At 61.9% G+C, this 56950-nt stretch carries 49 protein-coding genes, 1 tRNA gene and 1 pseudogene (1 of these 51 cut by a window edge); 19 read left to right on the top strand and 32 right to left on the bottom strand.

Translation table 11 applies throughout. From position 1 onward, the window contains the following. On the top strand, nt 1-240 hold the final stretch of the coding sequence (locus PVZ78_RS14300; protein WP_009050811.1) for a MarR family winged helix-turn-helix transcriptional regulator. It extends 321 nt beyond the left edge of the window; 240 of the gene's 561 nt are visible here — the last part of the coding sequence; its start codon lies beyond the left edge, outside the window; it ends in the stop codon at nt 238-240. A 4-nt stretch (nt 241-244) separates the two neighbouring features. Next, nucleotides 245-961, top strand: a complete 717-nt coding sequence (locus tag PVZ78_RS14295) for an MOSC domain-containing protein (RefSeq protein WP_273828864.1) — start codon at nt 245-247, stop codon at nt 959-961. Nucleotides 962-974: 13 nt separating this feature from the next. On the opposite strand, the gene gspM is transcribed toward PVZ78_RS14295, so the two are convergent. The 15 genes from gspM to PVZ78_RS14220 form a co-directional block, all read right to left on the bottom strand. Next, nucleotides 975-1445, bottom strand: coding sequence for a type II secretion system protein GspM (gene gspM, locus PVZ78_RS14290; RefSeq protein WP_041984181.1), 471 nt, complete (start codon nt 1443-1445; stop codon nt 975-977). A 3-nt stretch (nt 1446-1448) separates the two neighbouring features. Continuing rightward, nucleotides 1449-2531, bottom strand: a complete 1083-nt coding sequence (gene gspL / locus PVZ78_RS14285) for a type II secretion system protein GspL (RefSeq protein WP_273828863.1) — start codon at nt 2529-2531, stop codon at nt 1449-1451. Between the two features lie 5 nt (nt 2532-2536). Then, entirely contained in the window at nt 2537-3409 is an 873-nt protein-coding gene (locus PVZ78_RS14280) for a type II secretion system protein GspK (RefSeq protein WP_273828862.1), read from the bottom strand. Continuing rightward, the gene (gspJ, locus tag PVZ78_RS14275; protein WP_273828861.1) at nt 3402-4004 is read right to left on the bottom strand and encodes a type II secretion system minor pseudopilin GspJ; all 603 of its coding nucleotides are present in this window, start codon (nt 4002-4004) and stop codon (nt 3402-3404) included. Before gspJ ends, PVZ78_RS14280 begins: the two co-directional genes overlap by 8 nt. Further along, nucleotides 4001-4375, bottom strand: a complete 375-nt coding sequence (gene gspI / locus PVZ78_RS14270) for a type II secretion system minor pseudopilin GspI (RefSeq protein ID WP_273828860.1) — start codon at nt 4373-4375, stop codon at nt 4001-4003. Before gspI ends, gspJ begins: the two co-directional genes overlap by 4 nt. After that, on the bottom strand, nt 4359-4823 hold the full coding sequence (gene gspH, locus PVZ78_RS14265; RefSeq protein ID WP_273828859.1) for a type II secretion system minor pseudopilin GspH: 465 nt from the start codon (nt 4821-4823) through the stop codon (nt 4359-4361). Before gspH ends, gspI begins: the two co-directional genes overlap by 17 nt. A 1-nt stretch (nt 4824) precedes the next feature. After that, nucleotides 4825-5259: a type II secretion system major pseudopilin GspG gene (gene gspG / locus PVZ78_RS14260; protein ID WP_009050803.1), complete on the bottom strand. Its 435-nt coding sequence runs from the start codon at nt 5257-5259 to the stop codon at nt 4825-4827. 12 nt (nt 5260-5271) lie between these two features. After that, a complete protein-coding gene (gene gspF / locus PVZ78_RS14255) occupies nt 5272-6486 on the bottom strand; it encodes a type II secretion system inner membrane protein GspF (protein ID WP_273828858.1) in 1215 nt (404 codons plus the stop codon). 2 nt (nt 6487-6488) lie between these two features. Next, complete coding sequence (gene gspE, locus PVZ78_RS14250; RefSeq protein WP_273828857.1) at nt 6489-7973, bottom strand: type II secretion system ATPase GspE; 1485 nt, start codon at nt 7971-7973, stop codon at nt 6489-6491. Next, nucleotides 7970-9871, bottom strand: a complete 1902-nt coding sequence (gspD, locus tag PVZ78_RS14245) for a type II secretion system secretin GspD (RefSeq protein WP_273828856.1) — start codon at nt 9869-9871, stop codon at nt 7970-7972. The genes gspE and gspD overlap by 4 nt, the downstream gene beginning before the upstream one ends. Next, the gene (locus PVZ78_RS14240; RefSeq protein ID WP_273828855.1) at nt 9868-10419 is read right to left on the bottom strand and encodes a type II secretion system protein N; all 552 of its coding nucleotides are present in this window, start codon (nt 10417-10419) and stop codon (nt 9868-9870) included. Before PVZ78_RS14240 ends, gspD begins: the two co-directional genes overlap by 4 nt. Further along, on the bottom strand, nt 10416-10937 hold the full coding sequence (locus PVZ78_RS14235; RefSeq protein ID WP_273828854.1) for a cytochrome b: 522 nt from the start codon (nt 10935-10937) through the stop codon (nt 10416-10418). The genes PVZ78_RS14240 and PVZ78_RS14235 overlap by 4 nt, the downstream gene beginning before the upstream one ends. A gap of 63 nt (nt 10938-11000) precedes the next feature. Further along, complete coding sequence (gene gbpA, locus PVZ78_RS14230) at nt 11001-12494, bottom strand: N-acetylglucosamine-binding protein GbpA (RefSeq protein WP_273828853.1); 1494 nt, start codon at nt 12492-12494, stop codon at nt 11001-11003. Nucleotides 12495-12748: 254 nt separating this feature from the next. After that, nucleotides 12749-16342 (bottom strand): ATP-binding protein, encoded by a 3594-nt coding sequence (locus PVZ78_RS14225; RefSeq protein ID WP_273828852.1) that lies wholly within the window; start codon nt 16340-16342, stop codon nt 12749-12751. A gap of 4 nt (nt 16343-16346) precedes the next feature. Beyond that, nucleotides 16347-16973: a response regulator gene (locus PVZ78_RS14220; RefSeq protein ID WP_273828851.1), complete on the bottom strand. Its 627-nt coding sequence runs from the start codon at nt 16971-16973 to the stop codon at nt 16347-16349. A gap of 395 nt (nt 16974-17368) precedes the next feature. Between PVZ78_RS14220 and PVZ78_RS14215 the strand changes: the two genes are divergently transcribed. The 3 genes and pseudogenes from PVZ78_RS14215 (at nt 17369) to PVZ78_RS14205 (ending at nt 22047) form a co-directional block, all read left to right on the top strand. Then, a complete protein-coding gene (locus PVZ78_RS14215) occupies nt 17369-18493 on the top strand; it encodes a fimbrial protein (RefSeq protein ID WP_273828850.1) in 1125 nt (374 codons plus the stop codon). A 506-nt stretch (nt 18494-18999) separates the two neighbouring features. Continuing rightward, complete coding sequence (locus PVZ78_RS14210; protein WP_273828849.1) at nt 19000-20091, top strand: STY4528 family pathogenicity island replication protein; 1092 nt, start codon at nt 19000-19002, stop codon at nt 20089-20091. Nucleotides 20092-21182: 1091 nt separating this feature from the next. Beyond that, nucleotides 21183-22047 (top strand): annotated as a pseudogene (locus tag PVZ78_RS14205) (phage integrase N-terminal domain-containing protein). A 49-nt stretch (nt 22048-22096) separates the two neighbouring features. On the opposite strand, the gene PVZ78_RS14200 reads toward PVZ78_RS14205, so the two are convergent. The 3 genes from PVZ78_RS14200 to PVZ78_RS14190 form a co-directional block, all read right to left on the bottom strand. Continuing rightward, complete coding sequence (locus tag PVZ78_RS14200) at nt 22097-23401, bottom strand: OprD family outer membrane porin (protein ID WP_273828848.1); 1305 nt, start codon at nt 23399-23401, stop codon at nt 22097-22099. A gap of 53 nt (nt 23402-23454) precedes the next feature. Beyond that, a complete protein-coding gene (locus tag PVZ78_RS14195; RefSeq protein ID WP_273828847.1) occupies nt 23455-24765 on the bottom strand; it encodes a citrate-proton symporter in 1311 nt (436 codons plus the stop codon). 614 nt (nt 24766-25379) lie between these two features. Further along, nucleotides 25380-25631 (bottom strand): hypothetical protein, encoded by a 252-nt coding sequence (locus PVZ78_RS14190; protein ID WP_273828846.1) that lies wholly within the window; start codon nt 25629-25631, stop codon nt 25380-25382. Nucleotides 25632-26231: 600 nt separating this feature from the next. Here PVZ78_RS14190 and PVZ78_RS14185 point away from each other — a divergent pair. The 6 genes from PVZ78_RS14185 to PVZ78_RS14160 all read left to right on the top strand — a co-directional run bounded on the left by PVZ78_RS14185 (nt 26232) and on the right by PVZ78_RS14160 (nt 34564). Beyond that, nucleotides 26232-28973, top strand: coding sequence for a type VI secretion system Vgr family protein (locus PVZ78_RS14185; RefSeq protein ID WP_273828845.1), 2742 nt, complete (start codon nt 26232-26234; stop codon nt 28971-28973). Continuing rightward, nucleotides 28966-29580 carry a hypothetical protein gene (locus PVZ78_RS14180; RefSeq protein WP_273828844.1) on the top strand — a complete coding sequence of 205 codons (615 nt, stop codon included), beginning with the start codon at nt 28966-28968 and terminating at the stop codon, nt 29578-29580. The genes PVZ78_RS14185 and PVZ78_RS14180 overlap by 8 nt, the downstream gene beginning before the upstream one ends. Next, nucleotides 29577-30314 (top strand): hypothetical protein, encoded by a 738-nt coding sequence (locus tag PVZ78_RS14175; RefSeq protein ID WP_273828843.1) that lies wholly within the window; start codon nt 29577-29579, stop codon nt 30312-30314. Before PVZ78_RS14180 ends, PVZ78_RS14175 begins: the two co-directional genes overlap by 4 nt. A gap of 99 nt (nt 30315-30413) precedes the next feature. After that, entirely contained in the window at nt 30414-32561 is a 2148-nt protein-coding gene (locus PVZ78_RS14170; protein WP_273828842.1) for a T6SS effector phospholipase Tle3 domain-containing protein, read from the top strand. Further along, nucleotides 32561-34165 (top strand): type VI lipase adapter Tla3 domain-containing protein, encoded by a 1605-nt coding sequence (locus tag PVZ78_RS14165; protein WP_337960404.1) that lies wholly within the window; start codon nt 32561-32563, stop codon nt 34163-34165. The genes PVZ78_RS14170 and PVZ78_RS14165 overlap by 1 nt, the downstream gene beginning before the upstream one ends. Before the next feature lie 138 nt (nt 34166-34303). Then, on the top strand, nt 34304-34564 hold the full coding sequence (locus tag PVZ78_RS14160) for a PAAR domain-containing protein (RefSeq protein WP_273828841.1): 261 nt from the start codon (nt 34304-34306) through the stop codon (nt 34562-34564). Nucleotides 34565-35847: 1283 nt separating this feature from the next. Here the strand turns inward: PVZ78_RS14160 and PVZ78_RS14155 are convergent. From PVZ78_RS14155 to PVZ78_RS14115, 9 genes are all read right to left on the bottom strand, one after another. After that, nucleotides 35848-37059 carry a tyrosine-type recombinase/integrase gene (locus PVZ78_RS14155; RefSeq protein WP_273828840.1) on the bottom strand — a complete coding sequence of 404 codons (1212 nt, stop codon included), beginning with the start codon at nt 37057-37059 and terminating at the stop codon, nt 35848-35850. Between the two features lie 201 nt (nt 37060-37260). After that, a complete protein-coding gene (gene ychF / locus PVZ78_RS14150; protein WP_009050794.1) occupies nt 37261-38361 on the bottom strand; it encodes a redox-regulated ATPase YchF in 1101 nt (366 codons plus the stop codon). Nucleotides 38362-38383: 22 nt separating this feature from the next. Then, nucleotides 38384-38968: an aminoacyl-tRNA hydrolase gene (gene pth / locus PVZ78_RS14145; protein WP_273828839.1), complete on the bottom strand. Its 585-nt coding sequence runs from the start codon at nt 38966-38968 to the stop codon at nt 38384-38386. Between the two features lie 168 nt (nt 38969-39136). After that, on the bottom strand, nt 39137-39736 hold the full coding sequence (locus tag PVZ78_RS14140) for a 50S ribosomal protein L25/general stress protein Ctc (protein ID WP_009050792.1): 600 nt from the start codon (nt 39734-39736) through the stop codon (nt 39137-39139). Nucleotides 39737-39876: 140 nt separating this feature from the next. Continuing rightward, the gene (locus PVZ78_RS14135; RefSeq protein WP_003171603.1) at nt 39877-40818 is read right to left on the bottom strand and encodes a ribose-phosphate pyrophosphokinase; all 942 of its coding nucleotides are present in this window, start codon (nt 40816-40818) and stop codon (nt 39877-39879) included. A gap of 48 nt (nt 40819-40866) precedes the next feature. After that, nucleotides 40867-40941: transfer RNA gene (locus tag PVZ78_RS14130), tRNA-Gln, on the bottom strand. Between the two features lie 37 nt (nt 40942-40978). After that, nucleotides 40979-41830 (bottom strand): 4-(cytidine 5'-diphospho)-2-C-methyl-D-erythritol kinase, encoded by an 852-nt coding sequence (ispE, locus tag PVZ78_RS14125; protein ID WP_009050791.1) that lies wholly within the window; start codon nt 41828-41830, stop codon nt 40979-40981. Between the two features lie 2 nt (nt 41831-41832). Then, nucleotides 41833-42450, bottom strand: coding sequence for a lipoprotein insertase outer membrane protein LolB (lolB, locus tag PVZ78_RS14120; RefSeq protein ID WP_009050790.1), 618 nt, complete (start codon nt 42448-42450; stop codon nt 41833-41835). Between the two features lie 4 nt (nt 42451-42454). Beyond that, entirely contained in the window at nt 42455-44179 is a 1725-nt protein-coding gene (locus PVZ78_RS14115) for a tetratricopeptide repeat protein (RefSeq protein ID WP_028683383.1), read from the bottom strand. 181 nt (nt 44180-44360) lie between these two features. Here PVZ78_RS14115 and hemA point away from each other — a divergent pair, with 181 nt between their 5' ends. From hemA to PVZ78_RS14085, 6 genes are all read left to right on the top strand, one after another. Continuing rightward, nucleotides 44361-45647, top strand: a complete 1287-nt coding sequence (hemA, locus tag PVZ78_RS14110) for a glutamyl-tRNA reductase (protein WP_009050788.1) — start codon at nt 44361-44363, stop codon at nt 45645-45647. Next, entirely contained in the window at nt 45644-46726 is a 1083-nt protein-coding gene (gene prfA, locus PVZ78_RS14105) for a peptide chain release factor 1 (protein ID WP_007928353.1), read from the top strand. The genes hemA and prfA overlap by 4 nt, the downstream gene beginning before the upstream one ends. Nucleotides 46727-46732: 6 nt before the next feature. Continuing rightward, complete coding sequence (prmC, locus tag PVZ78_RS14100; protein ID WP_028683382.1) at nt 46733-47563, top strand: peptide chain release factor N(5)-glutamine methyltransferase; 831 nt, start codon at nt 46733-46735, stop codon at nt 47561-47563. Further along, nucleotides 47557-48312 (top strand): molybdopterin-synthase adenylyltransferase MoeB, encoded by a 756-nt coding sequence (locus PVZ78_RS14095; RefSeq protein ID WP_009050786.1) that lies wholly within the window; start codon nt 47557-47559, stop codon nt 48310-48312. Before prmC ends, PVZ78_RS14095 begins: the two co-directional genes overlap by 7 nt. Then, the gene (gene murI, locus PVZ78_RS14090; RefSeq protein WP_009050785.1) at nt 48305-49096 is read left to right on the top strand and encodes a glutamate racemase; all 792 of its coding nucleotides are present in this window, start codon (nt 48305-48307) and stop codon (nt 49094-49096) included. The genes PVZ78_RS14095 and murI overlap by 8 nt, the downstream gene beginning before the upstream one ends. Nucleotides 49097-49212: 116 nt before the next feature. Beyond that, nucleotides 49213-49731, top strand: a complete 519-nt coding sequence (locus tag PVZ78_RS14085; RefSeq protein WP_009050784.1) for an acyloxyacyl hydrolase — start codon at nt 49213-49215, stop codon at nt 49729-49731. A gap of 8 nt (nt 49732-49739) precedes the next feature. On the opposite strand, the gene PVZ78_RS14080 is transcribed toward PVZ78_RS14085, so the two are convergent. The 5 genes from PVZ78_RS14080 to PVZ78_RS14060 form a co-directional block, all read right to left on the bottom strand. Further along, entirely contained in the window at nt 49740-50045 is a 306-nt protein-coding gene (locus PVZ78_RS14080) for a YkgJ family cysteine cluster protein (RefSeq protein ID WP_009050783.1), read from the bottom strand. 65 nt (nt 50046-50110) lie between these two features. Further along, nucleotides 50111-51556, bottom strand: coding sequence for a deoxyribodipyrimidine photo-lyase (gene phrB, locus PVZ78_RS14075; RefSeq protein ID WP_273828838.1), 1446 nt, complete (start codon nt 51554-51556; stop codon nt 50111-50113). Between the two features lie 15 nt (nt 51557-51571). Then, the gene (locus PVZ78_RS14070) at nt 51572-52510 is read right to left on the bottom strand and encodes a MerR family transcriptional regulator (RefSeq protein WP_273828837.1); all 939 of its coding nucleotides are present in this window, start codon (nt 52508-52510) and stop codon (nt 51572-51574) included. 3 nt (nt 52511-52513) lie between these two features. Beyond that, nucleotides 52514-53482, bottom strand: a complete 969-nt coding sequence (locus tag PVZ78_RS14065; RefSeq protein WP_273828836.1) for a YbgA family protein — start codon at nt 53480-53482, stop codon at nt 52514-52516. A gap of 312 nt (nt 53483-53794) precedes the next feature. After that, nucleotides 53795-54778: an NAD(P)/FAD-dependent oxidoreductase gene (locus PVZ78_RS14060; protein WP_009050779.1), complete on the bottom strand. Its 984-nt coding sequence runs from the start codon at nt 54776-54778 to the stop codon at nt 53795-53797. A 193-nt stretch (nt 54779-54971) separates the two neighbouring features. Between PVZ78_RS14060 and PVZ78_RS14055 the strand changes: the two genes are divergently transcribed. Together PVZ78_RS14055 and hemH are read left to right on the top strand one after the other, a co-directional pair. After that, nucleotides 54972-55874 carry a TIGR01777 family oxidoreductase gene (locus PVZ78_RS14055; protein WP_028683377.1) on the top strand — a complete coding sequence of 301 codons (903 nt, stop codon included), beginning with the start codon at nt 54972-54974 and terminating at the stop codon, nt 55872-55874. Between the two features lie 13 nt (nt 55875-55887). Next, nucleotides 55888-56904 (top strand): ferrochelatase, encoded by a 1017-nt coding sequence (hemH, locus tag PVZ78_RS14050; protein WP_273828835.1) that lies wholly within the window; start codon nt 55888-55890, stop codon nt 56902-56904. The last annotated feature ends 46 nt before the right edge of the window (nt 56905-56950 follow it).

Raw genomic sequence — 56950 nt, 5'->3', positions numbered from 1 at the left:
GAGACCGCCGCGCAACGCATGGGCGGGCAGGCCAGGGAGCTGGAGCACTTGCTCGGCGAGCTGCTGCGCAACGTGCAGCGCACCCAGGACGTGCCGAGCTTCGGCCTGTGCAAGACCTGCCGCTTTCACCAACAGGTCGCGGGCGGGCCTTTCTGCGGCCTGACCGAAGAGCCGCTGGCGCCTGCCGACATTGAGTTGATCTGCCGGGAACATCAGTTCGCCGATGAAACCATGGAGTAAGGTAATGACCCCTGAGCGTATAACCCTCGATGCGCTGTTGGCCGGCCGCGCCGTGGCCTACAGCCGCCCGGGATCGATGAGCGCGATCGCCAAGACCGCGCGCACCGGCAGTCTGCAGGTCGGTCCGCTGGGCCTGCTGGACGACGAGCAGGGCGACCTGCGGGTGCATGGCGGCACGGAAAAAGCCATTCATCACTACCCCCGCGAGCATTACGCCGCCTGGGCCGCTGAGTTGGGGCCGCACGCGTTGCTGGAGCAGCCGGGCGCCTTTGGCGAGAACTTCAGCAGCCACGGCTGGACCGAGCAGAACGTCTGCCTGGGCGACCGTGTCCGGGTGGGCAGCGTGTTGCTGGAGGTGTCCCAGGGACGCATGCCGTGCTGGAAACTCAATGACCGCTTTGCCGTGAAAGACATGTCGCTGCGGGTCCAGCAGAGCGGGCGCACCGGCTGGTATTACCGGGTGCTGGAAGCGGGCAGCGTAAGCGCCGGGGACGTGTTGCAGCAGGTCGAGCGCCCCTTCGAGCAGTGGCCGCTGTCGCGCTTGAGCGCGGTGCTGTTTTCCCGCGAGGTGGCAGTGGAGGAGATTCGTCTGTGCCTGGAGCTGCCGCTGGTGCCTTCCTGGCGCCGCACCCTGGAGCGCCGGGTCGAGCAGGCGGCGGTCGAGGATTGGGGCCCGCGCTTGCTGGGCACTGAGCGGGTCGATGAGGAGCCCGTCCGCTGAGCGGCGGGCGCGATCAGTTCGCCTGCAGGGTCAGGCGCGCCTGGACCAGGGCCTGAGGGTCGACCTCCAATTGCAGCGACACCAGGTTGACGCCCTGGTTTTCCACCTCGTCCAGCCAGGTCAGCAGGTCTTGCAGCGCGCCGCCCAGGTTGAGATTGAGGCGTCCTGATTCTTCGCTGTCCATGCGTTCGATGCTCAGGTTGGCCGCGGCCGTGCTGGCGGTGATCAGCCCGGCCAGGGTGCGGCTGTTGGCCTGTTGGCCGCGGGCCTGGGTGGACGAAGGGAGCTTGAGCAGATCGGTTTGCAACTGTAGGGCCTCCTGAAACTGCTGTTCAGCCTGGCGCAAGGCCTGGCGCTGCGGATTCCAGAGCAGGGTCCAGAACAGCGTCACGGCCAGAAACAGGCTGAGCAGCTTCAGGGCCAGGCGATCGCGGGCCGGTAGCTGCTGCCAGCGGTTCGAGTAACGATTGAAAAGGGTGGTCATGGTTTAGTCCGTGATTTTCAGGCGGGCGCTGACCCCGTCGGGAGCGAGCACGGCCGAGTCGGCCTGGACGTTCGCGCCCTGCTGCGCGAGGGCTTCGCGCAGACGTTCGAGGGTGGAAAAGTCCGGCGCGTTGACTTGCAGGGTCCAGCCTTGCGCCTGTTGGTAGTCCAGCCGGCGGATCCGCGTATCGCCGCCGTCGCTGTTGGTCCATCGGCTGGCCAGGTTGTCGAGCCGGCGCGCCAGGCTTTGCTGGGGCTGGCCGGGTTGCTGGGCACGAGCCTGGACCTGGCGGGCGAGGTCGATCACCCGCGGCTCGTCGGGGAAGCGTTGGCGCCAGAGTTCCAGGCTGGCCTCGGTCACCTCGGCGGTCTGGTGTTGCAACAGCCAGCGTTGGCCCGCGTCCTGTGCCACTTGAGCGCCGCAGGCGATGGCCAGGATCGCCAGCAGCGCCCGCCAGGGTGTACGCGAGGGGCTGCGCAGGGCGAAGGCGCCCTGGCGCAGGTCGATGGCCTGCGCGCTGCCCCGGGCCAATAGCGGCCAGGGCGTTTCCTCGCTGCGTTGCAGGTTGTCGGGCAGCAGCGGGGCCAGCTCTTCGAGGGTCTGGTCGTCGAGCGCCAGGCGTTGCTGGCAGGCCCCGCCAATCAGCCAGCGGTCGTGGCAACGCAGGGCCAGTGCCTGGTTGTCCGGCAGGCAGTCGGCATCGACATGAATGCGCTCGGCCGTCAGGCCATGGCGGGCCAGCCGTTCCAATAGTTGTTCCAGCCACTGGCGTTGCAGGACGAACAGGCGGCAGTGCCGACGCGCCAGTAACGGCCCGCGGGCCAGATGCAACTGCTCGGGGTCGTCCAGCAGCCGTTCTTCCAGTACCGAATGGATGGCTTGCTGCAGCCAGCGGCCGCTGCGCGGCGGTACGTCGAAGCGGTGGTGGCTGACGATTTCGGCTGGCAGCAACAGGGTCAGGCGCCGGCCGGCCAGTACCGCCGCCTGTTGCAGCGTGCCGTGCACCGGCTCGCCGTCGGTTTGCCACCAGGTGACGGGCGAGTCGTCGTCTGCATTCACGGTGGTGAGGTAAAGCCAGGCTTGCATGGGGTTTACTCCGGAAAACGGGAAGGGGCGGCGAGGGTGCGCTGCAGTACGCTGACCTGGCCGTCCGGCTCGATGCGCAGGCGGCTGATCAGGCGCAATTGGCGATCGCCCAGTTCGACATCCAGCACCGCCTGGAAATAGCGGCTGCTGACGTCGAGCCCCTGGCTGTTGATCTCGTGCTGTTTCAGCACGGGGGCGTCGAGAAACTCCTGCACCGTCTTGTAGCCATCGGCGGGGCGCGCCTGCACCAGGGCGACGGCCTGGGCCAGGTCGAGCTTGCCCAGGCTGGCCAGTTGTTCGGCCGGGGCGGTGTTGAGGTTCAGGGCCCCCGGCGTGGTCCTGACCCAGGGCCGCAGGCGCTCCATCGCCGCCGCGTCGACGCCTTCCAGGCGCATCAGTTCGCTGCTGTCGTTCCAGGCCAGCGGCTTGCCGTCGAAACCACGCACCGGCGGCAGGCGCCTGGGGTCGTGGGGCGGCAGGCCGAGTACCTGCAGCAGGCGTTGATAACGCAGGCGGCTGATCCGGTCGTTGGGCGTGCGCAGGGTGCCGAGGTTGAAGCGCGCGCTGAGGTCTTGCAGTTGGATGCGGATACGCCCGCCGTCGATGTCGAAGGTCGGCGTGCTGTGCGCCCAGCGCTGGCCCAGGTGCACGCGCTTGGGCTCCGGCCCATCGCACCAGTCGTCGCGCAGTTGGCCACGGGCCCAGGCTTCGCCACTGAGCGCCAGTTGCCACAGTTGTTGCTGCAACAGCTGGTTGGAGCTGCCGATCAGGCTCAGGCGCTGGCGAGCCAGCATGTCACTGACGATCAGGGTCGCCAGGGAGGTGATCAGCAGCACGCTGATCAGCGCGATGCCCCGTTGTCTACAGGCCTTAACCATGGTCCAGCCCCTTGAAGCCCGGCAGCAGGATCACCCGCCGCAGGCCGGGATAACCCGGGGCGTCGAGCTCCAGCTCAATGGCCTGGGGCAGGCTCAATGGCGCCTGGCCGATGGGCCAGTTGGGATGGGCCTTACCCTGGTCATCGATGTAGCGCAGGCGTTCGAGCCGGACGCCATCGAGCAGCACCTGTTGCGCGGCGGTGCCGGACAGGTCGGGGCCATCCACCGGGCTGCGGTATTCGCGCAGCCATTGGCCGTCGTTCCAGCGATAGGTGACCAGCAGCAGGTCGTTGCGCGCCTGCTGCAAGGGATTGCTCCAGCCGCCGCGTACCAGCTGGATGCGCCCGGGTTCGCCAATCAGCGCCTGGCGCGCCGAACTGCCGTTGACCGGGTAGGCGATGGCCTGGGTCAGGTCACGTTCGAAAATACCCACCGCACGCTGCAGGCGCCGTAGCTGCAGTTCGTGCTGATGAATCCGCTGGTCGGTGTGGATCATGCGTTCGAGCAACTGATAGCAAGCCAGGCCGAGCAGGCTGAACAGGGCCATGGCGATCAGCACTTCGAGCAGGGTGAAGCCCTGCTGTGGGCGTTTCATGGGCGGGCCTCCAGGTAGCCCGCCAGGCGCGCGCGTTGCCGGGGCAGGGGGGCGTCGGTGGAGACTTCGAGCACGATCTTCAGCAGGCGCGGGTCGGGTGCCGCGGCGGTTTCACTGGTCAGCAGCCAGTCGCGCCCGGCGAAGCGGATCGGTTCCTGGCGCTGGCTCTGGGGCTGGCGCATGCCGGCGCGCAGTTCGTTCAGGCGGTTGTCCGCCAGCCATTGCGCCAGGGTCCGTTCGCTGAGGCCGCCGTTGTTGCCGATCAGGTGTTCGGTGGCGCTGTAGAGCGACAGCGACAGCACGGCGAAAATGGCCAGGGCCACCATCACTTCCAGCAGGGTGAAGCCTGCCTGTTCATTGCACCGGGGCAAGACGCACCTCCTCGACTCCGTCGCTGGACAACGACAGCAGCGGCTGCTGGCGGTATTCCAGCAGCAGGCTGAAGGGCGAGATCTGGTCGTTGGCCAGCACCCAGAGTTGCGGCTCCTTGCCCTGCGGTCGAGGATCCTTCAGGTTCAGGCGCAGCTCGCCGGGCAGCCGGTGTTCCTTGAAGCGCTTGTCCTCCAGCCACTGGCCGCCGCGGTCGAGGCTCAGCACTGTGTAATGGTCCGGCTCCAGGCGCAGGCCGTGGTTGATGTTGTTCAGTACCGCGTCTTCGCGCAGCAGGCCAATGAGGTTTTGCAGGCGCTCGGCCTCGCGCCGGGCCTTCTGCCCGCCCGAGTCGCTCTGGACCAGCCCGACCATGCCGGCCAGCAAGCCGATGATCACCATGACCACCAGCAGCTCCAGCAGGGTGAACCCCGCCATTGGCTTGCGCACTTCAAGGCTCCCAGTTGCCGATGTCGGCATTGGTCCCGTCGCCGCCGTTGCGGCCGTCGGCACCGAAGGAGTACAGGTCGTAGGCCGAGCCTTCGCGACCCGGGGCGAGGAACTGGTAAGGGTTGCCCCACGGATCCTTGGGCAGGCGCTTGAGGTAGCCGTCGGGGTTCCAGTTGAGGGCCGCCGGCAGGCCGGCCGGTTTTTTCACCAGGGCTTCCAGGCCCTGCTGGGTCGAGGGGTAGTGGTGGTTGTCGAGCTTGTAGATTTCCAGGGCCGTGGCCACGGCCTTGATGTCGCTGCGGGCGGCGGTGACCTTGGCCTGGTCCGGACGGCTCATGATCTGCGGGACCACCAGGGCGGCCAGGACACCGAGAATCACCACGACCACCATGATCTCGATCAGGGTGAAGCCGCGTTGGCGGGAAGGGTTGCGCATGTTGTGTGCTCTTCAGGTGATGAGTTGGTTGAGGTTGAGAATGGGCATCAGGATCGCCAGGACGATGACCAGCACGCTGGCGCCCATGAACACCAGCATCGCCGGCTCGAACAGCCCGACCAGCATGGCGATGCCGTTGGACAGCTGGGTCTGCTGCTGGTGGGCAGCGCGTTCGAGCATGCTGTCCAGTTCCCCCGAGCGCTCGCCGCTGGCGATCATGTACAGCATCATCGGCGGGAAATCGCCGCTCTGTTCCAGGGCCCGGGTCAGCCCGCTACCTTCGCGCACGGCACGCGCCACGTCTTTCATACGAGTACGAATCTGCTGGTTGGCGACCACTTCGGCGGAAATCTCCAGGGCATCAACAAGTGGCACGCCGCTGCGTCCGAGAATCGCCAGGGTGCTGACAAAGCGAGTGCTGTTGCTGGCCTGGATGACCCGTCCGATCACCGGCAAGCGCAGCTGGACCTGGTGCCAGCGCATGGCCAGGGCGGGCTTGCGCAGGGCCACGCGCAGGCCGGCGGCGAGGCTGCCGAGTATCAGCAGCAGGACCAGGCCATAGTCCCGGGCGAAGTCGCTGGTGGCGATCAGGCCGCGGGTCAGCACCGGCAGTTGCTGGCCACTGTCGATGAACACCTTGACCACATCCGGCACCACGAAACTGAGCAGGAAACCGACGATGCCGAAGGCCGCCAGCAGCAGGATGCTCGGGTACAGCATGGCCAGTTGCAGCTGCTGGCGGGCGGCGTGCCGGGCCTCGGTGTAGTCGGCCAGTTGCATCAGGACCTGGGCCAGGTGGCCGGCGCGTTCGCCGGCGGCCACCGTGGCCCGGTACATCGAGGCGAAGGCGCGCGGGTATTCGCCCATGGCCCGCGCCAGGTCATGGCCTTCCAGCACTCGCGCACGGATCGCCAGCATCATGCTCTGCTGCGCGCGCTTGCAGCATTGCGCGGCGACGGCGGCCAGCACTTCTTCCAGCGGCAGCGAGGCCTGGACCAGGGTCGCCAGCTGGCGGGTGAGCAAGGCCAGTTGCGCCGGGCTGAGGCGTTGGTTGCTGGTCAGCGCGGCGCCGGAATGGTCCTTTTGCCCGCGGGCCGGCTTGACCTGCAGGGCGATCAGATTGCGCTCACGCAGCAGTTGGCGGACCTGCCGCGCGCTGTCGGCTTCCTGCACGCCGCGGGTCTTGCGCCCGGCGTTGCACATCGCGAGGTATTCGTAGGCGGCCACGGTCAATGCTCCCGGGTTACGCGTAGCAGTTCTTCGACGCTGGTGACGCCTTGCAGCACCTTGTCCCGGCCGTCGGCGAACAGGCTGTGGGCCTGCTGGCGCGCGTAGTGGGTCAAGGCGGCCTCGCCAGCTCCTTCGTGGATCAGCTGGCGCAGCGGTTCGTCGAACAGCACCAGTTCGTAGATGCCCTGGCGGCCGCGATAGCCGCTGTGCTGGCAGGCCGGGCAGCCGACCGGGTGGTAGAGCACCGGCGCCTGCTGCGGGTCGAGGTTCAACTGGTGGCAGGCCGCGGCGTCGGCGGGCGCGGCGCTTTTGCAATCGATGCAGAGCACCCGCACCAGGCGCTGGGCGACCACGCCGAGCAGCGAGGTGCAGAGCAGGAAGGGTTCGATGCCCATGTCCAGCAGGCGGGTGACGGCGCCGATGGCGCTGTTGGTGTGCAGGGTGGACAGCACCAGGTGGCCGGTGAGGGAGGCCTGCACGGCGATGTCGGCGGTTTCCCGGTCGCGGATTTCACCGACCATGACCACGTCCGGGTCCTGGCGCAGGATGGCGCGCAGGCCACGGGCGAAGGTCATGTCGACCTTGGTGTTGACCTGGGTCTGGCCGATGCCGGCCAGGTGGTATTCCACCGGGTCTTCGATGGTCAGGATGTTGCGGGTCTGGTTGTTCAGGCTGCTGAGCCCGGCATACAGCGTGGTGGTCTTGCCGGAACCGGTGGGGCCGGTGACCAGCAGGATGCCGTGGGGGCGCAGCAGGGCGTCTTCCAGTTTGTCGCGGATCGCTTCGGCCATGCCCAGCCGCCCCAGGTTCAGGCGCCCGGCCTGTTTGTCGAGCAGGCGCATCACCACCCGCTCGCCGTAGGCCGAAGGCAGGGTGGAGACCCGCACGTCCACTTCATGGCCGCCGATGCGTAGGGCAATGCGGCCATCCTGGGGAATGCGTTTTTCGGCGATGTCGAGCTTGGACATGACCTTGATCCGCGACACCAGCAGGCCCGCCAGTTCCCGGCGCGGGCGCAGCACTTCGCGCAGCAGGCCGTCGACCCGCAGGCGCACGGACAGGTGCTGCTCGAAGGTTTCCAGGTGGATATCCGAAGCCTTGACCTTGACCGCCTCGCCAAGGATCGCGTTGATCAGGCGAATGATCGGCGCGTCGTCTTCCTGCTCCAGCAGGTCGGTGATCTGCGGCAGTTGCTCGGCCAGGCTGGCCAGGTCGTCCTGGCCGGCGATCTGGTCGCCCAGGCCCTCGGCCATTTGCATGGCGTCGTCGCGGCCGTCGCGATACTGCTCGGCCAGCCGCTGGGCGAAAGCCTCGGTGTCGAGTATCCGGTGGCCCCGCAGCGGGCCGTGGCAGCGGCGGATCTCGGCGAGGATTTCCACCGGCGTGTCGGCCCGGCAATAAAGCCGCAGGCCGCTCTCCATGGGCTCCAGCAGGACCCCATGGCGCTTGGCGAAACCGAAGGGCAGGCGCGCGACCGGGTTCATCGGCGTGGCTCTCTGGCGCGCATGTCGATGGTCCCATCCTGCGGCGCGGCATCGAACAGTTGACGCGAGTCAGCCGGCAGGGCCAGGCCGCTGCGGCTGTCACCGTTGGCACGCAGCTTGCGCAGGTCGTTGTACTTGCGCTGGCTGACGTTGACGGCATCGGCGCTGCCCCGCACCAGGGTCGGCCGCAGGAAGACCATCAGGTTGGTCTTTTCGGTGACGTCCTTGGTGCTGGTGAACAGCCGGCCGAGCAGGGGAATGCTGCCCAGCACCGGCACCTTGCTGACCTGGGTCTTGACGTTGTCCTTGATCAGGCCGCCGAGCACGATGATCTGGCCGTCGTCGGCGAGGATGGTGCTTTTCACCGAACGCTTGTTGGTGATCACGTCGCTGGTGGTGATGCCGGGCGGGGCGCTGGCCAGTTCCGAGCTTTCCTGCTCGACCTTCAGGCGCAGGGTGTTGCCCTCGTTGATGTGCGGCGTCACCTTGAGGGTCACGCCGACGTCCTGGCGTTCCACGGTGGTGAAGGGGTTGCTGGCGCCGGCGGTGTCGGTGGTGTACGAGCCGGTCTGGAAGGGCACGTTCTGGCCGACGAGGATTTCCGCCGCTTCGTTGTCCAGGGTCAACAGGCTCGGGGTGGACAGCAGGTTGTTCTTGGAGTCGCTGGACAGGGCCGTGACCAGCGCACCGAAATTGCTGGTGCCGATGCCGATGATGGCGCCGTCCGGCAGGGTGATGTTCTTGTCCTTGCCATTCCCCAGCAGGGTACCGATCGACAGCCCGGTGCCGCTGAAGTTGGTGCCGCCGGCGACATTGCCGGCGCGCGCCGCCCATTGCACGCCGAGGGCTTCGTTAATGTCGCCGCTGACTTCGACGATGGCCGCTTCCACCAGCACCTGGGCCCGTGGCTGGTCCAGCTGGGTGATGACTTTGTCGAGCATGCTCAGTTGCGCCGGGTCGGCCATCAGCACCAGGGCGTTCTGGCTTTCGTCGGCGCTCACCAGTATCGAGCTACCGCCGCCCTTGCCTTCGCCGCCACCGCGATTGCCGTCGTCCAGGCGCTTGCCGATGCCGTTGAGCAGCTTCGACAGCTGCTTGGCATCGCTGTGGTGCAGGCGCACCACCCGTGCGCTGTCGTTGGCATTGCTCGGCACGTCGATGGCCTTGACCAGCTCGGCCATGCGCTGGCGGGCCTGGGCGTTGCCTGCGAGGATCACCCGGTTGCTACGGGCGTCGCCCACCGCCTTGGCGTCGCTGGGGCCGTTGCCCGTCTGGCTGATGCTTTCGTTCAGGGTGCGGGCCACGTCGCTGGCCCAGGCATGCCTGAGGGCCACGGTGCTGAACGAGCGATTGCCGGCCTGATCCAGTTCGCTGACCACCTGGCGGATGCGCTCGACGTTGCTGGCGCTGTCGGAAACCACCAGGGCGTTGGAGCTGGCCGAGGGCGCGACATAGGCGTCGTCGCTCACCAGCGGGCGCACCACCCCGGAGATTTCCGCGGCGTTGGCGTTGCGCAGGTCCAGGACCCGGGTCACGAACTCATCGCCCGATTGCTCGCTGGATTTGGTCTTGGCTTCCACCGCCGGCACGATCAGCACCCGGTCGCCCTGGTCCAGGGCGACGAAACCCTGGCTGCGCAGCACGCTGAGGAACAGCGAGTAGATCCCGTCCTTGTCCAGGGCATTGGACGATTGCACGCTGACCTTGCCTTGCAGGCGGGCATCGACCACCAGGGTCTTGCCGGTGATTTCCCCGACTTCGCTGGCCAGGTCGCGCAGTTCGGCGTCCTTCATGTTCAGCGTCCACAGGCGCTGGGTGGTGAGGGCCGCGCTACTGGGCAGGGCATTCAGCAGGAGGCCGAGGCTGAGCACGGCGCCGGCAATCTTGGACAGTTTCATGGTGTGTTCTCTATCGCTTGCAGAAGGGCCGTGGCTTTTCGGTCGGCGACCTCCGGAGGGGGTGTCTGGGGGCTGAGCAGGTGCATCTGGCGCCCGGGCAGCAGCAGGTTCTGTTCACGGCCGTTACGCAGCACCACGACCTGGTCGGCGCTGACGCTCTTGAGCAGCGTGCCGTCGGGCAGGCGTTCGCCCGGGGAGTAGAAGGCCCGGCTGTCGGCATGCTGGATCAGTGCCCTGGATTGCTCGGGCTGGTTGCCCAGCAGGCTGGCGAGCAGGACCAGCGGCAGGCTGGCCTGCGCGCTGTCGAATTCGACCGGCACGGCGCCGAAGACCCTGGCGATGTTGTGATCGTCCAGGGGCGCGGGCAGCGGCTGTTCGGCGCTGGCGCTCGGTACCGCGGCCGGCACCGGCTGGCCCGCCAGCACTTGCCGGTAGGTCCAGCTGTCGAGGCCGAGCCAGGCCAGCCACAGGCCCAGGGCGACCAGGCTGGCGGGAAGCAGGCAGCGTTGCCCGAGCCAACGCGGGCGCCATGAGAGCAGCGTCTTCATGGGCGTTTCGGCAGCATGCGTCTGAGCACGCCATGGCCGCGCAGTTGGTGGAGGATCACCGCGGCGATATGGCCGGCCACCAGCAGGGCCAGGGCCATGCAGCTGTAGTGGTGAAGCTCCTCGAAAAAGGTGATGGCCGCCGGGTCCTGCAAAGGTTGCGGGAGTTGCAGGCCGAACAGGTCGATCGGGCGCGACATCATCAGCACGCCGCTGAACAGCACGGTGCCGAGGGTGACCAGCAGGGCGGCGTGCCCGGCATGCACCAGGCGGCGTTCACCCGCGCTCTGATGGGCAGGGGCCGGCGGAGCGGGGTGGCGCACGAGGTAGAACAGCCGCAGGACGAACAGCGGCACCAGCAGGGTGGTCAGCGAGACGTTGATAAAGGCGATCGCCTGCCGGACCGAGGGCGCAGGCTGCAACAGGGCGCTGGTGTAGCCGCTGATGGTTGCCCACAGGACAACGGCGGCGAACAACCAGTGCAGCAGCCTGCGCGGTCTTGAGTAGTGAGGGTGGTTCATGTCGATTCCCAAGGTCCGCAACGCGGTGCCGAGGCACCACGCTGCGGTTGGTCAGGTTATGGATTACTTGCGAATCCAGGCGTCCTTCCAGTTGCTGCCAACGCCAGGCTCGAACTGAGTGGCGCCGGCGTTCCACTGGATGCAGTAGCCGCTGTAAGGGAACGGCTTGCACTCATAGACGTTGCCGTCCTTGGCCAAAACCTTGGTGCCGGCCTTGTAGCCGGTCAGGCCTTTGGGGAAGACGAAGTCGTAATCACCGCCGCCGCCCACTTCCTCGGCTTTCAGGGTGATGCGCTGGCTTTGTTGCAGTTGCTCGCCTTTTTCCGGCTTGGCCACGACCACTACGTCGTACTCACCTTCGCTGACGTTACGCAGCGGGATGGAGAAGTGCGGGGTGTTGTTGCCAGGCTCGGCTTGCACGTGAGCGATGCTTTCGTTCTTGCCATTGAAGACCGTCGAACTGATGGTGTACTTGCCGCCCTGGGCAATGGCGTTGAAGTGCAGGTCGGTGGCGTTGTCCTTCAGGGTGTACTCGGCCTGCAGGCCGGAAAGCTTCAGCTCGCCAGGAATGCTCGGCTGCTCTTTCTGGATTTCCACGCGTACCACGTCGCTGTTGTTCTTGGCGTACAGGGTGTTCTTGCCGTAGTTGGGCACGACTTCGTTATTGGCGTTGAGCTCGCCCATTACGTAGCCGGCATTGGCCTTGTTGACCTGCTGCGCCAACAGGAACGGCCAGGTGTTGGCCTGGGCCTGTTCCGCGGTCTCGATGCTCAGGCGGGTCTGGCGGTTCTGTTGCTCGCCGGCATTGGTGAACACGCGGGTGCTGACCTTGTCGCCGACACGCAGTTGTTCAGGCTGCACCGCGCCGAGGATCTTCCAGTCAGGAATCGGCGCGCCATCGTTGTCGATGTTGACGTCGATGGCCTGGTAGAAGGTGGCGGCGGTATCGGCGATTTTCCAGGTCGCCAGGATTACGTGGTAACCGCTGCGATCGGCCGGGATGTTGACCTTGTGCTTGGTCTTGCCACCGGCTGGCGGACGCACGCCACCTGCGTTTTCATTGAGCAGCGGGGTCATCTCGAAGGAGTCGCGGGTCAGCGGCTGGTTCGGGTTCCAGTCTTTCTTGGTGATGTAGAACTGGTAGTAGGCGCTGGCGTGACCGGCGGAATAATGCCAGGTGAATTCATTCATGCCCGGCTTGATCGTGGTTTTCTGCCAGCGGGTCGCCGTCTGCTCGTTGAGTTGGGAGAAGCTGGTGATGCCGCCCGCCGGGATGGTGCCGTTCGCCGGACCGCATTTAGTGAAGTCGCCCGAGCAGTAATCCTTGGGATAGTGATGCTGGACCGATGGCGAGTACTCGACACTTTGCGGCTCGTAAGTGACGGGGCCGCAATCGCGGTTGAGGTTGCCGCCGGTTGCGGAGCACATGAAGGCACGGGATTTTGGGCTTTCGACATACCCGTGGGCGAAGGCTTGTTGAGTGGCCAACGAAACCAGACCGAGGGTGATGGCCAGCGGGAGCTTGCGCATGGCGCTGGCGCGAGTGCTAGGAAGCATCGAATTACCTTGATTTAAGTATATGAAATGGTTTTTTTTGAGGTCTTCGATGCCGGCCGCTGCAAGACGCGGCCAGGGTTGCCCATGGCTGGCAGTGCCCGGTAACGAAGGGCGCCTAGGATGCCGAGCAGGCGTGCGGGCTTGTATGAGACGAGTACGAAAGGCGTGGGGAGGGAATGGAACAAGATGTTTCAGGGCGCCGACCCGGGCGTCGCCCAGGGCGGGATGCGTTGCGCAGGGTTGCCCGGAGCGGGTCAGCCGTGGCGTTCGATGTCGCGCAGCATGCGTTCGATGACGGACAGCACGGCTTTGCGTTGGCCATCCAGATTCTGTGCACCCTCGCGGGCTGCGAGTTGCAGGTCGAGGCAGGCGCGCATCAAGGCTGGCGAATCGACGGTGCAAGCCAGGCCGCTGACCCGGTGGACCCACTGTTCGAGGAACTCCGGCGTGTCGGGCAGCGGGGCGCTCAGCAGCTCGTGCTCCTGCTCCAGGTTCCGGCGCAGCTCCTGGAGCAAGCGTTCCTTGAGTTGTGGATCGTTCTGGAAAACCTCCAGCTGGGACAGGTTGAAGGTCGCGGGAGCCGCCTGGTCGGAGGCTGACTCGGGTGGGGCGAGGGGTAAAGCGGTTGTGGTTTGGGGAAGGACGCCGAGCGCTTTCAGCCCGCCAAGCATTTCCCGCAGGCGTTCGAGGACGATGGGCTTGATCATCAGGTCGTCCATGCCGGCCGCCTGGCAACGCTGCCTTTCATCCGCCAGGGCCCGGGCGGTGTAGCCGATGATCGGCAGCCTTGGCAGGCCGCGCGCCTGTTCCGCGGTCCGAACGCTGCGGGTGAGGGCGTAGCCGTCCATGTCCGGCATGTTGCAGTCGGTGATCAGCACATCGAAGTGGCCCTGTTCCCAGGCCTGCAGGGCCGCCTTGCCGCTGCTGACATAAGTTCCCCGATGGCCGAGCCTGAGCAGTTGTTGCTCGAGCACCAGGCCGTTGGTGGAGACGTCGTCGACGATCAGCACATTCAGCGCGGCGACCGCTGCAGAGTCATGAGCGGCCTGCTGCGCCTCGTCCTCGGCAAGCTGCCAGGGCAGGATCAGTTCGAAGCTGACCCGGCAACCCTGGTCGGGGGCGCTGTCGAGTCGGATGGTGCCACCCATGAGTTCGACCAACTGTTTGCAGATGCTCAGGCCCAGGCCGGAGCCGCCGTGCAGGTGGGCGATCTGCGCATGGGCTTGCTGGTAGGGCGCGAAGATCTGTGGCTGGAGCTCCTCGGCGATGCCGATACCGGTGTCGTTGACCTGGAATGTCAACCGGCTCTGGCGCGGGGCCAAGTCCAGTTCCCGGACCTGCAGTTCGACCTGGCCGTGAGCGGTGAACTTCAGGGCGTTGGACAGCAGGTTATGGAGGATTTGCGTCAGGCGCATGGCGTCCACCTGATAGCGCCGCTGAGGGTCCAGGTGGTGTTCCAGTTTCAGTTCCAGGTGCTTTTTCCGGGCCTGGACAGCGAACAGCTCAAGGCAGTTTTCCAGCAACGGGGCGAGCGCGGTGGGGCTGGACGCCAGTTCCATCTGGCCGGTTTCGACCTTGTCCAGATCGAGAATATTACCGATCAGGTCGATCATCGATTGCGCCGACTGCTGGGCAATGCTGAGGTTTTGCGAAGGCTGGGACGAGCCGCTGGTTTCCAGTTCCAGCAGGCCGACCATGGCATTCAGCGGGGTGCGCAGCTCATGGCTCATGGTCGCGAGGAACTGGCTTTTCGCCGCGCTGGCGTCGAGCGCCTGTTGCTGGGCTTCGAGCAGTTTGTTTTCCAGGTGCTTGCGCACGCTGATGTCGATCCAGCCGCCCAGCAGCCCCTGCTGTTTGCCGAGCGCGGTGTAGAAGGGCACCAGCCATTGGTAGATATGATGGGTCTTGCCGTCGACCTCGATCACGCTGTCGAGGAACTGCGACTGGCGGTTATCCAGCAGCCGCTGGTGCTGTTCCTCCAGCTCCCGGGCCAGCGCGGGTGGGCTTATGCCTTGCTCCTGGGGCGTGGTGCCGCGGATCTCGTCCAGGGATTGGCCGAAGAACTGCTCATAGGCGTGGTTGCAGGTGCTCAGGCGCCCCTGCAGGTCACGTACGTAAAGGGGAATGGGCAAGCCGTTGAGCAAGGCGAACTGGAAGGCCAACTGGTCCTTGAGCTGGTTCTGCGCGGCGCGCCGCTTGCGAATCTGAATCCGCAGGCGCCAGTTCCAGTGCAAGGACAGCAACACCAGCACCAGGATCAGTGCAGCGGTCTGCCACACCCATTTCGGTAGATAGTCCCAGAGCGAACCCTTGGTCGCGGGCCGTGCCAGAACGCTGATACGGTCCTGGTTGCCGTCCGAGTTCTTCAATGAGTACAGGAGCTTGTTGAGGATGTTCAGGAGTTCGGGGTGCTCGGCCGAGACGGCGAACACCAGCGGCTCGGGCTGGGCCTGGAACTGCTTGCCGACGCGCAGCCCCGGATTGGTCATGTGCCGGGCATCGGCGGCGCTGTTCAGCATGGCGTCGACCATGCCCTGTTCCACCAATTGCACGGCCTGATCGTAATTGTCGGTGAGCACCAGTTCGATGGTCGGGTAGCGGCTCTGGAGCAGGTGCTGCAGGGGATGCCCGGCCTGGAGTGCCAGGCGCCTGCCGCCCAGGGCTGCCAGTGAGCTGGGGGAACTGGCGCCCTGGCGGGTAACGAAGGCCCAGTATTCGGTGCCGAAGCCATCGCTGAACAGCAGGCTCTTTTGTCGGACCGGGGTCGGTACCAGTGACAGGGCGATTTGCGCCTCGTCGCGCTCCAGGCGCTGCCGATCGATTTCCGGCGACTGGCTGTCGATGATGTTCAGTTGCAGCTGATAGTCGTCGGCCAGGCTGCGCAGCACATTGAATGCCAGCCCGGCCCATTGGCCGTCGGCATTGCGGTACAGGTAATTGGGGATTTGGCGGGCGATCAGGTTCAGCGACGCAAGGCGCTTGAGCCAGCTGTCTTCCGCACTGTTGAGGGCGAAGGAGTCGGTCGGCGCGAACAGCCAGGGCGAGCGTTCCCAGTGCTGCAAGATCGCTTGCTTGCGCTCCCGGGTCACCGTCTTCAGCGAGGCGTTGATCAGGGTGACCAGATTCTCTTCATGCCCCTGTGCGGCGAAGCTGAAGCCCATGGCCGGCAGGTTGGCGACGTATTTGTTCTGCAGCTTGAGGTTGGCCAGGCTGCGCATGTAGAAGTTGCTGCGCAGCTGATCGCCGATCAGCGCGTCGGCCTCGCCGTCGGCCAGGCGTTGCAGGCCTTCGACAATGCTTTTGATCACGATCAGTTCGGCCTTGGGGTAAGCCTTGCCGACTGTTTCGGCCTGTACATAGTAGGCCGGGACCAGCACGCGCTTGCCCGCCAGGTCAGGAGGCAGGTCCTTGTCGGCGATGCGGCCGACGATGATCGGCTCGTTGTCCAGGTAGGGCAGGCTGTAGATGAACCCGGGTTGCTTCCTTTCGTATTCGGTGGCGCGGGGCATCAGGTCGATGTCCCCGCTGGTCAGGGCGGCGATGGCGGTGTCCACCGTAGGGTAGGGCACGCGCTGGATCGGCAGTTCGAGAAACTGGCTGATGTGTTCCAGGTAGTCGTTGGTGATCTGGTTGAGGACAACGTTGCCGCGCGGCTCGGGTCGCTCGTTGGAGGCGCTCACTTCGGCGACCCGTAGCGGGCGCGGGGGCAGTGTCTGACGCAGGGCCATCAGCGTGGCCAGGGACAGCGGCGCAGGCTCAGGCTCGGTGGCGCCCAGGGAAGCAACGCTGGTCAGCAAGAGCGTGATCCAGAGGGTCAGACGCGACAGGCCCGCTAGAGGGTTAGACATAGTCTCAGGTCAGCCCGACTTCCTGGATGTACAGGTACAGGCTGGCGTTGTTATCCAGGCCCAGTTTGCGCATGGCGCTGCTTTTCTGGCTGCTGATGGTCTGCTTGGAGCGGTTGAGGTGCAGGGCTATTTCATTGACCGACAGCCCGGCGCCGTACAGGCGCAAGACCTCGACTTCGCGAGGGGACAGTTGTTCGATCTCGCTCAGGGGCTGGCCGGGGTTGAGCAGATGCTTGATGGACGGGGATATGAAGGGTTTGGCCTGGCTGGCGCGAACCGCCTTTTGCAGGTCGCCCTGTACCCCGCGTTTACTGATCAGCCCCTGGACGCCCAGCTTGAGGATCGAGGCCAGCAGCGCCGGATTGTTGAGCATGGTCACCACTATGACCGCGATGGCCGGATAACGACGGCGCAATTGCTCGATCAGGCGGATGCCATCGGCCTGTTGGCTGTGGGGCATCATCAGGTCGGTGATGACCAGGTCACAGGGCTGCTCGGCCAACAGCTGGAAAAGCCCTTCGACATCCTGGGCCTCGCCGACGATCTGCAGCGTGCTGTCATCGCTGAGCGACGCTCGAATGCCGATCAGTGTCAGCAGGTGATCGTCGACGACTATTACTTTCCTTTGCATCTGTGGCGGGTCCCTGTCTGTATGCGGCATGAGCGAATACATGGAGTTAAGCAGCGGTTGCAAGTAGCGGTCCGTATCGCTGTGCATGGTAAGCCTGTTGCGCAATGTCATGAAGTGCCTGGCGTTTGCAGGCAAGGCGAGCGCTGGGCGGATGACGGCTACGAGGGCGCGCCGCAGACGGTATGCCCGGGATGCATCGTCAAGTAACGAGCGAAGGTTTGGGTGGGTTTAGGAATCCTCCGATTGATCCTGAAACGACCGACGACGTACCTTTTGCGGCTTTCCATGCAAGCAAAAGCGCCTCCCTGATGGCGTCCAGGCCACTGCTCTTACCGGGCTTGAAGTATATCCGCAACTGGCCTACGGCGACTTCACCGCATTCCAGGCTCAGGTCGATGTTCTTGAAGAGCGTGAAGCCGGGGTTGGTCGGGAAGGCTTGCCTTGCCAATGAGTTGCCTATTTTGGGAATCAAAATGACCCGGTCACATCGTTCAATCAAAATTTTGAATTCATCTCATTCGCTCGCAATGATCATTCTGTTGATGTCGAGCGTCCTCCATATGAAGGACGCAAGAGCGGCCTGCAGGGTGGAGCAGGACTATATTGGTGAGGTGAGTGTGGCCAGATACACGATCAGCCTGGGAGCGGTGCCATCCTTCGACCCCATGGTTCCAGATGGAACGGTGTTGGCCTCCCAGGAGTCAACCATGTCCGGTTACAACGCGTTTATCGCCTGCAAGCCGTATATGGGGAACTATCAGTACACCGGCTACGGCAGTTTTGATTCAAGATATTCCACGTATTCGACCGGAGTCGCGGGCATAGGCGTTCGCATCGGCTATGCATCCGGTAGCGGGACAGATGCGGGGTGGTGGGTGGGGACGACGGTGCCCGACGGCTCTGCGAGCTGGAACTTCGCGGGGGGCGCGAGGTTCAGGGTCGAGCTCGTCAAGACCGGCCCGATTACAGCGGGAGGGATGCTGGGCGGCGACATTGGACGGTTGAGGATGCTGGATCACGGCCAGGATGTGATGATTGTCCGGCTTGCCGCGAGTGTTCCCATCAAGCCGTTGGTTCCCAGCTGCAGAGTGTCCTCGAACGCCAATTTTTTAGTGCCGATGGGGGGCGTCACCATCGGCACCTTGCAGAGAGACGGTATCTCCCCAGGACAAAGGTTCGACATCCAGCTTCAATGCTCTGGAGGGACGCAAGGGGCGACGACGAGGATGTACATGGGCATGACCGACAGCTCCAACCCGGCGAATCGCTCGGATGTGCTTGGTTTGGCCAATGGTTCAAAGGCCACTGGCGTAGGTATACGCATCTTCCGGGATGGGGATACGCCGGTCAGCTTTGGCCCGGATTCAACGGCGGCGGGTACGCCGAATCAATGGCCGGTCGGGCAATATGGAAACGTCGCGGTCAATATTCCATTCAGAGCCCACTATGTGCGCACTGGCGGGGCCATCACGGCGGGTTCTGCCAATGGCGTGGTGACCTACACCATCAGCTATCAGTAAGAGCCGTGGCATGCTGGCGCGTAGGAGGGAAAGATGAAGGGCGTCAGGTGCGTGTGGGACGGCGACCGGCACCTGCCGGGCACTGGCGGACGACGACTACGAAGCCAAACACTCTTCAATCGCTATCCGCCTAACGAGACTTCCCACAACCTGATTCAACAGGGATCTATCGTCCAGGGAGCGCTATCACGCTCCACTGGGATCCGGCCTGGAACCGTCAGACGTTGATCACACGTTTAAACGTTGATCGGTCGGCAAAGGCCCGTGAACGCTAGGTTTCGCGGGGAAATCTTGTCACAGCCTTTGCGGGAATCGCTGGAAGTACCCCCAGTTGTACCCCCACAGGGGGTATCGAGATCATAAACCAAGCCAGGAAGTCGTTCCAGCATATACGGGTGCTGAAAAATAGGTCACGGTGCGGTCCGCTTTGTCGGCTGACGTATGTATACGCCTGCGGTGAGATTCCAGGGTACGGGCCGTTGTGGCCCAGACCCTGGAGATCTCACATGGCAGACCGCAGCGACTTTACCCTGCAGGCACCCGAGGCCTTTTTCACCACGCCTACTGCACTCATGCTCGACATCCGGCTAACACCGTTGGAACGCAACGGTTGGCAGGTACTGCGCATGCTGCGCGCTACGGATGGCCGCAGTTCGCTGGCGAACCTGGCCCAGCTGCGGCGCTACTTGACCTCCACGCCGCTAGGGCAGCGTGCCGGATACGAAACGGCCTGGCGCGTCCTGATTGTGCTCCGGCTCACGGGCTGGATCAGCCTGGTGGGTCAACATCGTGACCCTCTGAGTGGTCACGTCCTTAGCGAGCTGTACCAGGTCCATGAAAGCCCACTGTCGTTCCAACAGGCGTCCGACCTCGACGCGAGTCTTCCGCTGCTTCTGCAAGACTCCATCGGCCACGACAACAATCAGGTGGATCGCGTTGCCATCCATATCCGTGATGGGCTTGAATCTACTGCCGCAGCGCCGGTCAGGGACGCCCAGACGCACCGCGATGACGATGAAGATCCACCGTCCCCCCCATCGCCATTGCAAGGACAGCCGATGGCACCGGAGCCTCCGCCCTTCGCTGATTCTGCTGGCGAGTCGAGCGTTCCGCAGCAGAACGAGCGCGACCGCCAGACACAGCAGCGTTATAGCCATACGTATAAAGAAGATAAGTATAAAAAATACGTACGTACCGCACGCACACATGCGTGTGAGCGCGAGCCTGGCACGCCCTTGCCCTTGCCGCCGTGCCTCGAACTCGCCGCAGAGGATCAACGGCGCGACATGCAAACCGCATTGCGGCGTCTGCCCGCGAGGTGGGCCAGGAAGTCCTGCAAGAGCTGGAGGCTCGCCACAGGGATGGCGGTGTGCGCAACGTGGTGGCTTACCTGTTCGCGCTCATCCGCCGTGTCGGTCAAGGTGAGTTCCGGCTCTGGGCAGGCAAGCGGCTGGCCAGCCAAACGCAGCCGGCGCAACACGTCTCCAGTGAGGCCACTCAAGGAGCGCCAGGTACGCAGGAAAGCTTGGTACCCGCGCTCGAACCCGCTTCGCCCGAGGTGGTGCGTAAGCACATGGATTCAATCCGCTCGATGCTGAACATGCCGGCGAAGGTAGGCGATCTGGCAGCAGAACTGATGCAGAGCGGCTACTGGAAGCCAAGCCCCCCATAGCAACTTGACCCACCTTCGCGGCCTGCGGCCTTGACCAAGAGGCGCTGCCTCTTGGAACTCCGTTCTCGCCGAAGGGCAAGGGTGCAGGGAGTAAAGCACTCCCTGCACCCGGCGTCAGGCTGGGTCGCTGCGTGGGCATCAATGGTGTGCTGCGCCGGGTGCTCACCCGTTCGGTGCTCGCCTGCGGCTGCGCTCCGCTGCGGCTTGCGCGCCCGCCATTGACCCCACTGCGCTCACTCCAGGCAAGCCACCGCACAAATCGAGCTGCCCGTGCTGGGTGTGCAATGGGAGAACCCATTGCGCGCCCAGCATGGGTAGCCGACAAGCCCTGCAGGGGCGCGTCAGCAGGCATACACACGACTGGCCCAACCCCTAGGGCACGGGAGCTGCCGCAGCGCCTTTGGCCTTTTGCACGGACCCCAAAGCTACGCGACGGGCCGTCACTGCTTCGGCAGTGACGGCCCCCTGGAACCTGCGCGGAATATGGGGTTGATGGCGATCCTATTGTTTGCGGCATCCGTGACGATGCCCCCCTACACTGGCCTTGCACTACGCCAAGACCGATGGGCTTTGTACATCGGCACCCCCAACGACGCAGGTTCCTGCAAGCGTCTCCCTAACCAGGGTGGAACCATCCCCAGGCGTGCCCAGGCTCCCCCGCATGCCGCCCCTCCCCATGGGGCAGAGCCACCTTTCTCCGCTTGTCCTCGTCCTTCCTGCGCCCACGGCGCGCCATTCCTTCGGCCATGTTTCGAGCGCAATGCTCGCGACCGGCTCTACCCATCTCACTCACTTTTAAAGGAGGTCTTCATCACCGCTACTGGCTTGTTTGTTCTCTCGCTGTACCCCCGTTCTGTCTCCCCCCAGGGAGCACGGCGGACGCCTCATCTGAGGCAAACCGGTGTTCTGAGCACCATGCCCTTGTCCTTCGGGAGCCTCGCCTTGGCGAGCCGGCAACTTCACTAACCGACTCGACCTCAGAAAGCAGGACAAGACACAACACGATTGAGGTGCTGTATGGACGATCTGACTTATGGGCTGCGGCAGCTATGCCGACGCAACAAAGACGGCAGCCACACGACCCAGGCCGACCGGCTGCGCGGGCTGACCCTGGTCGCTGAACAACTGAGCGAAGCGGGGGTTTCGGCGGATGAGCACTGGCTCGATCAAGGGCAAGCATGTGGAGGCACTGGTGGAGCGCTGGCAGTCCGAAGGACTGTCCGCCGGCACGCTCAAGAATCGCCTGGCACATTTGCGCTGGTGGGCGGAGAAAGTGGGCAAGGCCGGTGTCATTCCGGCTGACAACACGCGGTTGGGCATCCCTGAGCGTCAGCATGTGACCAACGCCGACAAGTCAAAGACGTTGGGCGATGCGCTCGATAGCGTGCGCGATACGCATGTGCAGATGAGCCTGCAACTGCAGCAGGCGTTCGGGCTGCGTCGGGAAGAGTCCATCAAGTTCCAACCCGGCTATGCGGACCGCGGCGACCATATCGCGCTCAAGGGGAGTTGGACCAAGGGTGGTCGCGAGCGCACCGTGCCGATCACCACCGCCGAGCAGCGGCAAGTGCTCGACCTGGCGCACCAGTTCGCGGGTGCCGGTGCCTTGATCCCGGCCCACAAGAACTATATTCAGCAGCGCCACACCTATGACGGGCAGTGCAAAGCAGCCGGTCTGAGCAACATGCACGGGCTGCGGCATCGCTACGCGCAGGATCGCTATGAGGTGCTGACGGGCTGGAAGGCTCCGGCTGTTGGCGGGCCTTCGGCGCGTTCACTGACTCCAGCACAGCGCGCCATGGATGCACAGGCGCGACAGGCCATCAGCCGCGAGCTGGGGCATGAGAGGACGCAGATCACGGCGGTGTATCTTGGAAGATAGCATTGCCCCTGCATTCCTCTGCTTGTTGCATGAGAAATGAGCATCGTCGTCAGAAGGACCGCTGCCACGTCAGGTAAAACCGCTCCGAGTGTTCTGTAATGATGCCCGCAGGTCCCCGAGAGGCAACGGTCCGGTGAATACCGTCCGGGGAACCTTCCGTGTGAAAGCGGTCATGCAGCCAGGCCACGCTCAGCCCCTGCAAGGGGCCGTCGAAGCTGTACTGGAAGACATTCTGGAATTCTCTGCGAGAGAACCCATCGTAGCCATAGGCTTGGTTCGAGAAGGCGTAGTAGGAGAGCATCTTCAAACCGGGTACCCCCAGGCCGGCAAAGTCGACCGTCGAGCTGACCTTGTACATTTCCTCGTCGCGCAGGCCGAAGTAGAAATAGAGCTTGCCGCTGCTGTTCCAGGTGCCGTGATCCTGAGCGAAGAACAGCCGATCAAAGTCATCACCGCGAACCTTGTTCCAACTGAACGCCAGCGAGTGCCCAGCAACGGTGTAGCGCATTGTCATATCCAGATAGCGCGCATCGTGGCTGCTCTCTGGCTCGTACAGCCGGCGTACCCCTTCATACTCGAAGAGCTTGCCGGCATCCTGCTGCCGGCCATGGGTCAAACTGACGGCCAGCGATTGCGATGCGGTCAGGGGAAACGTCTGCTCGACCTGGAGAAATCCGCTGCGCAGATAGTCCTGGGCCTCTGCGTATTCTCCCAGCAGACGGGTGCCGAATGGCGTCTTGTAGCTCGCAGAGTAGATTTGCAGATTGTCGATCTGCTGCCCCCGAAAGTTCTCCAGCCTTTCACCCCAGCCCGTCGCATTGCGCGGGCTGAACGCATGCAGGCGGCTGTAGTGCAGGTTCATCACGTCAGTGGCAAAGCCCAGGTCCCACCCCATGCTCGCCGCCGGCAGAATCCGGCTCGTGTCATCAATATAGATGGGATAACGTCGCGCCTTTTTTCCGTAGCCGGCCGTCCAGGTTCCCGCCTCGTCCTGCCACTGCGTGCGCAGATACGCCTCCAACGGTTTGTTGATACTGTGTGCATCCCGCGGCGAACTTCCCGCGGAGAGGTTGGTGAGGCTGGTAGCAGCATCACCGACGAACAGATCATCGGCGAGCGCATGGGTGTAGTCGAAACCCAGGACGTCCTTGAACCAGCCGGAGCTGAAGCCGAGTTGCACGGCCTGGACCCATTCATCACGGTTTGGCCCGACGCCGCCGCCGTCGTTCTCCTTGAAGTAGTACTGGCTGTACTTCACCGTGGTCTTGCCGTCGTCAATCAGCGAACTTGCCTGTGCGCCCATCGCGCACAGCAAGCCCGTCACCGCGATGCGGATAAGAAATACGAATTTCATGCCGTCACCTTTTTTTGTTGTGATTTCCGGTGGCTCTTTAGAGCGAAGTAGCGCTAGGCGGGGATCTCTGGCTGGAGCTCCTGCGCGAGCCTGCGCGGTTCGTTATCGCGCAGGCAGGCGGTGGCGATGAGGCTCAACAACGTGGCACATAGCACGTACCAGGCGGGAGCCATCGGCGAACCGCTTTCGCGCACGAGCCAGGTCACGATGAATGGGCCGAATCCGCCAAACAGCATGACCGCGATGTTGTAGCCCACCGAAATGCCAGTGGAACGAACCTGCGTGGGAAACTGCTCGGCCAGCGCTGTTGGTGCCGGACCAAAGCACACCCCGAGGTTGGCACACAACAGCAACTGCATGATCAACAGGCGTTCAAGGCTGGGAGCTGACGTGACCCAGGCAAATAGCGGGTACACCATCAGGAAGAACATGAGCGTCGAGACGAACAGCACAGGGCGTCGGCCAACACGGTCGGACAAGGCGCCGGCCAGGGGAATGATGAGGGTCATCACCAACACGGCCGCCATCTGTATCAGGAAGACCCGATCCAACGGCAATCCCAGTTCCTTGTTGGCGAACGTCGGCATGTGCACGAGGATGACGTAGAACGATGCCGTGCCGAAAACCGTCATTCCCATACTGACCAGCACCGCGCGCCGGTGCTGACGGAGGACGCTGAGCAGCGGTTCCCGCACTACGCCCGAGCTTGCACCGGTCGCCAAAAACTCGTCGGTTTCCTGCAGATGTCGGCGCATCCACAGGCCGACAGGACCTATCAACAGGCCCACGACAAAGGGAATGCGCCACCCCCAACTGTCGAGCGCTTCCGGTGTAAACAAGGACGTGATCAGTGCCCCCATGCCTGCGCCGGCAAACACTGCAAGGCATTGCCCGAACAATTGCCAGGCACCGTAGAGGCCCCGCTTTCCAGTGGGGGCGGATTCCACCAGAAAGGACGTGGCACTGGCGTACTCGCCTCCGGTTGCAAAGCCCTGGAGCATACGAGCCACCACAATCAACAGAGGGGCGGCAATGCCAATGGCCGCATAGTCGGGAGCGAAGGCAATCAGCGCGATCGCTATCGTCATCAGGCGAATGATCAACTGCATGGCTGCCTTGCGTCCGCGCCTGTCGGCGTAGAGCCCAAGCAGGATGCCGCCGATGGGCCGCATGAAGAAGCCGACGCCAAACGTTGCCAGCGTCATCAGCATCGAGGTGTATTCGTCGCTGGATGGAAAGAAGACCCGGGCGATGAGGCCCGATAGAAATCCGTAGACGGTGAAGTCATACCACTCCAGCGCATTGCCAATCACCGCCGCCACGACTTGACGTGACTTCGGGGTGCCTTGATGCGGGGCACGCATAGACGAACTCCAGGACGGAAAACCGTCGTGTAGATGTTAGTAGGGGGACTTAAAAGGCGGGATCAGGGCTGGCTGGTGGCCAGCCCGAAGAAATAGCTGACTGTGGCCGCTGAAGTGGCAGAAGCAGTGCGTCGCATTGGACACCTCTCAGGCGGATGTTCCCGCTCTTTTTAGATGGCGACCGGAGTGGTTTCCGGTCGTAAATCAGCTAATCACACGGTCATAACGGAGACAATCAAAGGCAGTTCCACACCATGGAATGGCGACCCTCCGGCTTCAGATTTTTCGCATCAATTACCCAACGCGCGCCCTTTCTTTCCGGCGCACAATCGCTATAAGCGACAACATCCCCCTGTGATAACCAATACAAAACGGCAGGTCTGAACAATATCTACGGACGGCATCATCGCGAGGTGCGGGCGCACGATGAAATGCTGTTGGGGTGGCGGCACATGTCGCTGGCGGGCCCTCGACGCAATATCTGACGGCACGGCAACTTGGCGCGTTCAAGACGCAAAGGCAGGACAAGCGATCAGTCGCGAGCTAGGTCATGAATGGATGCAGGTCACGGCGGTATATTGGGACAGATGGCCATCGCGACCTATCGCAAGCACTCAATGGATCTTCTGAGGTCGCAATCCATCGCTGATCTCTTCAAGATCCACGCACTTAAGCCGGTCTAAGAGAGCGTGAAACTCCTGCTCACCACTCAGCATGCAGACGAAGATGGCACATTGACTAAGGATCGAATTGATCAGCAAAAGCTGATCCTGTGCAGTCTCGCACTTGAGCACGGCTGACAGTATGAGCGCATAAGCGCGATCCGCGTGAATGCTAGGTTTGATCGGGTTTTCTGAATGTTCCATGCCATCCCTCCGCAGTCCATATCTCCGCCCGCGTTGGAATGGAGATCCGGCAGATGGCGGCGACCCGCAGGGGTGAGAAACCGGCTGATACCAGACCGGCCAGACGCGAGCGTCTGCCCTACGGATCGCCATAACGCGACCCGCTGGTATCAAATTCAGGTTCTCACACCCGGCGCCGATGTGCGGCGCGGCGCAAGGATTGCACAGGGCAATTTAAGCAAGCAACTAAAAGCTAGAGAATTTCGTTGAACTTTGTGCACAGAGACTCACGCCCATAGGAGCGATGAGAAAGCCGCTCTGAATTCCCATCAATTTTCAGACAATTCCCACATACATTTCAAACGCAACTTGCTAGCGTCCTTCCAGCCATATTGTTCAGGGCCATTGTGATCGGGCTGAGGCCTGGCAGATTTCCAATAGCATGGACTGCACAATCAGTCAGGAAGAGAAAAAGCTACTGACGGCAAAATAGGTCGTGCTACTTGGAAAAACTGGAATAGCGGCAGCGCAAGGTATTGGTGCTTTCCCAGGTCACTGGTTCGGCTTTTCCTGGGTTGTCTCTTTGCTTGACGACTGCGATTTTGACTAGGGAATAGTTATATGCGCCAAAGGGATTTGAGGTTCACCTTCTCCGTGCTGTCCGGCCGGATGGAGTTCGAGGTCGTAGAGTTCACCCTGGAAGAAGCTATTTCCGAGCCTTATCGGCTGACGCTCGAGCTGGCCAGCAGCAACCCCAATATCGATTTTGCCCAGGTCCTCGATCAGCCGGCGTTGCTGACCATCTGGCAAGGCACCACGGCTGTCCGTCATGTCCATGGCATGGTCTCCCGCTTCACCCAGGGCAAAACAGGGTTCCGCCGCACACGTTACCGTGTCGTGGTCGAGCCACAGCTTTCACGGCTTAGCCTGAGTTCCGACTGGCGCATCTTCCAGCAGAAAAGCGTGCCCGACATACTCAAATCGGTATTGGCCGAGCACGGCATCCTGGACTATCAGCCAAACATCCATACCGAGCACCTGCCTCGCGAGTACTGCGTTCAGGCCGGGGATACCGACCTGTATTGGTTCGATCGGCTTTCTACAGAAGAAGGCCTGTTCTATTACTTCAAATCCGATGCGACCTCTCACACGCTGATCCAGAGTGACAAGCTCTATGTTCAGGAGCGCATCCAGGGCGATCCGGTGCTGTACAGCACGCAGCCGGCCGGAGACGCTGAACGGCCCGTACTGTATGCGTTCAGCTACACGGAAAACGTCCGCACGGTCGAGCAGACCCAGCGTGACTACACATTCAAACGACCGGCTTTCGACCAGCAACAGCACTTTGTCGGCGAAGACCTGCAACAGCAGGCTCCGCACTATGAACGCTACGATTATCCAGGGCGCTACAAGGCCAGCGCGGTCGGCAAACCCTTCACGGAAAACCGCCTGCGGGGTCACCGTCAGGACGCGCAGGTCGCAATGGTCGAAGGTGATGATCCACGCTTGATTCCGGGCCTTTCCTTCCAGTTGACGGGTCATCCTCGGCAAGACTTCAATCGCTGGTGGCGATCAGTTCGAATTACCCACCGAGGTGTACAGCACGCCAGCCAGCAGGAAGAGTCCGCCGATGCCGAAATGGGCGTGAGCTACGACTTCACCGCCGAGATCATTCCTGAGCAGATAGAGTGGCGCCCGGTACCTCTGCCCAAGCCCCGTATCGATGGGCCGCAGATTGCCAGCGTGGTGGGCCCGGAAGGAGAGGAGATCCACACCGACGAGTTTGGCCGGGTCAAGGTCCAGTTCCCCTGGGACCGGGAAGGCAAGAACAATGATTTCAGTTCCTGCTGGGTCCGGGTCTCGCAGAACTGGGCCGGTGCCGACTGGGGGCATATGGCAATCCCGCGTATTGGTCAGGAAGTCATAGTCGACTACCTCGATGGCGACTGTGACCAACCGATCATCACCGGCCGCACTTACCGTGCGAGCAACATGCCGCCGTACCAACTGCCGAATCACAAGATTCTCAGCACCATCAAGAGCAAGGAATACAAAGGCAGCCGCGCCAACGAACTGCGTATCGATGACACCACCAAGGAAATCAGTGCGGCGCTGATGAGCGATCACGGCAGTACCGCGCTGCACCTGGGGTATCTGACCCACCCACGTCCCGACGGTGGTGCGCCACGGGGTGAAGGTTTCGAGTTGCGTACCGACGAACATGGTGCGTTGCGAGCGGCCAAAGGCCTGTTGCTCAGCACCGAAGAACAACTGAATGCCAGTGGCGGTCATCTGAATCGTGGCACTGTCGTTCAGGTACTGGAGGCTGCCCTGCAACTGGCCAAGGGTTTGGGCGACTATGCCGCCGATAACCAGGGCGTTGATCACGACACTGATCCTCAGAAAGCCCTCAGTGAAGCGGTTCGTGATTTAGGGCATGGCGCCAACGACGAAGCGAACAAGAGCAATGGCGGCCAACCCGCTATCGCCCTGAGTGGTCAGGCCGGTATTGCTGTGGCGTCCCCCGAGAGTGTCACGCTGGCGGCCGGCGAGCATATCGACAGCGTGGCCCAGCAGAACCAGCAACTCACATCGGGGCAGAAATTCGTGGTCAACGCCGGCACCGACCTCGGGCTGTTCGCGCAAAGCGGCGAGATGCGCCAGATCTCCCACCAGGGGCTGATGCTGTTGCAGGCCCAGAAGAACAACATCCGTCTGGAGGCGGACCAGAGCGTGGAGGTCAGCGCGAGCAACCACCACGTATTGGTATCCGCCAAGGAACACATCACGCTGATGTGTGGTGGTGCCTACCTCACCCTCAAGGGCGGCAACATTGAGCTGGGCATGCCGGGTAATTTCACGGTCAAGGCCGCCAAACACAGCATGCTCGGCGGGGCCAGCCTTGCTGCTGAGCTACCGAAGTTCAAGGTGGGGGATACTCAGAGGCGGTTCATGGTGAACCAACTCGATGGTAAGACCCCGATGGCCAACATTCCCTACCAGATCACCATGGCCAATGGCGACATCCTCAAAGGTGTCACCGACGCCCAGGGAGCGACGCAGGTGCTGCAGAAGGACGCGATGCACATCGCCAATGTGGCCTTTCACAAAACACCATCGAATGCGCTGGCCGGTGCGGCAAGCGGCGGCGCGGCAGGAGCAATGGCCAGCACGGAGGACGAGGACTTTGTGCAATTCTTTGAGTTCAAGGATGACAAAGGGAAGCCCGTGCCACATCACTACAAGGTGACGTCCGAAGGGCAAGTGATGGCGGAGGGGGTGGGAGAGCGCACACCGGAGTTTCCTTTTGATCTGGTCCTGGAACTTGAATCATGGCCTGTGACGGAGGTGCAACATGGCTGAGGCGATCACTGCACAGGTGCGTAAGCTCGCCGCCATTGGCTATGGCGAAGCCTCTATCGACAACAACCCTCAAGAGGTACGTGGTATTGCATTTACGGTGGCGAACCGTATGCGAGCGTGGGGAGCCGCTGATGTTGATAGCCTGCTTTCAAAGGCGGGGAAAGGATACGTTGTGGCAACGCGAGGCAATAACGTCCGTTACAACAAACTGATGGCAGCCTCCGAAGTGGCTATCAATGCCGATCCGGATATGCGGAGTGCGGTAACGAGTGCACGGGACGCGCTGGCCAATCGAGGAAACGATCCTTCCAACGGGGCGTATTGGTGGGATGGTGTGGACTTGAAGGAAACGTCCAATCCGAGGCACTCATCAGGCTTTCACTACGGCTCTGCGTCGCACAACATCTTTGGTATCACTGAAGTCAAGCTAGCGGAGCGCATCACCTACTGGACCCAACTGAACAAAAAGACAAATCAACTCGTGAATACTCGCGAGCGTGGCCGCTACTCCTACAAATATCTCTCCACGGCGGCCATAGGCAGAACGATCTTCTGGACTGCCGATCCGGACTACATCAAGGCGACCGGTGCCAAGGACTACAAATGAGCCCCATCAAGCATTCTTTACTTGCCCTGCTCAGTGTTTGCCTGCCAGTAATGGCAAATGCCGCTCCTGTTCAGTTTACCAACTATGGCGATTTTTACCGGTCGTTGGGCGGCAATCTGTTTCAGGGGCCGGGGACTGCCCTGGCGATGCCCTGCGCGGAAGCGCCGCGCAATTGCATCTGGGCCACCTCGATGGGCCAGGCGATACGGCGCTATGACCAAACCCAGTGGACCACTCCAGACGGCTTGGCCATGAAGCCACCGAAGGGGATACCCGACGTTGCCTTTGACGGCCAAGCCCTGATCGTCGGGAAGCAGCGCTGGCCGTTGAGTGGCGTGACCAATCTCGCTCCACCGGAGTGGAACGGCGGCGCGCCTATCGATCCAGAGAACCTGGAAAATGTCACGGCATGGCGCCATGGCACATCTGTGTGCCTGGATATGCAGTACGTCAGCAGTGGCAAGGGGGATCGCTACACCGAGGTGCTGTTGCTACACAGGCAGCGCCTCTACACCTTGCCTCCCCTGTTTGGAACCTGCGCTGCCATTCGCGAAGCACCGCAGAACCAGTTCAGCTATCCAAACAACACTTACCAGGGGCCCGAGCAGGAAAACAACCCAAGTGGCCTGCAAGTGGATTACCTGCTGTCTGACGGCAAGACGCGAGTGGCCCGTTATCTGTTGCGCTTCCCAAACCAGGGTGATCCCTTTTTGTTCGAGGCCGTGCGCCAATAGGCGTTTACAGAGCAACGTTCGCCCAGCATTGAACGGACCCAATAAGGTGGTAGCCCCAGGTGTCGAGGGCAGACCAGTACTTCAAGGAGGAAATGCACGATGAATGATGCGGTTCGGATGAGAACAATCAGTTCAGGCAAGGCCATCACTATGCCTGGCGGTGGTGACGTGCACCTGATTGCAACTCCCCCCAAACCTTGTGTGACGATCGTCGTGCATGGGGTCAACGATCTTGCCGGTTGCTATGAGCGTATCGAGCGTGGTCTTTGCCAGGGGCTGAACGAGCGGCTGGATATGCCGCAGACCCTGCCCAACGGTGCCAGTAACCCGGGTTACCTGACATCGGCTGGGTACAGTTTGCCCACTGACGATGATAGTAAAGCGACCAACCCCGATGCCGTGTACTACCGGCGCAAGTTCGGTGCTTCAGGTACCGGCGGCTCTACCCGCAGTGTGGTTATCCCGTTCTATTGGGGCTTTCGCGAGGAAGAGGAGGAGATCAAAAAGACCGAGCCTCACGGGGAGTGGTTGGATCGCAACAATAACCGTCTGGATAAGGCCGGAACCAAGGAAGGCGGGGCGTTCGCCAATGCCACCACCAACTTGCCGGATATGTGGGGCAAGGGTTTCAACGGCAAGCTGTTCGGCTTCATTTCCATCGACGCGGTGGGCGGTTCCATGACCCACCCGCTGTTCTCTGCTCCTGGCCGTCGCTATATGGTACTGGCCGCCATGCGCCTGGCCATGCTGATCAAGATCATTCGCAAGCGCTACCCGAATGACACCATCAATGTCGTCGGACATAGCCAGGGCACATTGCTCACCCTGTTGGCCCATGCATTCCTCAAGGATGACGCGATAAAGCCGGCTGATGGGGTGATCATGTTCAACTCACCCTATAGCCTGGTGGAGCCATTTACCGAGTCACTTCAGACGAATCATCAGCAGACGACCCAGGCGCGTATTGCCACTCTCAACGGCATTCTTCAGTTCATTGCGGGAACCCCGAACCCTGTTCCAGCGTTGTCGAGTATTGCGCTGAAAAATTGCCAGGGTTACGGCGCCATTGGCGGACCCGGTTGGACCGGTGGCCCAGCGTCTCAAGCCACTATACGTGGAGAGCCCGTTTCATTTGACGAGCGGGATAACCGTGGTTGTACCTACCTGTATTTCACTCCCCAAGATCAAACTGTAGGTCTTAGCAACGTCCAGGGGATCGGCTGGCAAGGCGTTGGGGATACCGTCGACGGACTACCTGCTCGCACGGCACTGCCACTGCGTTTCCACCAGCGCGTATTCACCCTGCGCAAACGCAATGGCCAGAAGGAAGAAATCGGCAAATACGCTCCTCCCTATGTCTACCCCTTGAGGCTTGAGGGGGAGTCTTCTTGGGAGGATGCCGGTTTGGGGTGGATGACCAGAAACATAAAAAACGCCAAGTTTAAAAAAGGTGACAGCGTGATGCTGACCGCCGCCCAACTGCCGGTGCCGGCAGAGGCAGACTTTTCCGCGGACGGTTCCGTTGTCGAGCCTGGGGAGGGTTCGAGCAGTGGTGTGTATCAGGTCAAGGACAAACTCGACCCTATCGATGCCGCCATCGGTGTGAGCAACAAAGGGTGGAACGCCACGGACACTCGCTATGCCCGGCAGGAAACCCTGGACGAGCAAACGGCGTTCCAATATGGGCGTGATGCTGGCGGTGTCGAGAAGGCCTTTAATGAAGGCAAGGAGACGGCACAGACCGCCCACGTCTTTACATTCCGGGCATTAGGCAATGGCCAGGTATTGGTCACGCGTGGAGAAACCCCCTACGAGGCGCGTCTGCGATTGCAGGGCGAGGGTTATCAAGAGGCTCTGTCGTTTCACTCTGCGATTCCGAACAACCCGGAGCACAGCCGACAGGTGCTGGCATATGACGTGGCCATCGGCGCAGGGGAAAGTGTTGATGACACGACTTTCTATGCCTATCTCTGTCGAGTGGCCGATTGGCGGTTGGATTGGGGCAGATCTCATGAGGGAATATTCGCTCAGGGTGCTGCTGAATCGGATCTCCCAGATGAGGAAGTACAAAACTTTTATCGGGCTGAGGAGCCCAAAAGTCGTGGTCTGATTGACTCCACTGTGGGATACCGCACGAGTGGTGTGCTGCCAGCCATCGTTGGTGACAACATGCCAACTCTGGTGGTTAGCCAGTCTCGGGCGGGTCGTATAGCGGGCAACCCCGTAAGTTATGGAGGGAGCGCCTGATGTACCGCACACTTGTGTACGCGGCGCTCTCCGGCCTGCTGCTGACCAGCCATCAGGTTCAGGCCGCGGAGTCTCCTTTGACGACCACTCGCTGTTTTACCAGCCCGGCCACCCCCGTGACTGCCTTCACCACTTCTCATAAGGCTTCTGCTATGTCTGCTGATGCTCGTTACCGCGCCCCAACCACTTCGCCCCGTCTGGAAACTCTGGATGTGCTCAGTATCGGTATGAGCCTGGATGTATTTCGTCAAGGGCAGGCCTGGCAGACGTTGCAAGAGCAGAGCGCGAAGCAACCAGAGGCTCTGCATGTTGGCAGCATCCTACCCATGGATCCGAAGAAGTATCCACAGACTGCCGATGACAAGGATATGGCGTGGACTAAACGGATAGCTGATGCTTTGGAGTTAGGACTACGGGACTTTCTGGAAAAATGGCCAATTCCTACCATTACAGTGGTTCGTGGCTGGACCCCAAATACACCGAATCTGCGCTTCACTCCAAATGAAACCAGAGAAATGCTGACAAGCATGGTGAACAGTTACCGTACAGATGCGGGACTACATTGGCATCGTATTCGTAATGTGCAAGATGGCATTGTCTGCAATGACACTCCCGAAGGTTTGGTCGAAAACCTGTTCCAACTGTTTGAACGCAATCCAGATCTTCCTGCCGTGCTGGTTTATAACGTCGAAGGCATCAGTATGGCGGGAGCCCTGTCAAGTAAGGACGTTACATTACGATCACTTGGAGCTGTTGCAGGTCCACGCCAGCCTGACAAATTAACTGACGCAGTGGTTGCCATGGTCGTCGGTCGCCCCGAACGGGTCGAATGGCTGCGCTACTACGCACAATTCGCCAAGGTCAACGACAACAAGATCGACCCCGAATTCCGAGGCTGGGGCTTGCGTACCCCCCCGGTGGAATTCCAGCCATCGGAATTCATTCCGCAGCCCTGGACCCAACGCGCTTTCGAGCAATGGGATGCGCTCCCTGTGCTGGCCAAGATTCACCGGCCTGTCACTGTGTCGCTGCAACGCCCCGATACCGGCGAACGCCTGAAGCGCGAGGCCCTGACCGCTCAACTGGCCAGTGGCTGGAAAAAAGCCACCGACGCGCTGCCCTCCAAGCCGTCCCGACTGTTCTACGACGGCGGGTTGAATAGCGTGCCATTGGCCGAGCTTTCACCAGCGCTCAGTGTTGCTCACAGCTCGCTCGACTTGCTTGACTCGCGGGAGAGCTACGACCTTACTCAGCGCTTGGGCGACACTGGCTCCGCCTCACCTTTTGTAGGCATCGCCCTGGCCACCATGGCCAGTTACCTGAATGCCGATACCAGCGTCGTCATGCCGATGCGCCGGCAGGATCGGGCAACGATCATTTCTATCACCTCGGCCACACCGGGCAAGAAACCAGTCGGCAATCCTTTCGGGGTCAACCTGATGCCGCAGACCGCCAGCAGCGATGAGCCGAACCCCAAAACGCTGCCGGTGGGGAACCCTGTCGCGTCACCCATTCCTAAGCCACCAGTGGTGCAAACGGACTACGCCCTGGAGGAATTTCTGGCCGACCTGAAGCCGAAGAACAACTGGATGGATGAGTTGTAAGGCCGGACATCAGTACTTGTTGCGCCAGGGGGAATCTCTCTGGGTGATCGAATCATGTATGAGCACTCATCCTTCGGTGGGCACAAGGTCCATCGAAGGCGATGTATCTGGCTGTGCAACGGGAAAGAAGGAGCAGATATGGACATCATTCGACTTGGCGACTCCACCAGTCACGGTGGAACCGTGCTTGAAGCGTTCAGCCAAACCGACTTGAACGGCAAGCCCATGGCAGGCGTAGGGCACAAGGTCGTGTGCCCTTTATGCAAAGGCATGTTTCCTATTGCCGAAGGCAGCGCTGCGCTGGATGTCGGCGGTATTCCAGTGGCGCTCGACGGAATGAAAACCGCCTGCGGTGCCAGCCTGATCGCCAGCAGCGCCAAAGGAAATGCCGAGAGTTAGTCCGTGTGAAGAATGCTGGAGAGAGGCCCCTGGTCAGCTCTGCTGATCCTCTTCGGATGCTGACAATCGATTTATCCAATGAGCGGCACAGAGTTTCGCATGTCTGTTCCCCCACTTAAAACCATTGAAGGTATGCAGCAACTGGCTCAGTCGCGAGGTGGAAGGTGTCTCTCCGACGCCTATCGCAACCAGTCTGTGCGACTGTCCTGGCGCTGTGCGCTCGGCCATGAGTGGATGGCTGATCCTTACCGCGTTATTCGGGGTAGCTGGTGTCCGGTATGCGCCCGTCTGCAACGGCGTAGCAGCTTGGAGAGCGCACAGCGTATTGCGGTCGATCGAGGTGGTCATTGCCTGTCGAATCATTGTGATTCTGGTCGTATGCCTCTGGAGTGGAAGTGCGATCAGGAGCATCGCTGGCAGGCCACATTGGCGAGTATCAAACAGGGTAGTTGGTGCCCCGTCTGTTGCCGTTTGGGTAGGCGCGACACACTGGAGGCGATGCAGCAGGTTGCGATCCGACGGGGAGGTCGCTGCTTATCCGAGCGCTATGTCGATAGCGCAAGCGGGTTGCTCTGGGAATGTGGCAGGGGGCATCGTTGGGAGGCCGTGCCCGCCAGTGTCAAGCACGGCAGTTGGTGCCCCGTCTGTGCTGTGGAAGCGCGTTGCAATACCCTGGAGCAGGTTCAAGCCGTTGCCCGAAAGCGCGGTGGCGAGTGCCTTTCTTCCCGCTATGTCAATGGTGTCACGCCTCTCACTTGGCGCTGTGCTGAAGGCCATGTCTGGGAGGCCGGACCTGCAAGAGTTCTGCAAGGGGCTTGGTGCAGGCAGTGCTATTACAACAGCATGCGCAGTGACATCAACACCATGCGTACCATGGCCCAGACGCGCGGTGGTCAGTGTCTTTCAGAGCGCTATGTCGATTCGCAAACGAAATTGCGTTGGATGTGCAGCATCGGGCACACCTGGGAGGCGGTTCCTAACTCCATTACACAGGGGCGTTGGTGTCCGCTCTGTGCTTTTATGGCCAAGTGCCGCAATGACCATAAGCGGCGAAAGTACTTAAGCATTTGATGGAGAACTTGACGCTTGGGTGATGCTGCCGAGTGGTTGTTGGAGCGATTGATTGAGGTTGCTGTTTTTCCTGGCCGCCCAGTCAATATTTACTGTCGCTAACTGGGCGGCTCTGCCCCCTCATCAATGAAAAGAGGAAAGCACTGCAAAGCTTTTGACGAAGGTACAGTCTTGGCATTGAGCGCCGTAATCGCCCGCAGCCTCAGCGGCTGCTAGCTTTGCCCCCTATGTTCAAGTGCGCGCAGATTGTCTGCCCATGCCTGCATCAGCAGCTTTCGATCTGCCAGCAACAAGGCCTTGTTGTAGGTGGCGCGCACCTTGTTGCTCTCGACGTGTGCGAGTTGTCGCTCGATGGCGTCGGGACGGTAGTCGTTCTCGTTGGCCCATGTCGAGAAGGTTGTGCGCCAGCAATGCGGTGTTGCGCCGTGGCCAAGGTTCATATCGCGCATGGCGTAGGTCAGGCGATTCGGCGTCGTAAAGCCCTTGCCACTGCGATGCGGGAACAGGTAGCGTCCTGCGCCCGAAATTTGCTTGATCTGCTGAAGCACCTCGACAGCCGAGTCCGAAAGTGGGCAGACATGATCCCGCCTTGCCTTCATCTTGGCAGCAGGGCGACGCCACAGGTTGTCCATGAAATCGAACTCTGCCCATTCGGCGTCTGCGGCTTCGCCAGGGCGGCAGGCTGTCAGGGCGATGAGTTTCAAGCACAGCGTGGTTTCCGGGTAGCCACGATAACTTGTCAGCTTGCTATAGAAGGCCTGGATTTGCTCACGAGTCATGACGGCCTTGCTCTGGCTGGAGGGAGCACGAAGCAACCCGCGCAATCCGGGAATCGGATTGTTTTCGGCCCAGCCACGGACCACGGCGAACTCAAAGAGTGCTGAAAGATCGCCTTTCACGTGAATGCCTGCCCAGGCCCCGTGTGCCTTACATGCTTCCAGGATGGGCCGAATCAGATTTGGGCCGATCTCGTCCATGCACAGGCCATCCAGCTTGGGAGCCAGATACTTTTTGATACGAGACTCTTTGGTACGGTAAGAACTGGCAGCAAAGACTGGCTTGATATCAGCCAGGTAAGCCTTTGTTACCTTGACGAAGGAGCCTTCCCGCTGGCGTTTGCGGGCCTCGACTTCCTCAACATTGCGTCGTTTGACGTTCTGGCGCTCATGGGAGGGATGAATCCCTTGCCTGATGAGCAAACGCGCCGTATCGCGTGCAGTTCTCGCCTGGGCGAGGCTGACTTTGGGGAAGGGGCCGATGGCGAAGAGGTTTTCTTTCCCTTCGATCCGGTACTTCCAGCGCCAGAGCTTCCCTCCGGATGGCTTGACCAGTAAAAACAGGCCGCCCCCATCTGAAAGTTTGTAGTCGCGCTCGGCTGGCTTGACGGATTTGATCTTGAGATCGGTAAGCAGGTTCTCGGGCATCTCTTGTCTCCCGAGCGGGGGATAAAAAGTACCCCCACTCTTGAACTTGGATACCCCCAAACGTACCCCCAGCTTTTCTGGACCTCAGCAAACAATAGGAACTCTCAGTGGACCCTATTGTTTGCCATAACCCTATGATTCAACAGGGTTATATCGTCCAGGGAGCGCTATCAAGCTCCGCTAAGATCCGGCTAAGTTGCGTCAGACGTTGAAGCGGAAGTGCATCACGTCGCCGTCCTTGACGATGTACTCCTTGCCTTCCAGGCGCCATTTGCCGGCTTCCTTGGCACCGGCTTCACCCTTGAACTGGATGAAGTCGTTGTAGGCGATCACTTCGGCGCGGATGAAGCCTTTCTCGAAGTCGGTGTGGATCACCGCGGCGGCCTGCGGAGCGGTAGCGCCGACGCGGACGGTCCAGGCGCGAACTTCCTTGACGCCGGCGGTGAAGTAGGTCTGCAGGTGCAGCATTTCGTAGCCGGCGCGGATCACGCGGTTCAGGCCAGGTTCTTCGAGGCCCAGGGCTTCGAGGAACATGTCTTTCTCTTCGCCGTCTTCAAGTTCGGCGATTTCCGCTTCGATCTTGTTGCAGACCGGCACCACCACGGCGCCTTCTTCTTCGGCGATGGCCTTGACCACATCAAGGTGCGGGTTGTTTTCGAAACCGTCTTCAGCAACGTTGGCGATGTACATGACCGGCTTGGTGGTCAGCAGGTGGAAGCCTTTGATCACCGCTTTTTCGTCGGCGCTCATGTTCTTCATCAGGCTGCGTGCTGGCTTGCCTTCGGTGAAGTGCGCGATCAGTTGCTCGAGCAGGGCTTTCTGCGCCACGGCGTCCTTGTCACCGCCCTTGGCGTTGCGCGCGACTTTCTGCAGTTGTTTTTCGCAGCTGTCGAGGTCGGCGAAGATCAGTTCCAGGTCGATGATCTCGATGTCGCGTTTCGGGTCGACGCTGTTGGACACGTGGATCACGTTGTCGTCTTCGAAGCAGCGGACCACGTGGGCGATGGCATCGGTTTCGCGGATGTTGGCCAGGAACTTGTTACCCAGGCCTTCACCTTTCGAGGCGCCCGCCACCAGGCCGGCGATGTCGACGAACTCCATGGTGGTCGGCAGCACGCGCTCGGGCACCACGATGGCGGCCAGGGCATCCAGGCGCGGATCCGGCATCGGCACGATGCCGCTGTTCGGCTCGATGGTGCAGAAGGGGAAGTTCTCGGCCGCGATACCGGATTTGGTCAGGGCGTTGAACAGGGTGGACTTGCCGACGTTAGGCAGGCCGACGATGCCGCAGTTGAATCCCATGGTGTTTCCCCTCGGATAAGAGTCAGGCCTTCTGGCTGTGCAGGTTTTTCATCGCCCGGTTCCATTCACCGGCGAAGATATCCGGCAGCACGCCGAGGGCAAAATCGATGCTGGCATCGAGCTTTTCCTGTTCGGCGCGCGGCGCGCGACCCAGGACAAAGTTCGAGACCATGCTGGCGACGCCTGGGTGGCCGATGCCAAGCCGCAAGCGGTGAAAGGTATTCTGGTTGCCCAGTTGCGCGATGATGTCGCGCAACCCGTTGTGCCCGCCATGCCCGCCGCCCTGTTTGAGCTTGGCGACGCCGGGTGGCAGGTCGAGTTCGTCATGCGCCACCAGGATTTCTTCGGGCTTGATGCGGAAGAAACCGGCCAATGCCGCCACGGCCTGGCCGCTGCGGTTCATGTAGGTGGTGGGTATCAGCAGACGAATCTCCTGACCCTGGTGCGAAAAACGCCCGGTCAGGCCGAAATATTTGCGATCGGCCACAAGGTTGACGCCTTGTTTCTCGGCGATGCGCTCAACAAAAAGGGCCCCTGCGTTATGCCGGGTCTGTTCGTATTCGGCGCCTGGATTACCCAGGCCAACGATCAGTTTGATGGCAGTCACGATAGGGGCCCTTCCTTGGAGTTGTGGATAACATCGCCGCGACTGGAGTGTGCGGCGAAAGTGGACGACAAGTGCTCATTTACCATTATGTAAACTCCGCGTTCCCGCCCGCTTTCTCGCTACGTTCCAGTCCGCGATGTTTCCGGTAACTCCGGCAAGCAGAGTGAATTACTCTGCAGCGCCTTCTGCAGCTTCTGGAGCAACACGTGGAGCGTGAACGTTGGCAACAGCCAGGTCGTTACCGTGAGCCAGAGCAACGAACTCAACGCCTTTAGGGGCCTTGAGGTTCGACAGGTGAACGATGGTGCCGATTTCAGCGTCGCCCAGGTCGACTTCGATGAACTCAGGCAGGTCTTTCGGCAGGCAGGACACTTCGATTTCAGCGATAACGTGCGAAATCTCGCCGCCTTTCTTGACCGGAGCAGCTTCGTTGATGAAGTGCACTGGAACGATAGCGGTCAGTTTCTGACCAGCAACAACGCGTACGAAGTCAGCGTGCATCACGTGGCCTTTGGCCGGGTGACGTTGCAGCGCCTTGATCACGACGTTTTGCTTGGTGCCGCCAACGTTCAGTTCGATAACGTGGCTGAAAGCCGCTTCGTTTTCGAGCAGTTTGGCAACTTCTTTGGCCAGCATGCTGATGGATTCAGGGGCTTTGTCGCCACCGTAAACTACAGCTGGAACCAGGCTTGCGAGACGACGCAGGCGGCGGCTCGCACCTTTCCCCAGGTCGGAACGCACTTCAGCATTCAGAGTAAAATCGTTCATGTTGTATCTCCAAAATAACCACACTCGCCCCAGCGTTTGCGACCAGCGCTAAAGGCGATATGGGCAAAAAAGCCCCGCCCCAACAGGAATGCTGGGGCGGGGCGCTTTTCGTCATCGAGATGTCAGGCTAGGGCAGGGCCCTAGCGGAACATCGCGCTGATCGATTCTTCGTTGCTGATACGGCGAACCGCTTCGGCAACAACCGGTGCGATATCCAGTTGACGGATACGCGCACAGGCTTGTGCTGCAGCGGACAGCGGGATGGTGTTGGTCACCACCAGCTCGTCCAGCACGGAATTTTCAATGTTCTCGATTGCTCGACCCGACAGCACAGGGTGTGTGCAGTAGGCAAAGACCTTGGCAGCGCCATGCTCTTTCAGGGCCTTGGCCGCGTGGCACAGGGTGCCGGCGGTATCGACCATGTCGTCAACCAGGATGCAGGTACGGCCTTCAACGTCACCGATGATATGCATCACTTCAGAGTGATTGGCTTTCTCACGGCGCTTGTCGATGATCCCGAGATCCACGCCCAGGGATTTGGCAACGGCACGTGCACGCACGACGCCACCAATGTCCGGGGAGACGATCATCAGGTTTTCGAAACGTTGGTCTTCGATGTCATCCACCAGAACCGGGGAGCCGTAGATGTTATCTACCGGAATATCGAAGAAGCCCTGAATCTGGTCAGCATGCAGATCAACCGTGAGAACACGGTCGATGCCGACTACGGTAAGCATGTCAGCCACGACTTTCGCGCTGATAGCCACACGTGCGGAACGCGGACGGCGATCCTGACGGGCATAACCAAAGTAAGGAATTACAGCAGTGATTCGAGTCGCTGAGGAGCGGCGGAAGGCATCAGCCATCACGACGAGTTCCATCAGGTTATCGTTGGTCGGAGCGCAGGTCGGCTGAATAATGAAGACGTCTTTACCACGGACATTTTCATTGATCTCAGCGGTAATTTCGCCGTCGGAAAACTTACCGACAGAGATGTCACCGAGAGGGATATGCAGCTGACGTACGACACGCCGAGCCAGATCGGGGTTAGCGTTCCCCGTAAAGACCATCATCTTGGACACGCGCAGTACCTGAAGGCTGAGGGTATACCTGGATGAGTATAAGGAAAATGGCAGGGGCGGCTGGATTCGAACCAACGCATGGCAGGATCAAAACCTGCTGCCTTACCGCTTGGCGACGCCCCTGTATCTGTTGCATCAAGTGCCTGGCACTTGGTTCCTTTTAGAGCAGACTTTGCAGCTTGCGATGCAACATCGAAACGTTGCTTCCTTTTGCTACAAACCCTGTAAGGGTCTCTGTAAGAAGGGCCGAGACTTTATCAGCTTCAGCTTTGCTTGGGAAGCCCCCAAACACACAACTTCCAGTCCCGGTCAGTTTTGCTTCGGTAAATTTACCTAACAAATTCAATGCGTTACGTACATCTGGATAACGCCTTGCAACCACCGGCAAGCAGTCATTTCTGCTGTTTCCCTTGGGAACGGGGCGCACTTTAATGGGCGGAGTGTCACGTGTCAACAGCGGATCTGAAAAAATTTCTGCTGTACTTACAGAGACTTGCGGCACCAGCACGAGATACCAGGGCTCCTCGGGGTCTACCGGGGTGAGTTTCTCTCCCACGCCCTCGGCGAAAGCCGCATGCCCGCGCACGAAAACCGGCACATCGGCGCCCAGGGAAAGGCCCAGCGCGGCCAGGCGATCTTCGTCCCAGCCCAGTTGCCAGAGGTGATTCAGGCCCAGCAGGGTGGTCGCCGCATTGGAGCTGCCGCCACCGATGCCGCCGCCCATGGGCAGGACTTTCTCGATCCAGATGTCGATCCCCAGCGGGCACGCGGACTGTTCCTGAAGCTGCTTGGCCGCCCGCACGATCAGGTTGCTGTCGTGGGGGACGCCGGCGAACTCCGTATGCAGGCGAATGACGCCGTCATCGCGCACGGCGAAGGTGATTTCATCGCCGTAATCGAGAAACTGAAAGATCGTCTGCAATTCGTGATAGCCGTCTTCCCGGCGACCGAGGATGTGCAGCATCAGATTGAGTTTTGCCGGGGAGGGCAGGGTCAGTCGTGGTGCGTTCATGCTTACTGCCCCAGCTTGCGTGGTTGCCATTCCTTGATCACCAGCGTGACGTCAAGGTCGCGGCCATGCAGCTTGATCCGCTCGGGCAGCCAGTAACCGCTCTGTTGTGCATAACTCAGGTACTCGACCTGCCAGTTGTCCTGTTCGAGATTGGACAGGCGGCTGTCGCCATCCAGGGTCAGGCGGCTCTTGCTGTCGGGGGCGGGCAGCCCGCGAACCCACCAGGCCAGATGCGAGACCGGCAGGTTCCAGCCCAGCTGTTCTTCGAGCAGGGCTTCCGGGGTTGGCGCTTCATAGCGTCCCTGGTTGGCGACTTCCAGCGCGACCTGGCCGGGACGACCGGTCAGGCGGGCGGCGCCACGACCCAGCGGGCCGGACAGGCGGATATCGTAGTAATCCTGGCGCTGCAACCAGAACAAGGTGCCGCTGCCCGAATCCTTGGGTGCACGAATGCCGATCTTGCCGTTGATCTGCCAGCCGTCGAGACCAGTCAACTGCTGCTTGTGTTCGCGCCATAGCGCAGGGCTGCCGTGGCCCTCGACGGATTCGCGGGTACCGAAACCCGAGCAGCCGGCGAGCAGAGCGATAAAGCTGAAAACGATAAGGTGGCGCAAAAACATAGTCTTAAAGGGTCTCTGATCCGGTCAGGCGCTTGATGGTACTGCGCAGGATAGGGCTGTCGGGCTGGTCCTTGAGGAACTTGCTCCAGATCTGCTTGGCTTCGCGTTGCTTGCCGTTGGCCCAGAGCACTTCGCCCAGGTGCGCGGCGACTTCCTGGTCGGGGAAGCGTTCCAGCGCCTGGCGCAGCAGGCGTTCGGCTTCCGCGAGGTTGCCCAGGCGATAGTTCACCCAGCCCAGGCTGTCGAGCACCGCCGGATCGTCCGGGGTCAGCTGATGGGCCTGTTCGATCAGGGCCTTGGCTTCGGCGTAGCGGGTCGTACGATCCGACAGGGTGTAGCCGAGGGCGTTCAATGCCATGGCGTTGTCCGGCTCGCGCTTGATGATCAGGCGCAGGTCTTTTTCCATCTGCGCCAGGTCGTTGCGCTTCTCGGCCTGCATCGCCCGGGTGTAGAGCAGGTTCACGTCGTCCGGGTATTGCTGCAGGGCTTGCTGGAGAATCTTCCAGGCCTTGTCGCCCTGTTTGTTGGCGGACAGGGTTTCGGCTTCGATCAGGTACAGCTGGATGGCGTAGTCCGGCTGGGTGTCGCGGGCGGCGGCCAGGCGTTTTTCGGCTTCGGCGGTACGGCCGTTGTTCATCAGGATATCGGCCTGGCGCAATTGTGCCGGCAGGTAGTCGTTGCCTGGGCCGACCTGGCCGTATTCCGCCAGCGCGCCCTGCGGGTCGTTGAGTTCTTCGGCGATGCGGCCCAGGTTCAGGTGCGCCGAATCGACATGGCTTTCCCGGGCGATCAGGTCTTCCAGGTAACCCTTGGCTTCTTCCCAGTCCTTGGCTTCCAGGCAGACCAGCGCCAGGGAGTAACGCAGCTCGTCGTCTTCCGGATACTGCTGGACCAGGCTGGAGAACTGGGCCTTGGCGTCGTCCATGCGATCCTGCTCGACCAGCATGCGTGCATAAGTCAGGCGCAGGCGCTTGTCGTCCGGGTATTTGCGAATGCTTTTTTCCAGCAGCGGCAGGGCTTCGTCGGCGCGGCTGAGGCTTTGCAGCAGGCGGGCGCGCAGGAGGATCGGGGCGATTTCGCCTTCTTCCGGCGGGTTCTGCTCCAGCAGTTGCAGGGCTTCGCGGGTGTCGCCGTCCTGTTGCAGCAGCAGCGCCTTGCCGAAGACCAACTGGCCGTTGTTCGGGTGTTTTTGCAGCAAGCGGTCGAAGCTTTTCATCAGACCGTTGCGGGTGTCCTGGTCGGTGTCGGCGGCCGACAGCGCGAGGAAATCGAAATGGGTATCGCCCTTGCCCTGCAGGACTTTCTCCATATAGACCATGGATTCGTCGTAACGCCCGGTGCGGGCCAGCTGGATGGCGGCGGCGCGCTGGGCTTCCAGGTCGTCCGGGGCGTTTTTCGCCCAGATCAGCGCGGTGTCCAGCGCAGCCTGGTCGGCGCCCAGGTATTCGGCGATGCGAAACGCCCGCTCGGAGATGCCCGGGTCCTGGGTGTTGATGGCCTGGGTGACATAGTTGTCCAGGGCAATGTCGAAACGATTGCGTTGGCCAGCCAGTTCCGCGCTCAGCAGGCTGAAGATCGTGTCTTCGCTGAACGAGGAGTAAACCTTGGGCTTTTCAGGAGCCGGTGTGCTGTCTTCGACCGGCGGTGTAGCGTCCGGTGAAACGGGTGCCAAGGCCTGGCAGCCGCTGAGGAAGACAAAAGCGAGGAGCAACGCGGAAGATCTATTCATATAGGAAGAGGACGACTAACCTGCGGTCGGATCATCATGACACAAGCCTTCGGCCAAACATAACCGAGACTCAGCGGATGCCTTACAGAGGCAGTCTATTGGGACAATAGTCGGCAGTGGTTGTTCTGAATCTTTCGAAGTAGGACAATTGTCGGCTTCTCGACATCATCAGCGACCTTGAATGGCCTTCCTCGCACTCGGTATTAACCACAAGACTGCTTCAGTAGACGTCCGCGAGCGCGTGGCCTTTACCCCTGAGCAGTTGGTTGAGGCCTTGCAGCAGCTCTGCCGCCTCACCGACAGCCGCGAAGCTGCGATCCTCTCCACCTGCAATCGCAGTGAACTCTATATAGAACAGGATCACCTTTCGGCGGATGTCGTGCTGCGCTGGCTGGCCGAGTACCACCATCTGAGCCTCGAAGACCTGCGCGCCAGTGCCTATGTGCACGAAGACGATGCGGCCGTTCGTCACATGATGCGTGTCGCCTCGGGGCTGGACTCGCTGGTGCTGGGCGAACCGCAGATCCTCGGGCAGATGAAATCCGCCTACGCCGTGGCGCGTGAGGCCGGAACCATTGGCCCGCTGCTGGGGCGGCTGTTCCAGGCCACCTTCAGCGCCGCCAAGCAGGTGCGCACCGACACCGCCATCGGCGAAAACCCGGTTTCCGTGGCCTTTGCCGCGGTGAGCCTGGCGAAACAGATTTTCAGCGATCTGCAGCGCAGCCAGGCACTGCTGATCGGCGCCGGCGAGACCATTACCCTGGTCGCCCGCCACCTGCATGACCTGGGGGTCAAGCGCATCGTGGTCGCCAACCGCACCCTGGAGCGCGCCAGTACCCTGGCCGAACAGTTTGGAGCCCATGCCGTGCTGCTGTCGGACATTCCTCAGGAGCTGGTGCACAGCGACATCGTCATCAGTTCCACCGCCAGCCAGCTGCCGATCCTTGGCAAGGGCGCGGTGGAAAGTGCGCTGAAACTGCGCAAGCACAAGCCGATCTTCATGGTGGACATCGCCGTTCCCCGGGATATCGAGCCGGAAGTCGGCGAGTTGGACGACGTTTACCTCTATACCGTCGACGATCTCCACGAAGTGGTCGCCGAAAACCTCAAGAGCCGCCAAGGCGCGGCACAGGCAGCGGAAGAGCTGGTGAACATCGGCGCCGAGGACTTCATGGTGCGCCTGCGCGAGCTGGCTGCGGTGGATGTGCTCAAGGCGTATCGTCAGCAGAGCGAGCGCCTGCGCGACGAAGAGTTGCAAAAGGCCCAGCGCATGCTGGCCAACGGCAGCAGCGCCGAAGACGTCCTGATGCAACTGGCTCGCGGCCTGACCAACAAATTGCTGCATGCGCCCAGCGTCCAGTTGAAAAAGCTGACCGCTGAAGGCCGCCTGGATGCGCTGGCCATGGCCCAGGAACTCTTTGCCCTCGGTGAGGGCGCTTCGGACTCTTCGGATAAAAAACCGCAATGAAAGCGTCACTGCTCAATAAGCTGGATGTCCTCCAGGACCGTTTCGAGGAACTGACCGCGTTGCTTGGCGACGGCGAAGTCATTTCCGATCAGGCCAAGTTCCGCGCCTATTCCAAGGAGTACGCCGAAGTCGAGCCGATCGTCGAGACCTATAAACAGGTGCTCAAGGTCCAGGCCGACCTCGAGGGCGCCCAGGCGCTGCTCAAGGACAGCGATCCGGACATGCGCGAAATGGCGGTGGAAGAAGTCCGCGAGGCCAAGGAGCAACTGGTCGAGCTGGAAAGCACCCTGCAACGCATGCTGCTGCCCAAGGACCCCAACGATGGGCGCAACGTGTTCCTGGAAATCCGCGCCGGCACCGGCGGCGACGAGGCGGCGATTTTCTCCGGCGACCTGTTCCGCATGTATTCGCGTTATGCCGAGCGGCGTGGCTGGCGGCTGGAGATCCTCTCGGAAAACGAGGGCGAGCACGGCGGCTATAAGGAAGTCATTGCCCGGGTCGAAGGCGAGAACGTCTACGGCAAGCTGAAATTCGAATCCGGCGCCCATCGTGTACAGCGGGTGCCGGCCACCGAATCCCAGGGCCGCATCCATACTTCGGCGTGCACCGTGGCGGTGCTGCCCGAGCCGGACGAACAGGAAGCCATCGAGATCAACCCGGCGGACCTGCGGATCGACACCTACCGCTCCTCCGGCGCCGGCGGCCAGCACGTCAACAAGACCGACTCGGCGATCCGTATTACCCACATCCCGTCGGGCATCGTGGTCGAGTGCCAGGAAGAACGTTCCCAGCACAAGAACCGGGCGCGCGCCATGTCCTGGCTGTCGGCCAAGCTCAACGACCAGCAGACCAGCGCCGCGGCCAATGCGATCGCCAGCGAACGCAAGCTGCTGGTGGGCTCGGGCGACCGCTCCGAGCGCATCCGCACCTACAACTTTCCCCAGGGTCGGGTGACCGATCACCGGGTCAACCTGACCCTCTACTCCCTCGATGAAATCCTTGCCGGTGGCGTCGAAGCGGTGATTGAGCCACTTCTGGCCGAGTACCAGGCCGATCAACTTGCGGCGCTGGGCGAGTAAACATAAATGACCATCATCGCCAGCCTGTTACGCGCCGCCCAATTGCCCGATTCGCCCACGGCCCGCCTGGATGCCGAGTTGCTGCTGGCCGCTGCCCTGGGCAAGCCGCGCAGCTTCCTGCACACCTGGCCCGAGCGGATCGTGCCCAGCGAAGCGGCATTGACCTTCGCCAGTTACCTGCAGCGGCGCCGTTCCGGCGAGCCGGTGGCCTATATCCTTGGCCAGCAGGGCTTCTGGAAGCTCGATCTGGAAGTGGCGCCCCACACCCTGATCCCGCGTCCCGACACCGAATTGCTGGTGGAGGCGGCGCTGGAATTGCTGCCCGCCACGCCGGCCAAGGTGCTCGACCTGGGCACCGGCAGCGGCGCCATTGCCCTGGCCCTGGCCAGCGAGCGCCCGGCGTGGCGGGTCACCGCGGTCGACCGGGTGCTGGAGGCCGTGGCCCTGGCCGAACGCAATCGCCAGCGCCTGCAACTGGACAATGTCACGGTGCTGAACAGCCATTGGTTCAGCGCTTTGCAAGGCGAGCGTTATCAACTGATCATCAGTAACCCGCCCTATATCGCCGACACCGACCCGCATCTTGCAGCCGGCGATGTGCGTTTCGAGCCGGAGAGCGCGCTGGTCGCGGGCAAGGACGGGCTGGACGATCTGCGCCTGATCATCGCCCAGGCGCCAGGGCACCTCGAAGCCGGCGGCTGGCTGATGCTGGAGCATGGCTACGACCAGGCGCCGGCGGTGCGCGACCTGTTACTCAGCCAAGGGTTCGCCGAGGTGCACAGCCGTGTCGACCTGGGCGGTCATGAACGCATCAGCTTAGGAAGCCTGCCGTGCTGAACGATCAGGAGTTGTTGCGCTACAGCCGGCAGATTCTGTTGCAGCACGTCGATATCGACGGCCAGTTGCGACTCAAGGCCAGCCGCGTATTGATCGTCGGCCTGGGCGGCCTGGGCGCCCCGGTGGCCTTGTACCTGGCCGCCGCGGGTGTCGGCGAGCTGCACCTGGCCGACTTCGATAAGGTCGACCTGACCAACCTGCAACGCCAGATCATCCATGACACCGACAGCGTCGGCCTGAGCAAGGTCGACTCGGCGATGCGTCGCCTGTCCGCGATCAATCCCGAAATCCAGCTGGTGCCCCATCGTGCCGCGCTGGATGCCGACTCCCTGGCGGCCGCGGTCACGGCGGTGGACCTGGTGCTCGATTGCACCGACAACTTCTCGACCCGCGAGGCGGTGAACGCCGCCTGCGTCGCCGCCGGCAAGCCGCTGGTCAGCGGCGCGGCGATTCGCCTGGAAGGGCAGCTGTCGGTGTTCGATCCACGGCGTCCCGAGAGCCCGTGCTACCACTGTTTATATGGGCACGGCAGCGAAGCCGAACTGACCTGCAGCGAAGCCGGCGTGGTCGGGCCGCTGGTGGGTCTGGTGGGCAGCCTGCAGGCGCTCGAGGCGTTGAAGCTGCTGGTGGGGTTCGGCGAGCCGCTGGTGGGCCGCCTGTTGTTGATCGATGCCCTGGGCACACGCTTTCGTGAACTGCGGGTCAAGCGTGACCCGGGCTGCAGCGTCTGTGGAGGCCGGCATGCGTGAAGCGCCAATCGGCGTCTTCGACTCCGGCGTCGGCGGCCTGTCGGTGCTGGCGGAGATCCAGCAGCGCCTGCCCCATGAGTCGCTGCTATATGTAGCCGATTGCGGCAACATTCCCTACGGCGAGAAAACCCCCGAATTCATCCGTCAGCGTTGCAGCCTGGTCGCCGGGTTTTTCCGCGAGCAGGGTGCCAAGGCACTGGTCCTGGCCTGCAACACCGCGACCGTGGCCGCTGTCGCCGACCTGCGTCGGGATTATCCGGACTGGCCTATCATCGGCATGGAGCCCGCGGTCAAGCCGGCTGCCGCCGCGACCCGCAGTGGCGTGGTCGGCGTGCTGGCCACCACCGGCACCTTGCAGAGTGCCAAGTTCGCCGCCTTGCTCGATCGTTTCGCCACCGACATCAAGGTCATCACCCGGCCATGCCCGGGCCTGGTGGAGCGGATCGAAGCCGGTGACCTGCACAGCCCCGCGTTGCGCCAACTGCTGCAGGGTTATGTCGAGCCGCTGCTGGCGGCCGGCTGCGACACCATCATCCTTGGTTGCACTCACTATCCGTTTCTCAAGCCGTTGCTCAAGTCGATGATCCCCGAGGACATCAGCCTGATCGATACCGGGGCCGCGGTGGCCCGCCAGTTGGAGCGCCTGCTCGGTGAGCGCGAGCTGTTGGCCGCGGGGCCTGCACGCCAGGCTCAGTTCTGGACCAGCGGCGATCCGTGTCACTTCAGACATATCCTGCCGTTGCTCTGGAAAGAGGCGGGAGCGGTGCAAAGCTTCGCTTTATAAATAAATCCTGCAGAAGCGCTGATTTGCGCTGAACTTCTGTTCAAGCGCTGATTTCTATTAACGTGTCTGCGGAATCTGTACAACACCATACAAATCGTTTGAAAAGGATGTTCCTGATGAGACGAGTGTTTTGTTTGGCTGCACTTGCAGCCACGCTATTGGGGCAAAGTTTTTCGGCACAGGCGGCCGGCGTCGAGTTTTCGGTGGGGCAGACCGGCGATTCGACCCAGACCTATCGCCTGGGCATGCAATTCGATTGGGACAAAAGCTGGCTGCAAAGCGATGTCGGTCGCCTGACCGGCTACTGGAGCGGCGCCTATACCTTCTGGGATGGCGATGAGAAGTCCAGTAACCACAGCCTGTCGTTCTCGCCGGTGCTGGTGTACGAATTTGCCGGGCAGAACATCAAGCCTTACATCGAGGCGGGGATCGGTGTGGCGGTGTTCGCCAACACCGAGGTGGAGGACAACAAGCTCGGTTCGGCATTCCAGTTCGAGGACCGCTTCGGTTTCGGCCTGCGGTTCAATGGCGGGCATGAAGTCGGTCTCCGTGCCACGCACTATTCCAACGCCGGTATCGCGACGCCCAACGACGGTGTAGAGAGCTACTCGCTGCATTACACCATGCCGTTGTAAGACCCTTTTCAGCGATACGCCGTGGCGATGCCGCGGCGTTCGTTGAGGCAGTCCACTTCCCCCATCTCGAACTCCCGGCAGATCAACGGCCGTTGTTCGTAGATGCTGCACAGCATGCTGTTGCGATCCAGCGCGGCACACCAGCCATCATCCAGCCGCAGCATGACTTCGCCACCCCAGTCGTCGGTGTCGATAAAACGCTCGGGCACCCCGGTTTCGGTGATCAGCATCACTTCCAGTTGGCAGCAGCAGGCCGCGCAGCTCGAGCAGGTGACCGCCGCTTCGGCGATCTGGGTGACAGGAATAGTGGTCATAGGCGCGCAGTGTAAGGCAGTGGCCGCAGGCTGTGTGAAACCACTGACGGACGCCTGCCGTCACCTTATTCCTGATACCCCTCGGCAACGCCCCGTGACGGCAGGTTCTTGAAGGCCGCCAGGGCGCGTTCGCGGGACATCGACAGATCGACCATCGGTCGCGGGTAATCGGCCACGCCGAACAGACCGCCGATGGCGGCCGGGTTGTGGATATCTTTTTCATTCAGCTCCGCCAGCTCTGGCAGCCAGTGCCTGATGAAAGTCCCTTGGCTGTCGAACCTCTGCGACTGGCTCAACGGGTTGAAGATCCGGAAGTAGGGCGCCGAGTCGGTGCCGGTGGATGAGCTCCATTGCCAGCCACCGTTATTTGCCGCCAGGTCGCCGTCGATCAGGTGGCGCATGAAAAAGCGCTCGCCCTGGCGCCAGTCGATCAGCAGGTTCTTGGTCAGGAACATCGCCACGATCATCCGCAGGCGGTTGTGCATCCAGCCGGTTTCCAGCAACTGGCGCATGGCTGCGTCGATGATCGGCAGGCCGGTGCGGGCCTGCTGCCAGGCCGCCAGCTCATCGGGGGCATCGCGCCAGGCCACAGCTTCGGTTTCCGGGCGGAAGGCCCGGTGCCGGGACACCCGTGGATAGCCCACCAGGATGTGTTTGTAGAACTCGCGCCAGAGCAGTTCGTTGATCCAGGTGACGGCGCCGGGGCTGCCGCTGGCGAACTCGCCTCGGTTGTTTTGCAGCGCCGCGTGCAGGCATTGGCGTGGCGACAGCACACCGGCGGCGAGGTAGGGCGAAAGCTGACTGGTGCCAGGCTTGGCCGGGAGGTCGCGCTCGGCCTGGTAGTGGACGAGTTGGGCCTCGGCAAAATGCGCCAGGCGTTGTTGCGCCGCGGTTTCACCGGCTGGCCAGAGCGCCTGCAGGTGCGGGCCGGGTGTCGGGAACCCTTCGACCTGCCTGGGCAGCGCATCGGCTTTTATCCTCAGCGCGGCTTGCGCCCTGGGAGCCGCCAGCTGTGGCGGCAGGGCGCTGTGCAGCCGGTTGTAGCAGACCTTGCGAAACTGGCTGAAGACCTGGAAGTAACCGCCGCTTTTGGTCAGCACGCTGCCGGGCCGGAACAGCAACTGGTCGAGGTAACTGTGGAAGCTCACGCCCTGGCTCTTCAGCAGGCTGGCTACCGCCGCATCGCGGCGACTCTCGTGAATGCCGTATTCCTCGTTGACGTGCAGCGCCTCGACGGCCAGTTCCCGGCACAGTTGCAGCAGCACCTGGGGTGCCTGCTCCCAACTCGGCGCTTGGCGAATCAGCAGCGGGATGTTCAGCCGGGCCAGGTCGCTGCTCAGTCGCTCCAGGTTGCGCAGCCAGAAGTCGACCTTGCACGGCGCATCGTCATGCGCCTGCCATTGCCGCGGGCTCAGCAGGTACAGGGCCACGGTCGGCCCGCGCTGGGTGGCGGCGCTCAGCGCGGTGTTGTCATGCAGGCGCAGGTCGCTGCGTAGCCAGATCAGTTGCATGGGGAGTTCCTGCATTTAGAGAAGTCCTAGCCCGGTCAGGGCCTGGTGCGCCGAGAGTGGGTCTGCGGCGAGGTGCAGATTGGCGATCTGGTTGGTGCAGATGGCCAGTTCGGCGGGGTGGATGCTCACCGCGGGGCCGACGATGAGTGCCGGGCAGTCGAGGCCGCCGAGCAGACGTGGCAATTGCCGCAGGTTGATCGACTGGCTCGCGTACAGCAGCACGCCCCGCGCTTTCAGGCGCTCGACGGCCAGGGCCAGCTCACCGGGGGGCAGCGGCCAGTCGAAGACTGCCACCGGGCAGTCGCTATTGCTGATCAGCCAGGCGCAGAGCCACAGGTGCGGCTCCAGCGGCAGGTCCGAGTGATTGATCAGCAGCAGCGGGGCGCCTTGCAGTTGGCGGTTGTTGTGATAGACCCGCACTGCGAATTTGCTGCGCAGCCAGGAATGGAAAAACACCCGCTCCATCTGCATGCCGAAGCGGCCCTGCCAGCGCTGTTCGAGTTCGTCCAGCAGCGGTAGCAGCAGGTGTTCGCATAAGGTGCGCGGCGGGTAGAGCGCCATGGCCTGGTTGACGCTTTCGTCGACCTGGCGCTCGGTCAATTGGCTGATGGCCTGGATCAGGCTCTGGCGTTGCAGGTGCCAGTCGTTGTGGGCCGCTTCGCCGAGTGCAGGCTCGGCGTCCAACAGGTGTTTGACCTGGCTGACCGCCACGCCGCGATTGAGCCAGGTCAGGATTTTCAGAATGCGTTGCACGTGTTCGTTCGAAAACAGCCGGTGACCCTTGGCGGTACGCTGCGGCACGATCAGCCCGTAACGACGTTCCCAGGCCCGCAGGGTGACGGCGTTGACCCCGGTCTGGCGGGTCACCTCGCGAATCGGCAGCCAGCCTTGCCCATGGGCGCGATCGGATTCGCTGGCGGATGCATCCGGGTCGTCGAACTTCGAATCGTTCATGGTTCAGAGCGCATTGCGCAGGCTGAGACTTTCCGGATGCGGCTGCAGGTACACCTGTTGCGCGATGTAGGGATCGGGGTGCCGGCGCAGGTGATGCTTGAGCAGGGTCAGCGGCACCACCAGCGGCACGATGCCGTGGCGGTACTGGCCGATGAGGTGCTGCATTTCCTGTTTGTCTTCGCGGCTGATGGCTTGCTTGAGATAGCCGCTGATGTGTTGCAGTACGTTGCTGTGGGTACGGCGGGTGGCGCACTTTTTCAAGGCCGCCATCAGCTGGCTGAAATAACGTGGGCCGATCTGCGCCGGATCGCTTTGGCCCATGTTGCCCAGCAGGGTGCCGAGGGCCTTGTATTGCTCCGGGTTGTGGGCCATCAGCAGGTATTTGTAGCGCGCGTGAAAGTCGGTCAGGCGGCGACGGCTCAGGCCTTGCCTGAGCACATCCTGCCAGGCGCTGTAGGCGAACACCCGGGTCAGGAAGTTTTCCCGCAGCACCGGATCATTGAGTCGGCCGTCTTCTTCCACCGGCAGGTCCGGATGGCGGCTGCAGAACGCCTCGGCATGGATACCACGCCCACTGAGCTCGGCGGGACGGCCCTGGTCCTGGTAGACCTTGACCCGCTCCAGGCCGCAGGACGGAGATTTCTGCATGAAGATGTAGCCGCAAAGGCTGCCCAGTTCATCGGCCATGCGCTGGCCGTAATCCGTGAGCGCCTGGGTGACATCCATGGCTGGATTGATGCTGCCAACGGCCCGCGGTTGCCGCGGATCGCCCACCAGGCGGATCGGTTCGCGGGGTGTGCCCAGGCCGATGGCGACTTCCGGGCACAGCGGGACAAACTCGAAAAACTCAGCGAGGTCCTGGCTGCACAGGCGCGATTCCTTGTGCCCGCCGTTGTAGCGCACAGGCGCACCCAGCAGGCAGGCGCTGATGGCGATTCTCGGTTTGTCGGCCTGGGTCGGATTGCTGGGCATGTGCAGGGCTCCGGTTTTTCATGTACAAAAAATATGATCTTGTACAACTTTGCCTCATCATAGGATCAAAGGTGTGCAAGTCAAATATTTTGTACAGGTTTGTTGCGCAGCCCTTCGGGTTACGTCCTGCTCATCTGTCGGTCGCTGGGCTGTAGTCGTTCGATTGCTGGCTGGCTAACGCAGGAGATTTTGGCGCGTGTTTTTCTTCATCTCGGAACAGTCCGATCAGCAGAAGTATGTTTCGGGTTTTGGTGCGGGGGAGACAGGCTGCTGTCCATGGCGACAGCAGCAAGGTTACGCGGGGTGATGCGCTTACAGGTTTTCGTGCAACCGGCGGGCGGCCTCCTGCCCGCTGAGCCAGGCCCCTTCGACGCGACCGGACAGGCACCAGTCGCCGCACACATAGAGTCCCAGGTCGACATCCGCCAGGGCTCCCCATTCATGGCTGCTGGCCGGGCGGGCGTAGAGCCAGCGGTGGGCGAGGCTGAAGCTGGGGGCGGGCATGGCGCTGTGCAGCAGCTCGGCGAATGCGCCGTGCAATTGCTCGATCACCGCTTCTTTCGGCAGGTCGATGTGCTGGCGGCTCCAGGTGCTGCTGGCGTGCAGGACCCAAGTGTCGAGGCTGTTGTCGCGCCCTGGTTTGCTGCGGTTGCGGGCCAGCCAGTCCAGCGGGCTGTCCTGTACGAAGCAGCCTTCCACCGGGGTTTCCAGCGCGGTCTCGAATGCCAGGGCGACGGCCCAGGTCGGGTCCATCTTCACCCCGGCGGCGGCACTCGCCAGTTTTGGCGCGGCAGCCAGCAAAGCGGTGGCCTGGGGGGCCGGCGTGGCGATGATCACGTGGCTGAACGGGCCGTGGGTGAAACCTTCGGCATCCTGCAGGTGCCAATGCTGTTCGCCGCGGTAGACCTCGGTGATGCGGCAGGCGAAATGCACCTCCGTTTCGCCCAGCAAGCCACGGGTAATGGCGCTCATGCGCGGGGTGCCGACCCAGCGGGTCTGTTCGTCCGGCGACGGAGTGAGCTGGCCGCCATGGAAGTTGTACAGCTGCGGCGCCCATTCGGCGGCCCAGCCATTGGCTTGCCAGCGCTGGACTTCGGTGACGAAGCGCCGGTCGCGAGCGGTGAAATATTGAGCGCCCATGTCCAGGGCGCCGGCGTCGCTGCGCTTGCTGGACATACGCCCGCCGCTGCCGCGGCTCTTGTCGAAGAGTTGCACGACATGCCCGGCGTCTCTCAGCGCCTGGGTGGCCGAGAGTCCGGCGATGCCGGTACCGATGATTGCGATGGGTACGGTCATAGGGGCCTCGTTTACCTTTCTGTGCAGACGCCGTCGTTAAAAGCTGTACAATTTTGTTTTTTGGTATAGCTTTCGGCGTTATCGGTTTTACAGGGTGTCCTATTGTTAAACACAGAGCCTGCCCGATTGAAAAGATCCCTGCTTATAAAAATAGACTAGTGATCCGGGTAAAACGCCACGCGAGGAAGATGTCATGCACATATTGCTGACCGGCGGTACTGGTTTGATAGGACGTCAACTCTGCCGTCACTGGCTGACCCAGGGCCATCAGTTGACCGTATGGAGTCGTCGGCCTGCCGAGGTGCCCAAACTGTGTGGCACCCAGGTCCGCGGCATCGCCCGCCTGGACGAACTTGCGGAGGAGCCGGTCGACGCCATCATCAATCTGGCGGGAGCGCCGATCGCCGATCGGCCCTGGACCCACAAGCGCAAGGCGCTGCTCTGGAGCAGCCGAATTACCCTGACCGAAAAGCTCCTGGCCTGGCTGGAAAGCCGCGGGCAGAAACCCGGGTTGTTGATCTCCGGGTCGGCGGTGGGCTGGTATGGCGATGGCGGGGAGCGCGAGCTGAACGAAGACTCGCCTCCGGTCAGTGAGGATTTCGCCAGCCAGTTATGCATCGCCTGGGAGGAGACCGCGCAACGTGCCGAGGCCATGGGCGTGCGTGTGGTGCTGATTCGCACGGGCCTGGTGCTGGCGGCCGAGGGCGGCTTTTTGTCGCGCTTGCTGCTGCCCTTCAAACTGGCCCTGGGCGGGCCGATCGGCAACGGTCGGCAGTGGATGCCGTGGATTCATATCAAGGATCAAATCGCCCTGATTGATTTTCTTCTGCACCGCAGTGATGCCAGCGGTCCTTATAATGCCTGCGCGCCCAAGCCGGTGCGCAATCGCGAATTCGCCAAGACCCTGGGCAGCGTCTTGCACCGGCCGGCGGTAGTGCCGGTGCCGGCCTTTGTCTTGCGCGTCGGCCTGGGGGAATTGTCGTTGTTGTTGCTGGGTGGTCAACGCGCGGTCCCTGCGCGGTTGTTGGCCGCCGGATTCACTTTCCAGTTCACTGATTTGCGCGCGGCCCTGGATGACCTGTCCAGCCGCCTCTGAAATAGGACGTTGCATGACCGATCACGCGTTGCTCCTGGTCAACCTGGGTTCGCCGGCCTCCACCTCGGTGGCGGATGTGCGCAGCTACCTCAATCAATTCCTGATGGACCCTTACGTGATCGACCTGCCGTGGCCGGTCCGGCGGCTGCTGGTGTCGCTGATCCTGATCAAGCGTCCGGAGCAATCGGCCCATGCCTACGCCTCGATCTGGTGGGAGCAGGGTTCGCCGCTGGTGGTGCTCAGCCGCCGTCTGCAGGAAACCATGACGAGTGAGTGGAAGCACGGCCCGGTGGAGCTGGCGATGCGTTATGGCGAGCCGTCCATCGAGTCGGCGTTGTTGCGTCTGGTGGCCCAGGGGCAGAAGAAAATCACCCTGGCGCCACTCTATCCACAGTTCGCCGACAGCACCGTGACCACGGTGGTGGAAGAGGCCCGGCGGGTGATTCGCGACAAGCAGCTGGATGTACAGCTTTCGGTGCTGCAGCCGTTTTACGATCAGCCGGAGTACCTCGACGCGCTGGTGGCCAGTGCCAGGCCGCACCTGCAACAGGACTTCGATCATTTGCTGTTGAGCTTCCATGGCTTGCCCGAACGGCACCTGAAAAAACTCAATCCCGGCCACAGCCTGGACGGCGATTGCTGCCGCGACGCAACCCCCGAGGTGGCCGCCACCTGTTACCGCGGCCAGTGCCTGAACACGGCCCGGGCATTCGCCGAGCGCATGGGGCTGCCGGACGGCAAGTGGTCGGTGTCGTTCCAGTCTCGTCTGGGGCGTGCCAAATGGATCGAGCCCTACACCGAGGCGCGTCTGGATGAGCTGGCCCGGCAGGGGGTGAAGAAGATCCTGGTGATGTGCCCGGCGTTCGTCGCCGACTGCATCGAGACCCTGGAAGAGATCGGCGATCGCGGTCGCGAGCAGTTCCGCGAAGCGGGAGGGGAGGAGTTGGTGCTGGTGCCGTGCCTGAACGACGACCCGCAATGGGCCAAGGCATTGAACGCCTTGTGCGAGCGCGCGCCTTTGGCGTTGTAAAAGCATCGCGGGCAAGCCTCGCTCCTACGGTCAATACCGTCTATAG

The organism is Pseudomonas sp. SBT1-2, from assembly GCF_028640875.1.
GTDB lineage: Bacteria > Pseudomonadota > Gammaproteobacteria > Pseudomonadales > Pseudomonadaceae > Aquipseudomonas > Aquipseudomonas chlororaphis_I.
The sequence above is the reverse complement of the archived record's forward strand: the minus strand, read 5'-3'. Positions and strand labels throughout refer to the sequence as shown.

What these genes read in the sequence shown, in the direction of transcription:
- ispE (WP_009050791.1), bottom strand. Translation starts at nt 41,830, where the DNA reads ATGAACGCACCACGACTGACCCTGCCCTCCCCGGCAAAACTCAATCTG.
- PVZ78_RS14200 (WP_273828848.1), bottom strand. Translation starts at nt 23,401, where the DNA reads ATGAAATTCGTATTTCTTATCCGCATCGCGGTGACGGGCTTGCTGTGC.
- phrB (WP_273828838.1), bottom strand. Translation starts at nt 51,556, where the DNA reads ATGCAACTGATCTGGCTACGCAGCGACCTGCGCCTGCATGACAACACC.
- PVZ78_RS14070 (WP_273828837.1), bottom strand. Translation starts at nt 52,510, where the DNA reads ATGAACGATTCGAAGTTCGACGACCCGGATGCATCCGCCAGCGAATCC.
- gspM (WP_041984181.1), bottom strand. Translation starts at nt 1,445, where the DNA reads ATGACCACCCTTTTCAATCGTTACTCGAACCGCTGGCAGCAGCTACCG.
- PVZ78_RS14235 (WP_273828854.1), bottom strand. Translation starts at nt 10,937, where the DNA reads ATGAACCACCCTCACTACTCAAGACCGCGCAGGCTGCTGCACTGGTTG.
- gspG (WP_009050803.1), bottom strand. Translation starts at nt 5,259, where the DNA reads ATGCGCAACCCTTCCCGCCAACGCGGCTTCACCCTGATCGAGATCATG.
- PVZ78_RS14295 (WP_273828864.1), top strand. Translation starts at nt 245, where the DNA reads ATGACCCCTGAGCGTATAACCCTCGATGCGCTGTTGGCCGGCCGCGCC.
- gspJ (WP_273828861.1), bottom strand. Translation starts at nt 4,004, where the DNA reads ATGAAACGCCCACAGCAGGGCTTCACCCTGCTCGAAGTGCTGATCGCC.
- PVZ78_RS14210 (WP_273828849.1), top strand. Translation starts at nt 19,000, where the DNA reads ATGGCAGACCGCAGCGACTTTACCCTGCAGGCACCCGAGGCCTTTTTC.
- PVZ78_RS14280 (WP_273828862.1), bottom strand. Translation starts at nt 3,409, where the DNA reads ATGGTTAAGGCCTGTAGACAACGGGGCATCGCGCTGATCAGCGTGCTG.
- PVZ78_RS14165 (WP_337960404.1), top strand. Translation starts at nt 32,561, where the DNA reads ATGTACCGCACACTTGTGTACGCGGCGCTCTCCGGCCTGCTGCTGACC.
- PVZ78_RS14085 (WP_009050784.1), top strand. Translation starts at nt 49,213, where the DNA reads ATGAGACGAGTGTTTTGTTTGGCTGCACTTGCAGCCACGCTATTGGGG.
- lolB (WP_009050790.1), bottom strand. Translation starts at nt 42,450, where the DNA reads ATGTTTTTGCGCCACCTTATCGTTTTCAGCTTTATCGCTCTGCTCGCC.
- PVZ78_RS14160 (WP_273828841.1), top strand. Translation starts at nt 34,304, where the DNA reads ATGGACATCATTCGACTTGGCGACTCCACCAGTCACGGTGGAACCGTG.
- PVZ78_RS14240 (WP_273828855.1), bottom strand. Translation starts at nt 10,419, where the DNA reads ATGAAGACGCTGCTCTCATGGCGCCCGCGTTGGCTCGGGCAACGCTGC.
- PVZ78_RS14220 (WP_273828851.1), bottom strand. Translation starts at nt 16,973, where the DNA reads ATGCAAAGGAAAGTAATAGTCGTCGACGATCACCTGCTGACACTGATC.
- prmC (WP_028683382.1), top strand. Translation starts at nt 46,733, where the DNA reads ATGACCATCATCGCCAGCCTGTTACGCGCCGCCCAATTGCCCGATTCG.
- PVZ78_RS14175 (WP_273828843.1), top strand. Translation starts at nt 29,577, where the DNA reads ATGAGCCCCATCAAGCATTCTTTACTTGCCCTGCTCAGTGTTTGCCTG.
- ychF (WP_009050794.1), bottom strand. Translation starts at nt 38,361, where the DNA reads ATGGGATTCAACTGCGGCATCGTCGGCCTGCCTAACGTCGGCAAGTCC.
- PVZ78_RS14225 (WP_273828852.1), bottom strand. Translation starts at nt 16,342, where the DNA reads ATGTCTAACCCTCTAGCGGGCCTGTCGCGTCTGACCCTCTGGATCACG.
- PVZ78_RS14215 (WP_273828850.1), top strand. Translation starts at nt 17,369, where the DNA reads ATGTTCTTGAAGAGCGTGAAGCCGGGGTTGGTCGGGAAGGCTTGCCTT.
- hemH (WP_273828835.1), top strand. Translation starts at nt 55,888, where the DNA reads ATGACCGATCACGCGTTGCTCCTGGTCAACCTGGGTTCGCCGGCCTCC.
- PVZ78_RS14170 (WP_273828842.1), top strand. Translation starts at nt 30,414, where the DNA reads ATGAATGATGCGGTTCGGATGAGAACAATCAGTTCAGGCAAGGCCATC.
- prfA (WP_007928353.1), top strand. Translation starts at nt 45,644, where the DNA reads ATGAAAGCGTCACTGCTCAATAAGCTGGATGTCCTCCAGGACCGTTTC.
- gspE (WP_273828857.1), bottom strand. Translation starts at nt 7,973, where the DNA reads ATGAACCCGGTCGCGCGCCTGCCCTTCGGTTTCGCCAAGCGCCATGGG.
- gspL (WP_273828863.1), bottom strand. Translation starts at nt 2,531, where the DNA reads ATGCAAGCCTGGCTTTACCTCACCACCGTGAATGCAGACGACGACTCG.
- PVZ78_RS14185 (WP_273828845.1), top strand. Translation starts at nt 26,232, where the DNA reads ATGCGCCAAAGGGATTTGAGGTTCACCTTCTCCGTGCTGTCCGGCCGG.
- PVZ78_RS14155 (WP_273828840.1), bottom strand. Translation starts at nt 37,059, where the DNA reads ATGCCCGAGAACCTGCTTACCGATCTCAAGATCAAATCCGTCAAGCCA.
- gspD (WP_273828856.1), bottom strand. Translation starts at nt 9,871, where the DNA reads ATGAAACTGTCCAAGATTGCCGGCGCCGTGCTCAGCCTCGGCCTCCTG.
- PVZ78_RS14055 (WP_028683377.1), top strand. Translation starts at nt 54,972, where the DNA reads ATGCACATATTGCTGACCGGCGGTACTGGTTTGATAGGACGTCAACTC.
- PVZ78_RS14180 (WP_273828844.1), top strand. Translation starts at nt 28,966, where the DNA reads ATGGCTGAGGCGATCACTGCACAGGTGCGTAAGCTCGCCGCCATTGGC.
- PVZ78_RS14060 (WP_009050779.1), bottom strand. Translation starts at nt 54,778, where the DNA reads ATGACCGTACCCATCGCAATCATCGGTACCGGCATCGCCGGACTCTCG.
- murI (WP_009050785.1), top strand. Translation starts at nt 48,305, where the DNA reads ATGCGTGAAGCGCCAATCGGCGTCTTCGACTCCGGCGTCGGCGGCCTG.
- hemA (WP_009050788.1), top strand. Translation starts at nt 44,361, where the DNA reads ATGGCCTTCCTCGCACTCGGTATTAACCACAAGACTGCTTCAGTAGAC.
- PVZ78_RS14115 (WP_028683383.1), bottom strand. Translation starts at nt 44,179, where the DNA reads ATGAATAGATCTTCCGCGTTGCTCCTCGCTTTTGTCTTCCTCAGCGGC.
- PVZ78_RS14080 (WP_009050783.1), bottom strand. Translation starts at nt 50,045, where the DNA reads ATGACCACTATTCCTGTCACCCAGATCGCCGAAGCGGCGGTCACCTGC.
- PVZ78_RS14065 (WP_273828836.1), bottom strand. Translation starts at nt 53,482, where the DNA reads ATGCCCAGCAATCCGACCCAGGCCGACAAACCGAGAATCGCCATCAGC.
- PVZ78_RS14140 (WP_009050792.1), bottom strand. Translation starts at nt 39,736, where the DNA reads ATGAACGATTTTACTCTGAATGCTGAAGTGCGTTCCGACCTGGGGAAA.
- gbpA (WP_273828853.1), bottom strand. Translation starts at nt 12,494, where the DNA reads ATGCTTCCTAGCACTCGCGCCAGCGCCATGCGCAAGCTCCCGCTGGCC.
- PVZ78_RS14190 (WP_273828846.1), bottom strand. Translation starts at nt 25,631, where the DNA reads ATGGAACATTCAGAAAACCCGATCAAACCTAGCATTCACGCGGATCGC.
- PVZ78_RS14195 (WP_273828847.1), bottom strand. Translation starts at nt 24,765, where the DNA reads ATGCGTGCCCCGCATCAAGGCACCCCGAAGTCACGTCAAGTCGTGGCG.